Raw genomic sequence first — 57,671 nt, 5'->3', positions numbered from 1 at the left:
GCCGCGGCGCGCGCGGTCAATGCGGTGCGCAACGATCCCTTACGCTGCCAAGCGATCTTGAACAGGTCGTCATCGTCGAGCCCGAACAGCGGGCTCTTCAGCGCCACCGCCAGCGCCAGATCATCCTGCGGCAGCAGCAGTGCGTCCGCAAGGTTCATCAGGTCGATGATCGCGATGTGCTCGGTCAGCTTGAGGCGGTCGGCGCCGGCGACCGGGATACCGGCGTGCTTCAGCGCCTGGATCACGGCGTCAAACGCGTTGCCGCGCCGGCGCACCAAGACCAGCATGTCGCCATAGCGCAGCGGGCGGCGGTCGTTTTTGCTGCCGGTCATCGCACCGCTGCCGACCAGCGCCTTGATCTCGGCCTGGATGCGCCGGGCCAGCTTCACTTCGGGGCTGGTCGCGGAGACGCCGTCGAACGGCGCGCGCCAGCCCTCGATATCCTGCCGGTCGTCGGCTTCCGCCAGCTCCCAGAGATCGATCTGGCCCGGACCAGCATCGGCCAGCGCGTGATGGATCGGATTGCCGATATCGACCGCGTGAATGCTGCGGTAGATATCCTGCTCGCGAAACACCTGATCGACCGCGTGAAGGATCTCCGGTCCGGAGCGGAACGAATAGGTGAAGGATACTGGATCGAACTTCAGCCCGGCGCCCTCGAACTTCCGCTGCAAGGCGCGGCGGCGCAGGTCGAATTCGCGCGGGGCCGCGCCCTGGAACGAAAAGATCGACTGTTTCTCGTCGCCGACCGCGAACACCGTTCGCACCACGCCGTCGCGCGCGCCGGCACCCGAAGTGAATTCGGAGATGATGTGCGCGACGATGTCCCATTGTCGCGGACTGGTGTCCTGCGCCTCGTCGATCAGCACATGATCGACGCCGCGATCGAGCTTGTAATGCACCCAGCCCGAGGAAACGCGGTCGAGCATTTCCAGCGTCTTGTCGATCAGATCGTCGTAGTCGAGCAGGCCGCGCTCCTGCTTCTCACGGCGGTAGTTCGCCGCTGCAGCGGTTGCGATATATAGCAGCGCCTCGGTACGGTCGCGTGCCACCAATGCGCGACGACGTTCGATCAGGGGAAGGACGCGACGGGCTTCCGATTCCATCAGCCGGCCAACGGTCGGATTGCTGTCACATAATTTCTTCGTCACCACCGATTTGCGCGACGTGCGCTCGGTGTCGGTGAGGAACAGGGTGAGATACTGGTCGACCTGCGCAGCGTCGCTGAACACCAGCGCGGCGCGCAGCCGCGCTGCCTGATCCTGATCGGATTTGCCGCCGGTTTCAAGCACCAGCGCAATCTCCGGCCATCGCGCGCGCGGCAGATTCCGCCCGTCGATGATCTCACGCTCGACGTCTTCAATGCGATCATTGGGACCGACGCCAAGTGCGGCTGAAATCTGCGCTGCGGCCGCCTGCGCGCTGCCGGCGGCATCCGTCCAGGCCATGAAATGATCGCGGCTGAGACAGGCCTCGCGCACGACGTCCTTGAAGGTAACGTCGGCAGCGCTCGCCATCGCCGTCATCAGCGCGCGCCCGGTCGCGCTGTCAGGGTTGCGCGACGCCTCGAGGAAAACGGCAAGATTGGCACGCTCCATCATCTCGTTCTGGTCGCGCTCGTCGAGCACGGCGAACCGCGCCGGCACATTGGCCTCGAACGGAAACTGCTGCAGCAGCCGCGTGCACAGCGCGTGAATGGTCTGTACCTTGAGCCCGCCCGGCGTCTCCAGCGCGCAGGCGAACAGTTTGCGCGCCGATTTGCGCAGGCGTGCGCTGGGATGGGGAATGCCGGCCTCGCGGATCGCCGCATCCAGCGCGTCATCGTCGAGCGTCACCCAATGGCCCAGCGTGGTGAACACGCGCTCCGCCATGTTGGCGGCGGCGGCTTTCGTGAAGGTGATGCAAAGAATTTTCTCCGGCGGCACGCCATCGAGCAGCAGGCGAATCACTCGCTGAACCAGCACATGCGTCTTGCCCGAGCCGGCGTTTGCCGAAACGAAGGCGGACGCGGCCGGATCTGACGCGCGCGCCTGCGTCGCACGAACGGCGTCGGGAATGATGCGGGCAGCCTTCACCATTCCTCGATCCCCAGCCCGCCGGCCGCCGACCATTCCTTGATCCGGGCGAGATCGTCATAGGCGCCATAGCGGTTCGACCACATCGACAGGTTCAGCGACGTGTAGGCGGTTTCCACGTTCTCGAATTTACGGATCAGCGCCTCGAGCTGCTCACGGGCGTAGTCGGCCGCTTCGTCCGGCCGCTGCGGCGTATCGTTGTTCCTGATCTTCAGTTCCAGCGAGCGCTGTTCGCCGGGCGGATTGTTGCCGCTGAGCCTGACATAGACGAGTTCGCCGACAGATGAGCCGGCGTGGATATTCTCAAACCCGCCCTCGCGCAGGATCGCAGCTTCCAGTGTCAGTTGCGGCGACAGGCCCATCCGCACCTGCTTGCCGGTCGGCGGCTGGCCGGTCTTGTAGTCGAGGATCGCAAAGCTGCCGTCATGGCGCTGCTCGATCCGGTCGGCGCGCGCGGACAGCGTGAAGATGCGCTCGTTGTCGAGCGGAATTTTGATCTCGCCCCTGATCTCGGCGGCAATCTTCTCGATGTCGTCGCGCCGCGCCTTTTCCCATTCCGCAAACCAGGCAGCGATGCGCTGAAACCGCGGCCACCACAGGGCGCGCGCCTCCGGCCGCTCCATCAGCGGGGCGAAATATTTCTCGCCGATGCCGCGCAGCGCCAGCGCGGGCTCTGGCGGAAGCGCGTCAGCGAATTCTTGCGTGAATTCGCCGAGCGCGTCGTGGATCGCCGAGCCGCGGTCGGCCGCCGACAATGGCATGTCGACAGGATCGAGCGGATCGAGGCGCAAGATATATTTCGCGTAGATCGTATAGGGATCGCGCAGCCAGTCCTCGATCGCCGTGACCGACAGCTTGAGCGGCCGCGTCTCGACCGGCGGCTTCGGCGCGGGCTGCTCGATCGGCTTGACCTCGTCGGGTTGATCCAGTTCGGTGGCGAAGCGGACGTAATTTTCTCCGGCACGTTTGGCTTCCTCCCAGCGCGGTTCGCCGGCCACCGCCTCCAATCGGTGCAGAAAGCGCGAGGCAACAGCCGGCGCGCCGCCGACTTTGGCCGAATGGGTGAGAATCACATCTGGCGTGCCTAGCAATTGCGCGAAGTCGTGCGCGGAGAGGCCGATGCGCCGCTCCGGCAGATCGAGGCCGAGTTCATGGCGCATCGGCCGGCTGAGCCACGGATCGACCCGCGGAGCCGGCGGCCACACGCCTTCGACCAGCCCGCCGAGAATAACGCGGTCGGATTCGGTCAGCCGCGCTTCGAGCTGGCCGTAGATCTGGAGCTGCGCGTTGGCGGATTCCGGACGCCGCACCATGCGGTCGGCATAGGCAGTCTGGAACACATCGGGGTAATCGCCGAGCTGAACCATCAGGCCGCTCGGCTTTTGCTCGGCCAGCAGGTCGTCGAACGCCGCTGACAGGGCCGAGCCTTGGGCTTCCTCGAAGACGACCGCAATTCCGTTTTGATCCGAGGACAGCGCGATCAGCGTTTCACGATGGCGCAGCGCCAGTTCGGCGAAATCGTACGGCTTTGATGAGCCCATGATTTCCAGCGGCGACAGCGCCTTCTGCAACGCTGCGATTAGCGCCTGGGCCTGATCGAGTTCGTCATCCCTTATTTTCGCGCGTGGCTCCGAGGCATGAAGCGAGGAGGTTTCCTTGCGCCGGAGTTTTCCGAGCTCAACGCGGAAACGATCGAAGTCGCGCGCCAGGCCGGCCGTTCCTGCCTGTGGCCGGGTGCCGCGCAGCAGCGCCAGTTCGAGGGTCTCGACGGCGTGCTTGAAACCGCCGGAGGCGCCGCCAAGCCGAAACAGCGGATGTTTCAGCAGCGCCAGCAGCGTCGGGGGCTCCAGCCCCTGGGCGGCGGCTTCTGCGGCGAGGCGGGCAAAAATGCCGCTTGGCGTATCCATCAGCGCGTCGCCGCCGGAATCGTCGAATTCGAGATTCCAGCGCCTCAGCGCCGCCATCACCCGACGCGCCAGCGCGCGGTCCGGCGTCACCAGCGCGGCCGATTTACCGAGGTGTCGCGCCTCGCGCATCGCCACCGCAATCGCCAGCGCCTCCATCTCCGAGTTGGGCGCTTCGACGACGGCGAGATTTGCCATACCGGCCGCGATCCTCGCTGACACTTCCGGCTGCGCCAGCCGGTCGTGCCATTGCTCGGTCGCCGTAGACGGCCGCATCGTCTCCGATACCAGTACTTCCCGGCCCTGCTGTGCCGGCGTGCCGAGAATTTCGACGTCGCATCGCTTGATGCCAAAGCGATCCAGCAATCCATGCATCGCGAATTGCGGGTGGTTCGAGGAAGGCTGCATGGTGAATTTGCCCTGCGCGTCTCTGACGCCGCCAATCGTCTGCCAGGCTTCCTCGTCGAGATCAGTGTCGAGCCCCGGCAGCACCACCGCGCCCTGCTTCAGGTGGGCTATGGCAGTTAGGAATTTCGCGGTTGCCGGCATCGAGCCGGTCGAACCTGCCGCGACCACCGGCCCCTCATGATGTGCGGTGAGCCGCGCGGCTTCCGCCTCGATCAGACGGTCGCGCCGTTCGGCAGGTTCGATCCGGCCGATTTCCTTTAAGTGCTCCGGCCATGCCTTGCGCGCGATGCGCAGGAATTCCAGCGAGTGCTGCCAATATTTGTCGAATTGGTCGGGCACCAATTTGTCGAGCGCTTCCCAGGCGACGCCGCGCGTCACCATGTCGTCCATCAGCCGCGCCAGATCGCCGGCCAGCGCCAGCGTCGAGGCCGGGCCGCCGACCACGAGCGGCGCCGACACCGGGCTTTTTGCCCATGCCGCAACCAGATGCGCCAGCGTCAGGCGACGCTCCAGCTCACCAAGTTTAGGCGGAACGTCGAGCGGCGCGACGCCGCTGAATTGTTCGGAACCTTCCGCAAACGCCAGCTCGTCCTCGTCGATGTCGCCAAGCGCTACGATGCGCGGCAGGATCGCGGCATCGGTCTTCAGCTCATCAAGAAAAATCTCCCGCGCCAGCCGCCCGGCGCGCCGGGTCGGCAGATAGAGCGTTGCCGTTGCGAGATTCAGCGGATCTTTGCGCGCCTCGAATCCCTCGACGAGGCGGCCGCCGACCAGCGCCGCGATGACGGTGCGCAGGAACGGTGCGGAGACGGGAACGCTGAAAACGCGCATGGGCTTCCTGATTCGAGATCAGGGGCAATATAGGGAGGAATGAGGGGGAGGTCATGCGGGTGAGGGTGGCGTCCCCGCTACTCACTGCCAAAGCAGTCCGGGCCCCCTCTACTTTGCATGGGCTTGTTTTCGAGGTTTTTGTCTGAGCCCTGCGCCGGACCGTCGAAGAGTATCTGCACTGCCTTCCGGGCACGAATCGCTGATGCTTCGCGCTGACGGCGCATCGGTTCGACCCTGGTCCAGCGTAGGATCAGGCTACACTCTCCAAAAACGCCTCCTCCGCGGCCTGTACCGCGTCGGGGGTTCCGACATGCATCCACACGCCGTCGAGCCTGAGGCCAAACAGTCGCTCCTGCTCGTTGGCGCGGTCGAACATTTTGGTCAGCGAAAACTCGCCTGCCGGCGCGTCGGCAAACAGCGACGGCGACATGATTGCAGCCCCCGCATAGACGAACGGCACCACCTGGTGTTCGCGCCGCTTGCGCAGCGCGCCATCCGGCAGCATGGCGTAGTCGCCGCCGCCGGCATAGCCGATGCTATTCGTGGTCGGCGCCATCAAGAGCAGGATGTCCATGCGATCCGGATCGAAGGTTTCGGCAAGCCGCGTCAGATTGGGCCGCACGCCGTCGATCCACATCGTGTCGGCGTTGACGTGAAAGAACGGCTCCTCGCCGAGCAGCGGCAGCGCCTTGACCACTGCGCCACCGGTGCCGAGCACCTGGTCGCGTTCGTCGGAAATGATGATGCGGGGCTGGGTACGGTTCGCGGTGTGCTGGATGATCTGGTCAGGCAAGTAATGCACATTGACCACGGCCTCGCCGACGCCGGCGCCGGCTAGCTTGTCGAGTACGTGATCAAGCAACGGTTGGCCGGCCACACTCACCAGCGGCTTCGGCATATGGTCGGTCAGTGGGCGCATGCGTAAACCGAGACCGGCAGCAAGGACCATGGCTTTGGTGGGCGTAACGGACATTTTGGAGTTTTCTCGAACCATCAAATCGCGCCGCGGATCATACCACGGCGACTAGCTTGAACCCAGTAACCATGAGGCCTTAGTGGCCGCACATGACGGCCGTACGACGGCCGCCGGCGCTTGCCCAACTTCAGGCTTCGGCGTCCTCGGCCCCGCGCTTGGCCATTTTCTTCTTCTTGTCGCCCTGCTTCAGGAAATTGACGCCGATCTGATCGCCATTGACCCAGGCCAGCTCGCAGCGCCGATAGGCCAATCCCGTCGACGACAACAGCAGGAAGAATTCCTTCAGATGCAGGCCCTCGACCGAGCCTTCGACCGTCAGCTTGGCGCCGGTCTCGGAGACGTCTTCCATCACGCAATCACGCCGCCAGGTGCCGTCGATTCCCATCATGTGCGCCGCAAAGCCGCGCTCGAATACGACTCGATCTCCCTTGCGCCGTTCCGCCGCCGCCATGGCCGTCCTTCCGTTTCAGAAAATGCTGGTCCACGCCTGCGCAGCGTGCCGGTTCCAGATTAAATGCGGGGTGGCTAACAGGAGGTAAATCAGGACAGCGGCGGTGGCACGTTGGCGGCATACCATTCGCGAAACGCCGCCAGCGCGGGATGCGCCAGCGAGCGGTTCAGATAGGTCCAGATGCGGGGCTGGTGGCGCAGATATTGCGGTTTGCCGTCGCGCCCGTTGAGCCGGGCGAAGGTACCGAGCAGGCGCGTATTGCGCTGCGCCGACATGATGGCATAGAGCTCGGCAAAGCTGGCCGGATCGAACTGGCCATCTGCCGCGCGGCGCGCCTTGATGTAGCGCGTCAAGAGCGACAACTCGAGCGGTTCGGGGACGTCGATCCGCGCGTCCTGCAGCAGGGATACCAAGTCGTAGGCGGCAGGGCCCAATGCCGCGTCCTGGAAGTCGATGACGCCGACACGCAAAATCCCGGTGCGGTCGTCGAGCCAGATGATGTTGGGCGAATGAAAATCACGCAGCACCCAGGTTCGCGGTGCAGCCGCCGGCTTTTCCAACAGCGTTCGCCACATCGCGACGAATTCGTCGCGTTGTTGCGGACTGACTTCAGCGCCGCGAACCGGCAGATACCATTCGAGCATCAGCCCGATCTCGACCAGCCATGCATCGATATCGTAGAGCGGAATTTCGTAGGAGCCCTGCGGCCCGAGCGGCGCGGTTTCGGGCAGGGTTTCGCGGTGTAATGCCGCGAGCATGTCGGTTGCTGCCTCATAGCGCTCGGCGATCGGCCGCGGCGGGTCGCCCTCGACGATGCCGGCACTGCCGAAATCCTCGGTGATCAGAAAACCGGAATCGAGATCGGCGTGGCGGATCGCGGGCGCCGAGAAGCCGTGCGCGCGCAGGCCATTGTCGATGGCGACGAACGGCTTGACATCCTCGGCGAGATGAACGGCCGCGCTGTAAGATTTTCCGGCATAGATCGCCGGTCCATCCGGACGGCGCGGCGAATTCATCAGGATGGATGTGCCGTCGTCGCCGATCAGGCGCGCATAGGAGCGCGTCGAGGCGTCGCCGGGCATGCGCTCGCGCGCTGCATCCAGGAAGCCCGCCTCCGTGAGAAATTTGCGCAAGCTGCTTAGTCGCGCCACCTGCGCCGCCGCCTTGCCATAGCCGGTGATTTCGGCGGCACGCGCGCTCGATCCGAGCGCGGGACGATGGCTGAAGGCGATGTCGATGCGATCTTCGGGCAGTGCGTCGGATGCGCGCTCCGGCCACTCGATCAGCGCCAGCGTGCCCTCCGGCAGCGGCGACAAGCCGATTTCCTCCAGCTCGCTCGAATCGTTGATGCGGTAGAGATCGGCGTGGACAATCGGAAACGGCAGTTCGTAGCTCTGGGCCAGCGTGAATGTCGGGCTCGGCACTTCGAGCGCGGGATCGTCGGCGAGATAGCGGATCATGGCGCGCGCCGCCGCGGTCTTTCCCGCGCCGAGATCGCCCGAGAGCGTGATGACGTCGCCGGGGCCGACCAGCAGCGCAACGTCGGCCATCAGATGCGCCGTTGCCGCCTCGTTCGCCAACGCCACTGTAAATGTCGCAGGCGCAGTCATTCGGCAGCGTTTCGGTGGGCGTTCTGGTCGATCGGGAAATCGCAGGTGACGGTCGTGCCTCTGCCGACGACCGAGTCGACGCGCACCTTGCCGCCATGCAGTTCGACGAACGAGCGTACCAGTGACAGGCCGAGGCCGGCGCCACGGTGGCGCGAGCCGTGGGAGTGGCTCTCGAACCAGTCGAATACCTTGTCCTTCACCTCGGCGGGAATGCCGGGGCCGGAATCGGAGACGGTGAAGATCACGCGATGCTCGGTTCGCCGCGCGCTGATCGTGACCGCGGCATCGTGCGGCGAGAACCCCACCGCGTTGGCGAGCAGGTTATAGAGCACTTGCACCACGCGCCGCTCGTCGCCGGTGAAGTTGCCGATCTCGGGATCGATATCGACCTTGAGCTCGATGCGGTCGGTCGCCAGCCGGTCCTGGATGCCTTCGGCGGCGGCCTGAATGGCTTTTTCAATATTGACCGGGCCGAGCTCGAGCTTCATGGCGCCGGCATCGATGGTGGCGAGATCGAGGATGTTGTTGGTGAGCGCGAGCAGCGCGTTGGTCGACTTGGTGACGTAGTCGAGATACTCGGCCTGCTTTGGCGTCAGCGGGCCGGTCGAGGGATCGCTGAGGAAATGTGCGAAGCCGATGATGGTGGTCAGCGGTGCGCGCAGCTCGTAGGACACGTGGTGGACGAAATCCACCTTCATCTGGTCGGCGGCTTCCAGCGCCTCGTTGCGCTCGCGCAGCGCGCGCTCGACGTTCTCGGTGTCGCTGATGTCCTGGAATGTCAGAAGGGTCGCGCCGTCGGGCAGCGGCATGGTCATGCAATCCAGCACGCTGCCGTCCTTGCGTTCGAGTTTCTGCGCCACCTGCGCCCGGTTCTCGATCGCGGTGATGGCCTCGCGCAGCGCCCGCCAGGTCAACGCATCGTCGAACAGCGGCTTGCACCACGCTTCCACGGTCTCGATATGGGGCTGCTCTTTGAGCGATTCCGCCGAGAGCTTCCACATTTTCAGGAAAGCGGGATTGAACAGTTCCACGCGGCCGTTACTGCCGAACACCGCGACCGCTTCAGCCAGATTGTCGAGCGTTTCATGCTGGACCCGGGTCAGCCGGTCGTAGCGGCGTGCGAGATCCAGGCTTTCGGTGACATTGTCGAACAGATAGGTGACGCCGCCTTCGAGATTTGGCGTGGTGACGACGCTGACGGCGCGGCCGTCGGGCAGAAACCAGGTGTAGTTCTCCGGCTCGACGGCGCGGTAGGCTTCGTGGAGCTTGGCCTTCCAGGCGCGGAAATCCGGTTGCTCGGGCAGTTTGCGCGCCGCGCGCAGCCGGTCGAGCACGCTTGAATCGTCGGGGTTGGAATCGAGGAAGGCTTGATCGAGCCCCCACAGCCGCCGGTAGGATTCGTTGTAGAAGGCAAGCCGCCGCTGGCCATCGAATACGGCGACCCCCGACGACAACTGGTCGAGGGTGCGGCGATGGGCTTCCGCCATCCGCTCCATGGCGTCGCGCAACTGGGTCGCCTCGCTGGCGTCGATGGCGATGCCGGCGCTGCCGCCGCCGAGCTTGAGCGCCTGAACGTCATAGGTGCGTCGCTCGCCGCCGACCACGATCGGCAGCCGCGCGGCGTAGGTGGAATTGTAGTTCAGCACCCGACCCATCTCGGAACGCTGGTCGTTCTCCAGCAGCTCGAGGTTGCGGTAGATCGTGTCCGCGACGCTTGCGCCTTCGGTGGCCCGCACATAGGCGGTGTTCGCGTAACGCAGATTGCCCTCGGCGCTCTTGGCCCAGATCGGCCAGGGCGCCGCGGCTGCGAAGTCGCGCAACAATTCGGTCTCCTCCAAAAGCGTCCTGTAGCGGAGATTGGCTTCGGCGAGTTCACGGCGCAAGCCGCCAAGTTCGCGAATCCGCACAATGGCTTGCCCCCCAATGGCGCGGCCCATCGCTTCGATGGAGCGGCCGTTCGAGGTGGAGAGGTTGAGCAGAAAGCCTTCGCCGGCCTCGCGCAGCGCGTCGACCGCACGGTCCATCCGCAGCGCCGGTTCCGGCGGCAGCCAGGTTCCAAAGGCAAGAACGCGTTGCGGCGAATTCGACAGTGCGTCCTGCGAGATCAGAAGCGAAGTGTCGCCGCTGATCTGGGGCCGGTTGTCCCCCGCGGCCCAGGCGATCAGGATCTGGGGCTCGGCGAACAACAGCGCGCGCAGCCGGTCGGCTTGCACCTGCAGATCGGCGATGTCGGAGCGGAGGTCGAGTTCGATCCGGGTGGCCCGAATGCGCGTGCGCATCAGCAGGATTGCGGCCACCACGGTAAAGCCGAGCAGCGATAGCGCCGTCGTCAGCACCGCGAATTCCTGGTGATTGAGGTCGAACAAGGCGGAAATCGCCTGCGTGATGGTCAATTCGTTGGCCAACGCGGGCTCCGGCAGTGCGGAGAGAGCGGTGGCGAGCGCAATCACGCCGTGGCGCGCCAGTGAGGTGCACGACAGCAGGGTTCGACGCATCGCAGCGACTACGCCCGACATTATTTGCCCCAAGAACGCATGACTGCAGGCACCACCCCCAGCGCATAATCCGCCAAAATGTGAGCGGTTTGCGTTGAGATTATGCGCCGACTAAGGATTGAGCGCGCCCGGACACAAAACCGGACCCCACTTTTGCTGGTCGCGCTCTACACGAATCGGGTCGAGAGTAGCCCCTTCGGAAGTCGACCGGTAAGAGTCCAGACCGTGAACGCAAAACGGCCTGTGAAAAAATCAAGGCGGCAGCGTTCCGAACCGTTCAAAACGGAACGATTCAGCGGCCGGTCGAGCCAAAACCGCCACTGCCACGGCCGGTTGCCGTCAGCGAAGTGACGGGAACCAGTTCCGCTTGCACCACAGGCGCGATCACCATCTGCGCGATGCGCTCCCCGCGCTTGATTGGGAAGGGCATATCGCCGTGGTTGATCAGGAGCACGTTGATCTCGCCGCGGTAATCGGCATCCACCGTGCCGGGCGAGTTCAGCACCGTGACGCCGTGTTTGGCGGCAAGCCCGGAGCGCGGCCGCACCTGCGCCTCATATCCGGAAGGCAGCGCGATCGTGAGCGCGGTCGGCACCATCGCGAATTTTCCGGGCGAGAGAATCAGCGGCGTATCCGCCGGCACGGCCGCGAGCAGGTCGAGCCCGGCGGCATCGGCGCTCTGATAGGCCGGCAGGGCGAGGCCTTCGCCATGCGGCAATTGGCAGACGTCGACCTTCACCATCACGCTCACGAATTCTTCTCCATGGTCTGTGCAATCTTCGCCACCAGTTCGGCTGCGACCTGTTCCTTGGTCATCACCGGCCAAGACTCCACTTTAGTGCTGTCGACGTTGATCTTCTCGCCGTCGCGCGTCAGCAGGTGAACGGTGTTGCGGTCGCCGCCCATCACGCCGGTGGCAGGCGAAACGTCATTGGCGACGATCCAGTCGCAGCCCTTGCGCGCGATCTTGGCTTTTGCGTTGTCGATCAGATGTTCGGTTTCGGCGGCAAAGCCGATCACCAGCGGCGGACGATTCTCCTTCAATTTCGAGATCGTCGCCAGAATGTCGGGATTTTCCACCAACGCGAGCTGCGGCATGCCGGCGGACGTCTTTTTCAGTTTCTGCTCGCCTTCATTGGCAACGCGCCAGTCGGCAACGGCGGCGGCGAAGATCGCGATGTCCGCCGGCAAGGCGGCTTCCACCCGATGCAGCATGTCACGCGCCGATTCGACCCGGATCACCGTGACGCCGGGGGGATCGCGCAAGTCGACCGGGCCGGACACCAGCGTGACGTCCGCGCCCGCGGCCTGTGCCGCGGCGGCGATGGCAAAACCCTGCTTCCCGGAGGAGCGGTTGGCGATATAGCGCACGGGATCGATCGCCTCATGTGTCGGCCCTGCCGTGATCAGCACGCGCTTGCCCGCGAGCGGACGCGGTCGCGGCGGGCGCAGGATGTCGACGGCGGCAGCGGCAATCTCGACCGCCTCCGACATCCGCCCGATGCCGGCCTCATTGGACTCAGCCATTTCCCCGGCGTTGGGGCCGATCATGTGAATGCCGTCGCGGCGAAGCTGCAGCACGTTGCGGCGGGTGGCGGCGTTGTTCCACATCAGGGGGTTCATCGCAGGCGCCAGCAGGATCGGCCGGTTGGCCGCCAGCAGGATGGCGGTAGCGAGATCGTCGGCATGGCCGTGCGCCATCTTAGCCATCAGGTCGGCGGTCGCCGGCGCCACGATGATCAGATCGCATTCGCGCGCCAGCCGGATATGGCCGGCGTCGAATTCGCTCTCGGGATTGAACAGGTCCGTATAGACGCGCTCATGCGACAGCGCGCTGGCCGAAAGTGGCGTGACGAATTGCTGGGCGGCCTTGGTCAGCACGCAGCGGATGTGAATGTGTCGCTCCTTCAGCCGCCGGATCAGCTCCAGCGACTTGAAAGCGGCGATGCCGCCGCCGATGATCAGGGTGACACTCCGTTCGCTGGAAGCGCTGACCGACGGCGCTGCCTCCGCGTGGGCCACTGCGGAGAGTGGTGTGGCGCCTGATAGTTCGGAGCGCCCTTGGACGAGTTCTCCCAAGATGACCCGGACTTCCTCTTCAACGGAGCGACCGTTTCCGGCCGACCGGAGCCGCAGGTAGACTTTAACGGCTTCATCGAGTTTTCGGATGGTCAGGCTGGCCATAGGGAGCCTCCGGCAAAATTGTGCAGTCAATGCTAGCACGCCATGCTAGCATTGCAATCACAACTGCAGCACTGCAAACAGAACCCCTATAAAGGTCGCTGCAATGATCCAGAGCGCCACCGTGCGCCAGCGGCTCTTGCGGCCTTCGGCCCTGCCGAGGGCAGCAATGGTCTCCGGGGACAATGTCAGGCCCTCGCGGGACATCTTTTCCATGTTCTCGATCACGGCAACTGCCCGCGAAGCGATCGCCGGCAGGCCCGTCATGACGCGGCCGAGTTCGCCGGCGCCGGTCATGGCGCCCTGAACCCGCCCGAGCGGGCCGAGATTGCGCTCGATCCATTCGCGCACCACGGGATCGGCCACTTTCCAGATATCGAGCTTGGGGTCGAAGCCGCGCGCGACGCCTTCGACCACCACCATGGTCTTCTGCAGCAGGATCAGTTCGGGCCGGGTCTGCATGTCGAACAGGCCGGTGACCTCGAGCAGCAGGGTCAACAGCTTCGCCATCGAGATTTCTTCGGCGGTGCGGTTGTGGATCGGCTCGCCGATGGCGCGGATGGCTTGCGCGAAATTCTCCACCGAATGATGCCCCGGCACGTAGCCGGCCTCGAAATGGACTTCCGCGACGCGGCGGTAGTCGCGCGTGATGAAGCCCAAGAGAATTTCGGCGAGGAAGCGCCGCTCCTTCACGCCGAGCCGGCCCATGATGCCGAAATCGACCGCCACCAGCCGGCCGGCGTTGTCGAGAAACAGATTGCCGGGATGCATATCGGCATGAAAGAAGCCGTCGCGCAGCGCGTGGCGCAGGAAACTCTGGATCACCTTGCGCCCGAGGTCGGGCAAATCGACCTGCGATGCTGCGAGGCGCGCGTGGTCGCTCAGTGCGATGCCGTCGATCCACTCCATCGTCAGCACGTTGTGAGTGGTGCGGTCCCAGTCGACGGCCGGCACGCGGAAATCCGGATCGTCGCGGGTATTCTCCGCCATCTCGGACAAGGCGGCAGCCTCAAGCCGCAGGTCCATCTCCATCGCGACCGAGCGCGACATCGTGTTGATGACCTCGATCAGCCGCAGCCGCCGCGCTTCGGCCGAATGCGCTTCCGCGTTGTGCGCGACAAAGAAGAAGTCGGAGAGGTCGCGGCGAAAGCGCGAGGCGACGTTGGGCCGGAGCACCTTTACGGCAACCGGCTGGCGCACGCCGCCGCGCTCGATCTCAGCGCGGTGCACCTGCGCGATGGACGCGGCGGCAACCGGCGGGCCGAGGCTGACAAAGGCCTTCGCCAGAGGGCGTTCCAGCGACAGCGCGATCACCGCTTCCGCTTCACTTTGCGAAAACGGCGGCAGCCGGTCCTGCAGGCTTTCCAGGTCGCGCGCCATCGCAACCCCGACCACGTCGGGGCGGGTCGCCAGAAACTGCCCGAGCTTGAGGTAGGCCGGTCCCAGCCGCGTCAGTGCGCGGGATAGCCGCGGGCCGGATTTGGCACCGGGCCGTTCGATCAATCGCGCCAGTCGCAGCGCGAGCTGCCCGGGCGCCGGCACCAGGCTCGGATCGACGACGCCGAACACACCCTCGCGCGCGAACACGTAAGCGGCGCGGACAAGCCGCGCGATGTGGGTCGCCGCAGAAATCACAAGCGCCAGCCCGAATGCAGCGCCACGATCCCGCCGGAAAGGCTTTCCCACTTCACCCGCGCAAAGCCGGCGCCGCGAATCATGTCGGCAAATACATTGGGCCGGGGGAATTTCCGGATCGATTCAACGAGGTACTGATAGGATTCGGCATCGCCGGTCACGGCGCGGCCGAGCGGCGGGATCACCCTGAACGAGAACTGGTCGTACAGCCAGTCCAGTCCGGGAACGTCGACGGTGGAGAATTCCAGACAGAGGAATCGGCTGCCCGGCCGCAGCACGCGATAGGCCTCGCGCAGCGCCGCATCGATCCGCGGTACGTTGCGAATACCGAAGGCGATGGTGTAGGCGTCGAACGAACGATCCGGGAAAGCCAGCGTCTCCGCATTGCCTTCGACGAAAGACACCTGATGGTCGAGATGCTGCGCCAGCGCGCGGTTGTGGCCGACCTCGAGCATATCCGTATTGATGTCGCAGACGGTGGCGCGGAAGCCAAAGCCTGCGGCCTTGGCCGCGCGGAACGCGATGTCGCCGGTGCCGCCGGCGACATCAAGCAGCGCAAACGGCGCATCACTTTTCGGCGGGTTGAGCGCCGTGATCATGATGTCTTTCCAGACCCGGTGCAGGCCCGCCGACATCAGGTCGTTCATCAGGTCATAGCGCCTTGCCACGCTGTGAAACACGTCGTTCACCAGCGTCTGCTTGTCCCCTAAGGGCACGTCCCTGAAGCCAAAATGGGTGGTTTGATCCGGCCGATCCATTAGATGTACTCCACTACCGGACCATAGCGCGCCCGTCGCATTGGCGCTATCACGTCACCTCCATAAGGTGAATGCCTGGATGCCTGAATTGCCCGAAGTTGAGACCGTCCGCCGCGGCCTGCAACCCGCCATGGAGGGGTCGAAAATCCTCAAAGCGGAAGCCCGGCGCAAGGATTTGCGGTTTCCCTTTCAAAAAGACTTTATCGCTCGGCTGGAGGGCCAGACGGTGACCGGTCTCGGCCGCCGCGCCAAATACCTGATGGCGGACCTGACCTCCGGCGACGTGCTGTTGATGCATCTGGGCATGTCCGGCTCGTTCCGGGTGCTCGATGGCGGCACTGGCAGTACGCCCGGCCAATTCCACCATCCGCGCAGCGAGGACCGCGCGCATGATCACGTGGTGTTTCACATGTCGTCGGGCAGATCCGTCGTGTTCAACGATCCGCGCCGCTTCGGTTACATGAAGATTATTGCCCGCAACGTGCTGGAGGATGAACCGCTATTGAAGGGTCTCGGTCCGGAGCCGCTCGGCAACGAATTCGACGCCGCGATGTTGGCGCGGTCCTGCTTCAACAAGAAGACCAGCCTGAAGGCCGCGCTGCTCGACCAGCGCGTGGTTGCCGGCCTCGGCAATATTTACGTCTGCGAGGCGCTGTACCGCTCACACCTCTCGCCGCGCCGGTTAGCGGCGACGCTGGCAACCAAGAAGGGCGAGCCGACCGATCACGCCGGGCGGCTGGTGAATGCAATTCATTCGGTGCTGAATCAGGCGATCAAAGCCGGAGGCTCCTCGATCAACGATCATCGGCTGACCTCGGGCGAACTCGGCTATTTCCAGCACTCGTTCCAGGTCTATGATCGCGAGGGCGAGAAGTGCCAAACTAAAGGCTGCGGCGGTGTCGTGCGACGCTTTGTACAGAACGGCCGTTCAACCTTCTGGTGTCCGAAATGTCAGAAATGACCATCACGCCGACGCTCGAAACGAAGCGACTGATCTTGCGGCCGCTGGCGCTATCCGATGCGCCGGCGATCCAACGTCATTTCAACAACTGGAATATCATTCAGCATCTCGCATCGGTTGTCCCCTGGCCATATCCGGAGGACGGCGCGACGACTTTCATCACGAGGGAGTTGGAGAGGGTCGCCGCGGGGGAAGAGATCTATAATTGGATGCTGGTGCTGCGCGGCGGTGATGGCGAGGCGATCGGGAATATTCGCTTTCGCCCGAGGTCGGACAATACAAAGGGCAACCGAGGCTTCTGGCTCGCGGAGCGCTATTGGAATCAAGGGCTGATGAGCGAAGCCGTTGCGGAGGTGAACAATTTCGTCTTCGGCGTACTGGGCCTCGAGGCTTTCTACGTCTGTAACGCCGTAACCAATGAGGCATCGCGCCGGGTCAAGCAAAAGACCGGCGCCGAATTGGTCGGCTACATCGAGCTTGCCCATCACAACGGTCAGACGCTGGCGGAACGATGGCGTGTGACGCGGGAACAGTGGCTGCGCCGGAACAGGTAGGCGGAGCGAAGCAGTCCAGCGGGGCTGGTTGGCTGGATTGCGTTCGTCTTCGCCTCGCGCAATGACGCTGCGCGAAGCGGGAATGTCAGGCTCGAGCCGGCGCTCTCAGGATGCGAGCGCTGTCGTTCGCGATGACCGGCAGCGCAGCCATTGCCGGAAGTATCGCAGGCGTTTCCACCAACTCCTCGATGAGCGGTTCGTCGCCGGCCGTTGCCATATTGCCGAGCCGCACTTCGATCCACTGCCAGAGAGCGCGGATTTCCTCGGCAGATTTGCCGCACGGCGCGTATTCGCAGACCGCAAGTCCGGCGCTGAGCGCATCCTGATGATCGTTGCGCATCACGATGAAGGGTTTGGCAAGGATATCGCCGATGTCGAGCGCTGCCTCGTCGCTCAGCGCGTGCTCCGCGCTGGCAAGGCGCGTGCCCCGGATCGGCGTCTGGTTCAGGACATAGGCGAACGGCTTGTGCCAGGCCCTGACGACGCTGAGCGTCGGGGCGGTCGCCTCAATGTCCGCGATGCTGGGGCGCGTCGGGATCAGGCAGAAATCCGCATAACGAATCGCTGAATTGGTCGCGGCGCTGACGCCGCCGGCGGTATCCACGATCGCTACCGTCACGCCCTCGCGGTCGAGCGATTGCAGGCGTTGTTCGACCTCCCTGGCGGCGTAGACCGGCTCGACGACCGGCGCGGCATAAGGGCGGCGGCGCTTCCAGTTCGAAAGGGTGCCCTGTGAGTCCGTCTCGATCAGGCGGACATTGTGCCCGGCCCGGATGGCGGCAAGCGCAAGGCTGATGGCGAGCGTGCTTTTGCCGGAGCCACCCTTCTGGGTGGCCAATACGATCGTCTGCATTTCAGATCCTTTGGATGGCTTTCAGGCTTTTGGTTACGGCACACGAGCCGCGTCGCATTCTGCGACGCCGAGTTACGCGCTCGTTCAGACGTGCCCAGCCCGATCCAAAGGTCAGGGGATCGCGGTAGTCCGAATCAGTCAGCTAGCAATGATGCCCGATTATGGAAGTGTGGTCATCCGGGCAAATACTGCCGTGCGGCACATCGGCGCCCGATCATCGGCGGCGGCATGGCCTATATCCGGCTGGCCGATGTCAGCCACCACGCCGCTTGCCCACGTCATGCAGCCTGCTGGCGTGCGGACGGCACACCCGTCGGCATCGCCGGCGGGTTAGCACGCGCTGGCGTGAGGTTAGGACTCGCATGGTTGAAGCGCAGCGCTCGTCGGCCGCGTTCGCAGCTCCTTGTTCTACATTGCGGTCATAACTCCGTTCTTTTGCGGGGGAATCGCGCGCTTGCTGCAGCGCGATTGCGTACTAGTACGGCCGCGGCGTTGGTCCATTGTTCATGGTTAGCGCCCACGGTGACGAGCTGCCGATTATGTGCCAACTCGCATCGGGGGATCTCGCCATGGCATTCCTGAATCTGAATATCCGGGGCCGCTTGATTTTAGGCTTCAGCGTGCTCTGCGCGTTGCTGGCCGTCGTGGTCGGTACCACCATCGTCAAGGTTAGCGCGGTGAACGAATCCACCAGTCGCACCGTGAATCTTCGTGTGCCGACGGCGATGACCGCAAGCGATGTAGTGGCCGGCGTGTACGCTTCGCTCGCCTCGCTGCGCGGTTGGCTGATCACCGGCGAGGATACGTTCAAGGCCGAGCGCGCGACTCTCTGGAGGGAAATGCAGCGCTACGGCGCCAGGATGGACGATATCTCAACCCAATGGACGTCCGAGCAAAACAAGGCGGACTGGAAGCAGGCCAAGCCGCTGCTTGAAGAGCTACGCAGCGCGCAGGAAAAGGCAGAAGCAATCGCCCACACCATCGACGAGCAGCCGGCGGCCAAGATCCTCGCTACCGAAGCCGCGCCGCTGGCCAAGCTCATGCTGCAAAAGGCGACCTCGATCATCGACGAGGAGGGCGGCATTGGCTCGACCGACGCGCGCAAGAGCCTGCTGATCGACTTTGCCGACATGCGCGGTAGCATGGCATCCGCAATCGGCGCAATCCGCGCCTATCTTCTGACCGCGGACAAGGCCTTCAAGACCGAGTTCGAGGAGCTTTGGGCGCTCAACCAGAAAAAGTTCGAGGCGCTCGCAAAGCGCCGCGCAGAAATGACGGCCGCCCAGCAGAGCGCCTTCGACGCGCTGGTGGCAGCCCGCGCCAAATTCTCGCCGCTGCCACAGAAAATGTTCGAAATCCGCGCTTCCGACCGTTGGAACATGGCGCAGTGGTTCTTGACCAACGAAGCCGCGCCGCGCGCCAACAAGCTGCTCGACATCTTTGCCGGCCCCAAAGACGCGACCGGCTCGCGCGCGGGCGGAATGGTCTCGCGGCAGCAGAATAATCTGAAACGGGACGGCGATGCGATGCTGGCCGAAACCAACTTCCTGATGACGCTGCTCTGGGTTTTGCTGGGTGTCGGCATCGGCGTCGCGGCGACGGTCGTCTATCTCACCAATCGCTCGATCGTGCCGCCGATCCTCAAGATGGTTGGCGCCATGGGTCAGCTCGCCGGCGGCGACCACTCGGTCGTCATTCCCGCGACCGACAAGAAGGACGAGATTGGCCTGATGGCGCGGGCGGTCCTGATCTTCAAGGAGAACATGATCAAGGCCAAGGAGCTTGCCGACAAGGAGGCCGAGGCGATCAAGACGCGTATTGCGCGGGCGGCTCGGGTGAACGAACTCACCCAGGCGTTCGATTCCAGCATATCGACCGTGCTGCGGTCGGTAGCCTCGGCCTCGACCGAGCTGCAGGCGACGGCATCATCGATGACGGCGACGGCGGAGGAGACTTCGAACCAGGCGACAGCGGTCGCAGCCGCCACCGAAGAGGCTTCCACCAACGTGCAGACCGTCGCGGCCGCATCCGAAGAACTGGCGAGCTCGGTCACAGAGATCGGCCGGCAGGTGGCGCAATCCGCCGCGATCGCCCAGAAGGCGGTCGAGGAGGCCGATCGCACCAACACCACGGTACAGGGCCTGTATGACGGCGCCGCCAGCATCGGCGATGTCATCAAACTCATCAACGACATTGCTTCGCAGACCAACCTGCTCGCGCTCAATGCCACGATCGAGGCCGCGCGTGCCGGCGAGGCGGGCCGCGGGTTTGCCGTGGTGGCGTCCGAAGTCAAGAGCTTGGCCGAGCAGACCGCCAAGGCAACCGAACAGATCGGCGCGCAGATCACCGCGATCCAGAATTCATCGAGCGAGGCGGTGACCGCGATCCGAGGGATCACGTCCACGATCAACGAAATGAACGAGATCGCGTCCGCAATCGCCAGCGCCGTCGAGGAGCAGGGCTCGGCCACGCAGGAAATCGCTCGCAACGTGCAGCAGGCGGCACTCGGCACCGGTGAAATATCGGCAAACGTCGTCGGAGTTCAGCAGGCCGCCGGCGATACCGGCGCCGCCGCCCATCAGGTGCTGCAGGCGTCGAGCGAATTGTCGAAGCAGTCCGAGACGATGCGCGGCGAGGTTGAAGCCTTTCTCAGCAACATCAAGGCTGCTTGACGTTCCGGTGCCCCGGACGCAGCGCAGCGCGCTCCTCGCGACGCGCAGCATCGTCCGGACGATGCACCGCGTCCGGGACACGAGCGAGCACTATTTCCTGACGCAGATCACGCGGACCACCGACGGCTTGGCGTCCGTCGATCCGCCAGCTGCGTTGACGCCGTTGGCCTTGAGGAAGTCGCGCACCGTTTCGGCGGTCACCAGCATCGCTTGCGCTGCCGGCACGCCATTGCTGGGTCCCGCCACTTGAACCGGCTTCAACAGCGCGACGCCGGCGAATTTGCCGTCGCCGTCCTGCGCGGGCGCGCCGGAGAAGCCAAACGCCGGCGCCGGCGTCAGCGCGATATCGCTGCTGCCGCCTAGCTGGGCCACCGTGGCCTTGGTGGTGGTCACCGCCGCGCCGCCGCCCTGGTTCTGCGGATCGGCAATGCCGGTGAGGTCGAGCACCGGTTTGGTGGCGGCATTGGCGAGATTGAGCGCCTTCAGCCCGCGCGCGCCATAGATGCGCAAGAGCGCCAGATCGTGCTTCTTGTCCTCGGCGACACGATCGGCATTGCCGAACCCTGCGATAGCGACCGTGAGGCAGCCGTCGGTGATCTGGCGGTCGGCCAGAATCGCGCCATCGTCGCCGACGACGACACCGGTGCCGTATTCCACGCTCTTGCGCGGGGGAGGCCCCGCCGTCTGCGCGGCTGCCGGAAATGCGTTGAACGCGCTCGACATCGCGATCACCACGGGCTCGACGGTGTTCTCGGTGGCCTGGTCGTACATGATGGTGAGGATGCGGACCTCGTCGCCCTTGAAGGTGCCGCGCAGATAAAACTTCTTCAGGCCCTGCAGGCCGGACAGCACGAAGAAATCCGGCTTGACCACGGTGTAATCGATGTTGCGGCCCGGCTCTTTCTTCTCTCGCTCGGCGAGTTTTGCCGTGGTCGGATTGGCTTCTTTGCGCCGCGAAAGCTGGATCTGGATCGTGCCGGATGGTGACGTCCATTTGGCGCCGTTGGCGTCGCTGGCCTGCTGCGGCACCAGCTTGGTGGGAATGCCGAGTCGCGCGCCGGTGCCGGGATCGAAGACGATTTTCCAGCCGACGTTCTCCTGCTTTTTCCTGGCAGTATCGGCGAGGAGGCCGCGCTCCTGCGGATTGAGCACGCCAGTTGATTTAGCCCCGCGCGACTTCTGGAATTCCTTGATCGCATTAACCATGCGCTCGCTGACGTCACCGGTGATCGCGCCGTTATATTGCCCGACCCAGGCGAGGTCCGACTGCAACGCCAGCCGCTCGGCCTGGCCTAACGCCTTCGCCGTGTCTTCCGGCTTCTGCAGCGCGGGACGGACCGGCACCGTTGTGACTTGCTTCGGCTTGGCGCCCGCCGTGGAAGGCGGCGTCATTTGCGCCTGCGCGGCGGCCCCGGAGATCACAAAAGCCGAGGCTGCGATCATCAATGTTGCTGAAAGCACCAATCTCATGACAAATCCCGGCAGAATAACGAGAGTGCGATCATTGACGCCCGGCCAATTAAGCACATCTGCTTAGTCGGCAACAACCGCGCCACGGTTCAGGGGGATTATCCCCTCACCCTGAGGAGCCGCGAAGCGAGGTTTGCCAGCGAAGGAAGGACAGCACACCACCATGCTGAGCGCCGACGAACTCGAACGCTACGCCCGCCATATCGTGCTGCGCGAAGTCGGCGGTCCCGGGCAGGCCGCCCTGAAAGCGGCATCCGTGCTGGTGATCGGCGCTGGCGGCCTCGGCGCACCCGTCCTGATGTACCTGGCGGCGGCCGGTGTCGGCAGGCTCGGCGCTGTCGATGACGACGTGGTCTCGCTGTCCAATCTGCAGCGGCAGATCATCCACACCACGCCGGACATCGGGCGGCCCAAGGTCGACAGCGCCGCGGAGACCGTTCACGCGCTCAATCCCCATGTTCGTTTCGAGGCGCATGGGGTGCGTCTCGATGCTGGGAACGTGATGTCGCTGATCGACGACTATGATCTCGTGCTCGACGGCTCCGACAATTTCGAGACCCGCTATCTGGTGTCCGATGCCTGCTTCTTTGCCGGCAAGCCGCTGATTACGGCGGCGCTCGGGATGTTCGACGGATCGCTGACCACGATCCGGGCGCATGAACGGGACGGCGACGGCCACTTCAATCCGACCTATCGCTGCCTGTTTCCCGAACCGCCGCCGCCCGGCACCATACCGGCCTGCGCCGAGGCCGGCGTCATGGGCGCGCTGGCGGGCATGCTCGGCTCGATGATGGCGCTGGAAGCGATCCGCGAGATCGTCGGCTTCGGCGAGAGCCTAGTTGGCCGACTGGTGATGGTCGATGCACGCGCGATGCGGTTTGAAACATTGCGCTACGCACGCGATCCGCAAAACCCGCTCAACGGTGATGCGCCCACGATCACTGATTTGAGCGGGCACGCGGCGTAGCGGGCGGGGTGGGGTGGCGCCGCATACACCAGCCTTGGATATACCCCGACTCACGTTCCGACGCGCTTCTCGCTGTCCATATGCGCAAGCTGCGACTCCGGATAGCGCGCCCCGGCCGCCACGCCGGGCGGAAACGCCTCGACCAGCGCAGACAAGTGAGCCTCCGTCAGTTTCACATCGAGCGCGCCGAGGGCCTCAGCGAGACGGTCACGGCGGCGGGCGCCGACCAGCGGCACGATGTCGTTGCCCTGCGCCGCGACCCATGCAATCGCTACCTGTGCGGTCGAGGCGCCGAGCTCGCTTGCAATCGCACGCAATGAATCCACCAGCGCCAGATTGGCGTCGAGATTGCTTCCCTGGAAACGCGGGCTCATGGCACGAAAATCCTTGGTCCCGCGATCGGCCGTCCAGTGTCCGCTGATCAGCCCGCGCGACAGCACGCCATAGGCCGTGATGCCGATGCCGAGTTCGCGGCAGGTCGGCAGGATGTCGTTCTCGATGCCGCGCGAGATCAGCGAGTATTCGATCTGCAGGTCGCTGATCGGGTGCACCGCATGGGCGCGCCGGATGGTCTCCGCGTCTACTTCCGACAGGCCGATATGCCTGATCCAGCCGGCCTTCACCATGTCGGCCATCGCACCGACCGTCTCCTCGATCGGCACGTCCGGGTCGAGCCGCGCCGGCCGATAGATGTCGACGGTATCGACGCGCAGCCGCTGCAGCGAATAAGCGAGGAAATTCTTGATCGCCGCCGGGCGGCTGTCATAGCCGGACCAGTTCTTTGCGGGATCGCGCAGCGCGCCAAACTTGACGCTGATCTGGACGTTGTCTCGGCCGCGCGCAGCGAGCGCTTCGCCGATCAGCATTTCATTGTGACCCATGCCGTAGAAATCGCCGGTGTCGAGCAGGGTGATGCCGGCATCGAGCGCGGCGTGGATGGTGGCGATGCTCTCGCTGCGGTCGGCCGGGCCGTAGAAGTCTGACATGCCCATGCAGCCGAGGCCGATGGCAGAAACGGTTGGGCCGGTAGAGCCGAGTTTGCGTCTTTCCATGGTGGTTCTCCTCGTAGTGGCGCCGGATCGGCGCCGTGTTGACGAGGCTGATATGAACCTTCTCGACTGAACCGGTAAGGTGGACAATTTCAAACAGCTTGTTCACTATACCGAACAATGAAGAATATCGACCTCCGCGACCTCGACGTTTTTGTTGCCGTGGCGCGCACGCGGAATTTCCGCCGTGCCGCGATCGAGCAAGGCGTCTCCGTCTCAAGTCTCAGCCAGCGGCTGCGCGACATGGAGGAGCGGCTCGGCGTGCGCCTGATGAATCGCACCACGCGCAGCGTAGCCCTCACCGAAGCCGGCGAGTTGTTGCTGGGGCGTGTCGGCCCGGCGCTATCGGATGTCGGCGCGGCGCTCGATCAGGTGCGCGGCCTGCGGGCCGTGCCGTCGGGGCGTCTGCGCATCAATGCGCCGCCGCCGGCAATCGACCTGGTGATGGCGCCGATGGTCGCGCCGTTTCTCGAGAAGCATCCCAAGATCGAGCTGGAGATCGTCGGCGAGAGTTCGTTTGTCGATATCGTCGCCGGCGGGTTCGACGCCGGCGTGCGCTATGGCGAACATTTGGCGCAGGACATGATCGCGGTCTCGCTCGGGGCGCCGCAGCGTTACGCAGTGGTGGCGTCGAAGGAATATGTTGCTCAGCATGGTCGCCCGGAAGTGCCGAAGGATCTGCTCGACCATGCCTGTATCCGCACCCGTTTCGGCAGCGGCGCGATGCTGGATTGGGAGTTTGAGAAAGCGGGCCGTCTCGTAAAGGTTTCACCGCCGGCCAAGCTGGTCGCGACCCATCTGGGGCTGGCGTTGCGCGCCGTCCATGACGGGGTGGGCTTCTGGCTGACGTTCGAAGGTTATGTTCGGTACGGCATCAAGTCGGGCGCGCTGGTCAGCGTGCTCGACGACTGGTGCCCCCCGTTTTCCGGGACCGTTTCTGTATTATCCGAGCCGTCGCCAGCCGCCGCCGGCGCTTGCCGCGTTCGTGGCTTTCGTCGCGGAATGGCGGAAGCGGGAGCGGCGGAAAAGCAAGACGCCGTAGCTGTTACCTCCAGGGGGAGGGTAGCGCAGGGCCAATCCGACCGCCTCACAGCATACTGGGCAGCACGCGATCCGGCGGTTTGTGGTTGTCGAGGAAGGTCCGGATGTTGATGATCACCTTCTCGCCCATCTCGACGCGGCCTTCGATGGTGGCCGAGCCCATATGCGGCAGCAGCGTCACCTTGCCGGCTTTCGCCAGCCGAACCAGTTTCGGATTGACCGCGGGCTCATGCTCGTAGACGTCGAGGCCGGCGCCTCCGATGTCACCGGCTTCGAGCAGCTTGATCAGCGTGTCCTCGTCGATCACGCCGCCGCGCGCGGTGTTGACGATGTAGGCGTCTTTGCGGATCAGCTTGAGCCGCCTGGCCGACAACAGGTGATAGGTTGCCGGCGTATGCGGACAGTTCACCGAGATGATGTCCATCCGCGCCAGCATCTGGTCGAGGCTTTCCCAATAGGTCGCGCCGAGTTCCTCGGCGATAACAGGCGCCACCGGGCGGCGGTTGTGATAGTGGATCTGCAGGCCGAAGGCGCGCGCGCGGCGAGCCACCGCCTGGCCGATGCGGCCCATGCCGATGATACCAAGGCGCTTGCCGCCGATGCGATGGCCGAGCATCCAGGTCGGCGACCAGCCGGGCCAGTTCTTGCCGTCGGGGAGGATGGTTGCGCCTTCGATCAGTCGCCGCGGCACGGCGAGAATCAGCGCCATGGTCATGTCGGCAGTGTCTTCGGTCAGGACTTTCGGCGTGTTGGTCACCGTGATGCCGCGCGCATGTGCCGCCGTGACGTCGATATTGTCGACGCCGTTGCCGAAATTGGCGATCATGCGCAGCTTGCAGTCAGGGTGCTTGAGCATCTCCTCACTGATCATGTCGGTGACGGTCGGCACCAGCACGTCGGCGGAGCGGCTGGCTTCGGCAATCTGCTGCGGCGTCATCGGCGTGTCGTCGAGATTCAACCTCGCGTCGAACAGCTCGCGCATCCGGGTCTCGATCGAGTCCGGCAATTTGCGAGTGACGACGACGAGAGGTTTTTTCTTGATCGACATGTCCTGCTCTCATGAGGGAGGTGCGCAGAGGCGCGCCGTTCAGACCTCATTAACCCGGTTGTTCGACACTGCGATGGCCACGCGGTCTCGGTATCCGGCTGTTTGCTGAGGTTAAGTCCCTTGGGTTCCCCAATACTTGCCTCGGATTTTCGGCAGAAAATCCGGGCGTTCTGGTTCTAGGCGTTCCGTCCTCTCTATCAGAAGACCGGGCCAAGACAAGAACCCTCGGCCGTCGCAAGCCGGGCGCGGCCAAAGCGGGGCACGGGGTCTGGGGTTTCGGGCGCTAGCGGGCGGTTTCAACTCGGAGCATTCGAGTTGGGCGAGGCTCGGCAGGAGACGGGTTGATGGCGTTGGGGCGTTTCTGTTCGGTAGCGGTGCTGGCGGCGGGCTGGCTTGTCGCTTCCGTCAGCACAGGGTTTTCGGCCAAGGATTCGGCCACCACCACGAGCGGCCTGCCGGTGCCGCGATATGTCAGCCTCAAATCCGATCATGTGAATGTGCGGGCCGGTCCTACCAAGGACAACGACGTCGCCTGGGTCTATACCCGCTCGGGCTTGCCGGTCGAAATCACCGCCGAGTTCGAGAACTGGCGGCGCGTGCGCGATTCCGAAGGCGCCGAGGGCTGGGTCTATCATTCGCTGCTGTCCGGCCGCCGCACTGCGGTCGTCACCATGAAGAGCAAGGACGAGTTGGCGCCGCTGTACGATAGTCCCGATCCGACCAGCGCGGTCGCCGCCCGCCTGCAGGCCGGCGTGGTCGCGCAAGTAAAAAAATGCGCCAATGGCTGGTGCCGCGTTGTCGGCAACGGCTTCGACGGCTGGATCGAGCAGCAGCGCCTATGGGGCGTGTATGCAGATGAGAGGGTGGATTGAGGCCGCCAGCGCGTCGTGCGCAGAACTGTAGGATGGGCGAAGCGAAGCGTGCCCACCATTTCTTCAGCAGCGTTGGATAGATGGTGGGCACGGCGCAAACGCGCCTTTGCAGTCAGCGCTTCTTGCGCAGCCGCACGACCATGTCGACGCGGGCGATCTCGTAGCCCTCGGGCACGTCGGGCATCTTCGACAACACCAGATGCGGATCGGGAATGTCGACCAGCTCGTGGTTGTTCTCGAGATAGAAGTGGTGATGCGCGGTGACGTTGGTGTCGAAATAGGTCTTGGTGCCGTCGACCGAGACCTGGCGCAACAGGCCAGCGTCGGTGAGCTGATTAAGCGTGTTGTAGACGGTGGCCAGCGACACCGGAACCTTGGCGAGCGTCGCCTCCTCGTAGAGCATTTCCGCGGTCAGATGGCGGGCCCCCTTGCCGAACAGTAGCCAGCCCAGCGCCATGCGCTGGCGGGTGGGCCGCAGACCTGCGGCCTGCAGCATTTCGTTGACGTCGTGCCAAGGACAGCCGGTCAACGCCGGCTGGTGTCCGGCGGCGCGGGCGGCCGGATCAATACCGTCGTCGTTCAGGGGCGAGGCTTGGTCGTTCATGTCCACTTCGGGTACCACACGCTTAACTTGGGCAATATTCTTGCCCAATATAAAAGGAAATCAGGTAGATGCAAGTTTTTCGCAACTAGAACCGGCCCAAGGTTAAGAGGAACCGGCGTGACTATGGGGCGTTTTAGCCCGTTCCAGCGCTTTGCCGGGCCGTAATGCCTATGTTACAGAGCGCGCGGACCACATATGCGATTTCGGCAGAGACTGACGCCGATAGCACCCTAAGTAGCGCCAAATTGCGGGAAAACAAGCGTTCTCCCGCGGGGAAACGGGTCCGGTTCGCTCAAAAGCGCTCCATCGGGACATCTAAGGTGAGGCTGAACACGATGCTGGATCGGCGCAGCGGTTATGAATATGAGGATTTGCTCGCCTGCGGCCGCGGCGAGATGTTCGGTCCCGGAAATGCGCAGTTACCGCTGCCGCCGATGCTGATGTTCGACCGCATCACCGAGATCACCGACAAGGGCGGCGAGTTCGGCAAGGGTCTGATCCGTGCCGAACTCGATGTGAAGCCGGACCTGTGGTTTTTCGGCTGCCATTTCAAGAATGACCCGGTCATGCCGGGCTGCCTTGGCCTGGACGCGATGTGGCAGATGGTCGGATTTTACCTCGGCTGGATCGGCGGCGAGGGACGCGGCCGGGCGCTGGGGCTCGGGGAATTGAAGTTCTCCGGCCAGGTGCTGCCGAACGCCCGCAAGGTTGTGTACAACATCGACATGAAACGCGTGATGCGTTCAAAGCTGGTGCTCGGCGTTGGCGACGGCTGGCTTTCCATGGATGGCGAGATTATCTATCGCGCCAAGGATCTGAAGGTCGGGCTGTTCAAGCAGGGCTCCGCGCCGGGCGGCTGAGCAACGCGATCAAGCAGCAGCACACCTTCACAGAACAACGTAAACGGCGAGGCGAGGCGATCATGAGGCGGGTTGTCATCACGGGGATGGGTATCGTCTCATCCATCGGAAACAACACCCAGGAAGTGCTTGCGAGCCTTCGCGAGGCAAAGTCCGGCATCACGCGTGCGGAAAAGCACGCCGAGCTCGGTTTTCGCTCGCAGGTGCAGGGCGCGCCAACGCTCAATCCCGCTGACGTCATCGATCGCCGCGCCATGCGATTCCTCGCCGAAGGAGCGGCTTGGAATCACGTCGCGATGGAGCAGGCGATCCGCGATTCCGGCCTTGAAGCCAACGAAGTCTCCAATGAGCGCACCGGCATCATCATGGGGTCGGGCGGACCGTCGACGCGGACGCTGGTGGAAGCAGCCGACATCGCGCGCACCAAGGGTCCGAAGCGGATCGGCCCGTTCGCGGTGCCGAAGGGCATGTCATCAACGGCCTCGGCGACGTTGGCAACCTGGTTCAAGATCAAGGGCGTGAATTATTCGATCTCGTCGGCCTGCGCGACCTCCAACCATTGCATCGGCAACGCCTATGAGACGATCCAGATCGGCAAGCAGGATGTGATCTTCGCCGGCGGTTGCGAGGAGCTCGACTGGACCCTGTCGGTGCTGTTCGACGCCATGGGCGCAATGTCGTCCAAATACAATGACACGCCCGCTACGGCCTCGCGGCCCTACGACATCAGCCGTGATGGTTTTGTCATTGCCGGTGGCGCCGGCGTGCTGGTGCTGGAAGAGCTCGAACGTGCCAAGGCGCGCGGCGCGCGCATTTACGGCGAACTGGTCGGCTATGGCGCAACGTCGGACGGTTACGACATGGTGGCGCCGTCGGGCGAAGGCGCCGAGCGGTGCATGCGCATGGCGATTTCGACGGTGAAGACGCCGATCGACTATATCAATCCGCACGCCACCTCGACGCCGGCCGGCGATCCGCCGGAGATCGAGGCGATCCGAAAGGTGTTCGGCACCGGCGACAAGTGCCCTCCGATCTCGGCGACCAAGGCGTTGACCGGCCATTCGCTCGGCGCTACCGGCGTGCAGGAGGCGATCTATTCGCTCCTGATGCTGAACAACGGCTTCGTCTGCGAGAGTGCCCATATCACCGAACTCGATCCGGTGTTTGCCGACATGCCGATCGTGCGCAAGCGCATCGACAACGCCAAGCTCGGCACCGTGCTGTCGAACTCCTTCGGCTTCGGCGGCACCAACGCCACGCTGGTGTTCAAGCGGCTGGATGCGTGAGATACTGGCCGTCATGCTCCGCCACCCGGTCTCGCCTTCGGCGAGCCCGATGATAGGCCCCGTCGGGGCATCCAGTACGCTGCGGCCCCTCGAGCCAATCGTCAATGTCTCTGGAATACTGGATCACTCGCATTCGCGGGCGATGTCATCAACGAAATGAGTGGAGTGTAGGCGAATGCAAGACCTGATGAAGGGAAAGCGCGGGCTGATTATGGGCGTCGCCAATGATCATTCGATCGCCTGGGGCATCGCCAAGGCGCTTCAAGCGCAGGGCGCCGAGCTCGCCTTCACCTATCAGGGCGAGGCGCTCGGCAAGCGCGTCAAGCCGCTGGCGCAATCGCTCGGCGCCGATACGGTGCTGTCGTGCGACGTCGAAGACCTTGCCAGCGTCGATTCGGCTTTCGCGGCGCTGAAGGCCAAATGGGGCGGGCTCGACTTCCTCGTCCACGCGATTGCGTTCTCCGACAAGAACGAGTTGAAGGGGCGCTATGCCGATACCACGCGCGAGAACTTTTCGCGTACCATGCTGATCTCCTGCTTTTCGTTCACCGAAATTGCCAAGCGCGCCGCCGAGCTTATGCCCGAGACCGGTGGCTCCATGATTACGCTGACCTTCGGCGGGTCGGTGCGCGTGATGCCGAATTACAATGTAATGGGTGTGGCGAAAGCGGCGCTGGAAGCGTCGGTACGCTATCTCGCTGCCGACTTCGGCCCGCGCAAGATCCGCATCAATTCGATCTCGGCCGGCCCGGTGCGCACGCTGGCGGGCTCCGGCATCGGCGATGCGCGCGCGATGTTCGCCTTCCAGCAGAAACACTCGCCGCTCGGCCGCGGCGTGACGCTGGAAGAACTCGGCGGCTCCGCGCTCTATCTGTTGTCTGACCTGTCGGGCGGCGTCACTGGCGAAATCCACTACGTCGATTCCGGTTACAACGTGATCTCGATGCCGCGGCCGGAAGAGCTGAAGGGCGAGTAGGGCTGCCAATGCACGGCAGATTCTTAGGGTGGGCAAAGGCGCATTAGCGCCGTGCCCACCACCTATCCCCAGATTGCATTTTGAGCGGTGGGCACGCTGCGCTTTGCCCTCCTCGATCATCCCGCCGTGATCTTCTCCGCGCGCTGGAATGCCGGACGCGCCGCACAGCGGTCGATATAAGCGTCGAATGACGGCCGTGGCGGCACCATCTTGAACATCCGCACCGCAAAATTCAGCCCCGAGCCGAGCATGATGTCGGCGGCCGAGAACTTCTCGCCGAGAATCCAGGGGCCCTTCTCCAGGGCGGCATCCAGCACGTCGAACGTCTGGGCCGCACTGCCCCATGACGCTGTGCTCGACGGCACCTCCAACTTCGTGAAGAGCTGGATCAGCGCGGGTTCGATGCAGCTCGGCGAGAAGAACAGCCACTGCAGGTATCTTGCGCGCAGCGGATCGGTGGCGGCCGGCGCAAGGTTGGTTTCGGGATAGCGGTCGGCGACGTAGGCGCAGATCGCTGCCGCCTCCCCGAGCGCGGCGTCGCCGTCCTTCAATCCCGGCACCTTGCCCATCGGATTGATCGCTAGATATTCCGGCGCCTTCTGCGCGCCCGTGGTGATGTCGGTGAGCACGCGCTCATAAGGCAGCCCGGCTTCTTCCAGCAGCCAGATCGCGGAGAAGGAGCGGGAGCGCGGCGACCAGTAGAGTTGGATCATGGGATGAACCGTTCTTCGGCGTGGACGAATAGCGCTTGTTCATTGCGCGTCTGACGTGAATTGGCAACACACTACGCCTGGAACCAACGAGCCGTGCTCCAACGATATATTGGTCAACTTCATTTCGCGCAGCAGATCGGTTGGCGATTTCCAGAGTCTCGAACCACTGTGGCCTTGCTATGCGGGAGTGCTCAATCGTTCTTGAGATAGTCAGGCAGCGTCTGATCGAGCCTTGCCGCAACTAGCGCACGGGTTCTCTCACGAAGCATCGCATTACCCGGAACGGCTGTCGCCGGTTCGGGAAACAGCGAGTTGTCGAGTTTGGTGAGCGGATCTTCGGTCAGTCGCAAGCCTTCGGTCAGTCGCGTACCTAAACCAGCGAACGGACGGCCAATAGTCTCGTAGCTGCCGCCGTCGAGCAGGGTCATCCCAATATTGGCGAACAGGTGTGAGTGCCTGACGACTGATCCTAGCCCGCGACTATATGCGCCGACGCCGTCAAGCATCAGATTGGTGCCCGGCACCTGCCCCTTGAATCGGGTTACAACAAGGTAGCGCTCGCAGTTCGCAGCCGGCGTGATACTCCTGACGATCGCCGGCAGGCCCTCGCGGGGATCGGGCAAGAATCGTGACGTCGGATTATAGAAGGGCTCAAACGCGCCCCTCGGATAGGTGATCCTCCGCACGGCTGGATCAGTGCCGGTCGCCGCGCGTATCCGCGCGACTACGAGATCATCGAGTCCCCATCCCTCGACCGTGACCGCGCTCTCCTCGGTCTCAAATATCGTGAGGCCAAATTTTTGCACAGCAAAGCGGTCCTCGAGCGCCGAAATGACGCCAAGTCGGCAAGGACCCGTTTCCGCAGCAACCGGTTGTTTCGCGGCCGCCTTGGCCTTTGGCGCCGCTTTCTTTGTGACGGCTTTTGCGGGTGTCGATGCCGCCGGGGCGTTCGCTGTTGAAGGGGATTGGGCCCATCCTGCTGCCGCGAAGCATGACACGAGGATGGCGGCAGCGAAGCTACGGAACATGGCCTGAAGAACCAGAGTTGATGACAATGAGGAAATAAACTAGAGGGTGCAGCCCCCTTCCGCAAGCCGAGCGATGGCCTTCACGCCGATTTTCGCCAGCGATAATATTTCATGAAGCGGCTGATCGCCGGTTCGACCTCTTCCTTCTCGAACACAAAGCCCTCGCGCTCGTACCAGCGCCAGGCCTTTTCGTTCTCTCGCACGCAACGCAGCCAGATTTCGTCCGGCAGATGTTTGCGCGTAAAGGCGAGTAGTTGGCGTCCGACGCCATTACCCTGATATTCCGGCGCGACGAACAACTGGTCGAGATAACGAGCTGAAAGATGCAACGCGAGCATCGCCGCCAATTTCCCGTTATCGTCGGCGACGTAAAGCCTCCAGCCCTTCTCCACCTCCATCGGGACGCGTGCGCGCAATTTTGCCAGCAGGGCGTCGCTGGCATCTTCCAATCCGGTCGAGACCCAACTGTCCATCCAGACCCGGGCGACCTCGTCGTACTCGTCTGCGCGGGCGAGGCGGATGATCGGTTGTGACAAGGTCGCTATCTCCCAAGATGCCCGGCTTGTCAGGCGCGCGATTTTCGTGATGACGATCCCGTCTTGCGCTGTTCGCGCAATGCGTCGGCTGCGAGGCAAACCACTTCGGAGATCTGCTGGAGCTGCCCGGCGAGCGGGCTCGTCTTGCGCCAGACCATGCCGATGGTTCGCGACGGCTGCGGATTCCTGAAGCGGGCGACGGAGACCGGCGCCGAGCGGGTTTCCACCGCGACCGCCATTTCCGGGATCAGGGTGACGCCGATACCGGCGCCGACCATTTGCACGAGCGTCGACAGTGAGCTTGCGTCCAGGACTTCCCGCGGCGGCGAGGACTGCATGTTGCAGAACGACAGCGCCTGATCGCGGAAGCAGTGGCCCTCCTCAAGCAGCAAGAGCCGCATTTCGCGCAGCGTCTCGTGACTTGGTACCGGCGTTCCTTCATCCTCGCCCGGCCGCACGAGCAGAAAATTCTCAGAAAAACACGCGACCTCGGTCAGGGAAGGCTCCGACACCGGCAGCGCAACGATCGCGGTATCGAGCCGGCCCTCGACGACTTCCTTGATCAGCTTCGGCGTTAGCGTCTCACGCACGTGAATGTCGAGCTCCGGATGCAGGCGCGCGAGATGCTCGATCACCTTCGGCAAAAGATAAGGCGCAATCGTAGGAATCATGCCGATGCGTAAGCGCCCTGCGAGCCGGTCCCGCGAGGCACGGGCAAAATCTCCGAGTTCATCCACCGAGCGCAGGATGTCGCGGACACGCTGGACGATCTCTTCGCCGAATTTCGTCAGCGTCACTTGTCGTGCGCTTCGTTCCAGCAGCACGCCGCCTAGGACCTCTTCCATTTCCTTGATTTGCATCGACAGCGCCGGCTGCGAGATCGAACATGCCTCTGCTGCGCGTCCGAAATGGCCGTGACGTGCCAGCGCATCGAAATAGCGAAGCTGTCTGAGCGTCATCTGGATCATCAGAATATCTTATCAGTCCGATCATTAAAATCAACTTCACCTGATGGAAGGCACTGCTTAGAGTGCTTCCAATCCGAACAGGAAGCGACCTCAGGAGACAATCATGGATGACAAAACCAAATGCCCGTTCTCGGGCGGCAATCGCGCACGCACGAACCGCGACTGGTGGCCGGACGCGCTCGACGTGTCGGTTCTTCACCGCAATTCCAACCTCTCCGACCCGATGGGCGAGGCGTTCGACTACGCCAAGGAATTCAAGACGCTCGACCTCAATGCCGTGATCAAGGACCTGCACGCGTTGATGACGGACTCGCAGGAATGGTGGCCGGCCGACTTCGGTCACTATGGCGGCCTGATGATCCGCATGGCGTGGCACAGCGCGGGCACCTACCGCATCACGGATGGCCGCGGCGGCGCCGGCGCGGGTCAGCAGCGCTTCGCGCCGCTGAATAGCTGGCCTGACAACGCCAACCTCGACAAGGCGCGCCGGCTGTTGTGGCCGATCAAGCAGAAATACGGCCAGAAAATCTCATGGGCCGACCTGATGATTCTGGCCGGCAACGTCGCGCTGGAATCGATGGGCTTCAAAACGTTCGGCTTCGCCGGCGGCCGCGCCGACGTCTGGGAGCCCGAAGAGCTGTTCTGGGGTCCCGAAGGCACCTGGCTCGGCGACGAACGCTACAGCGGCGAGCGTCAGCTCGCCGAGCCGCTCGGCGCCGTGCAGATGGGCCTCATCTACGTCAACCCGGAAGGGCCGAACGGCAATCCGGACCCGATCGCGGCGGCCAAGGATATCCGCGAGACCTTCTTCCGCATGGCGATGAACGACGAGGAAACTGTCGCCCTGATTGCCGGCGGCCACTCCTTCGGCAAGACCCATGGTGCCGGCGATCCGTCGCTGGTCGGAGCTGACCCGGAAAGCGGTGCGCTGGAGGATCAGGGCCTTGGCTGGAAGAGCAAGCATGGCACGGGCGTCGGCGCCGACGCCATCACCGGCGGCCCTGAAGTCACGTGGACGCAGACGCCGACCAAGTGGAGCAATCTGTTCTTCAAGAACCTGTTCGAAAACGAATGGGAACTGACGCAGAGCCCGGCTGGCGCGAAGCAGTGGAAGGCGAAAGGCGCGGAAGCCACGATCCCGGACGCCTACGACAAGTCCAAGAAGCATGTGCCGACCATGCTGACCACCGACCTGTCGCTGCGCCTCGACCCGGCCTACGAGAAGATCTCGCGGCGCTTCTACGAGCATCCGGATCAGTTCGCGGATGCGTTCGCGCGTGCCTGGTTCAAGCTCACGCACCGCGACATGGGCCCGATCGCGCGTTACCTCGGCCCGCTGGTGCCGAAGGAAACGCTGATCTGGCAGGACCCGATTCCGGCGGTCGATCATCCGCTGATCGGCGAGGCGGACATCGCCGCGCTGAAGGCGAAGATTCTCGCCTCCGGCCTGTCGGTGTCCCAGCTCGTTTCGACCGCATGGGCGTCGGCCTCGACGTTCCGCGGCTCCGACAAGCGCGGTGGCGCGAACGGTGCGCGGATTCGCCTCAGCCCGCAGAAAAACTGGGAGGTCAACCAGCCGGCCGAGCTCAACACCGTGCTGCAGAAGCTCGAAGCGATCCAGAAGGAGTTCGGCAAGAAGGTTTCGCTTGCCGACCTGATCGTTCTCGGCGGCTGCGCGGCGGTCGAAAAAGCCGCCAAGGACGCCGGACTAGACGTCAAGGTGCCGTTCACGCCGGGTCGCATGGACGCCTCGCAGGAGCAGACCGACGTCGAATCCTTCGCCCCGCTCGAACCGCGTGCCGACGGCTTCCGCAACTTCGTCAGTGCTAAGAAGCACCAGTTCATGCAGCCTGAGGAAGCATTGGTGGACCGGGCGCAGTTGCTGCGGCTGACGGGACCCGAGATGACGGTGCTCGTCGGCGGCCTGCGCGTCCTCGGCGCCAATTGCGGCGGGTCGAAGCACGGCGTGTTCACCCAAAAGCCCGGCACGCTGACGAACGATTTCTTCGTCAACCTGCTCGACATGGGCACGCAATGGCAGCCCGCCGGCTCCGATGGCGTATACGAGAGCCGAGACCGCAAGACGAATGCCGTCAAGTGGACCGGCACCCGCGTCGACCTGATCTTCGGTTCGCACTCGCAGCTCCGCGCCTTCGCGGAAGTCTATGCGTGCGCGGACTCGAAGGCGAAGTTTGCGAAGGATTTCGTGGCGGCGTGGACCAAGGTGATGAACCTCGATCGATTCGACGTCGCCTGATCCTGACAAGAACTATCCGGAAAGCAAAAAAGGGCGGCCGAGAGGCCGCCCTTTCATATGGGATGCGCTCAAACGCCGAGCGTACCGGCCTTCGCCGCGGCATAACGCTCCGCGATCTTGGCCCAGTTCACCGTATTCCACCACGCTTTCAGATAATCCGCGCGGCGGTTCTGGTAGTTCAGGTAATATGCGTGCTCCCAGACGTCGTTGCCCATCAGGGCGCGCTTGCCGTCCATCATAGGATTGTCCTGGTTCGGGCGGGTCTCGATCGCAAGCTTGCCGTCCTTGCCCACCGTCACGAACACCCAGCCCGAGCCGAACTGGCGTCCGCCGGCAGCATTAAAATCGTTCTGGAATTTTTCCATGCCGCCGAGATCGCGATCGATCGCCGCCAGCACCTCGCCCTCCGGCTTGCCGCCGTTCGGGCCCATGATCTCCCAGAACATGGTGTGGTTGGCATGGCCGCCGAGATTGTTGCGGACGGTGAATTTGATGCTGTCGTCGAGCGCATTCAGGTTGCCGAGCACGTCCTCGATCTTCGCCGTGCCCAATTGCGCATTGGTCTTGGCGACGTTGTTGAGGTTGGCGACATAGGCTGCATGGTGCTTGCCGTGGTGAATTTCCATCGTCTTGGCGTCGATGTGGGGTTCGAACGCGTTGGTCGGATAGGTCAGCGGCGGCAGCGTGAACGGCCCGGTTGGGGCGGCGGCCGGGGCGGGAGCAGCCGCCTGCGCAAAGACGAGACGTGGGGCTGTAGCCATGGCCGCTATACCGGTTGCAGCAAACATCAAGTGGCGTCGGGACATGGATGACATCGACTTCTCCTGTAAGTGAACTGAGTGAATATCCGTTGGACGGAACGCCGTAGGCCGCTGCGCGCGGCAAGGTACGGATGATGGGCAGGATCGGGTTTCGTTTTCTGTCCTCGTAAGCCTGCGACGTAATCGCACAGGTGCTGCCGTCCCGACAATGTAACTCAGGCCGCCAACAAAAAAGGGCGGCCGCTCGGCCGCCCTTTTGTTCACATTTTAGCGATGCCTTACTCGCCGGCGGCTTCACGCGGCGCCTGGCCTTCCGCCTTCTGTTTGGCCTCGAGGTCCTCGCCGGTTACCTGATCGACCACCTTCATCGACAGCCGGGTCTTGCCGCGGTCGTCGAAGCCGAGCAGCTTGACCTTGACCTTGTCGCCTTCCTTGACGACGTCGGAGGTCTTCTGCACGCGGTTGGCGGCGAGCTGGCTGATGTGGACCAGGCCGTCCTTGGCGCCGAAGAAGTTCACGAACGCGCCGAACTCCATCACCTTAACCACGGTGCCCTCATAGATCTGGCCAATCTCCGGATCGGAGGCGATCGACTTGATCCACTTGATCGCGGCCTTCATCGCCTCGCCGTCGTTGGAGGCGACCTTGACGGTGCCGTCGTCCTCGATGTTGACCTTGGCGCCGGTCTTTTCGACGATCTCGCGGATCACCTTGCCGCCGGTGCCGATCACTTCACGGATCTTATCGGTCGCGATCTTGAAGGTCTCGATGCGCGGCGCGTATTCGCCGAGCTCGGCGCGGGCGTTGGTCAGCGCCTTGGCCATTTCGCCGAGGATGTGGACACGTCCTTCCCTCGCCTGGCCGAGCGCCACCTTCATGATCTCCTCGGTGATGCCCTCGATCTTGATGTCCATCTGCAGCGAGGTGATGCCCTGGTCGGTGCCCGCCACCTTGAAGTCCATGTCGCCGAGATGATCCTCGTCGCCGAGAATGTCGGACAGGACCGCAAAGCGGGAGCCTTCCAGGATCAGGCCCATCGCGATGCCTGCGGTCGGCCGCTTCAAGGGAACGCCCGCATCCATCAGCGCGAGCGAGGCGCCGCACACCGAGGCCATCGACGACGAGCCGTTGGATTCGGTGATCTCGGAGACCACGCGCACCGTGTAAGGGAATTCGTGGTGCGGCGGCAGCACCGGATGGATCGCGCGCCAGGCGAGCTTGCCGTGGCCTATCTCGCGGCGCTTGGTGCCGCCGAGGCGTCCGGTTTCACCGACCGAGTAGGGCGGGAAGTTGTAATGCAGCAGGAACGTCTCCTTATACGTTCCTGCCAGCGCGTCGATGTACTGCTCGTCCTCGCCGGTGCCGAGCGTGGTCACGACCATCGCCTGGGTCTCGCCGCGGGTGAACAGCGCCGAACCATGGGCGCGCGGCAGCACGCCGACTTCGGCGATGATGTTGCGCACGGTCTTGACGTCGCGGCCGTCGATGCGCTTGCCGGTATCGAGGATGTTCCAGCGAACGATCTTGGCTTCGAGCTCCTTGAACACGCCGGCGATGCGCAGCTTGTCGTATTTCGGCTCCTGGCCTTCCGGGAAATAGTGCGCGATCACCTTTTCCTTGGCCTTGCCGACTGCCGCATAGCGCTCCTGCTTGATCGGAATCGCGTAGGCCGAGCGCAGGTCCTGCTCGACCAGGCCGAGCATTTCCTTCTCGATCTCGCTGTTGTCGATGGTGGTGACTTCGCGCGGGTCCTTGGCGGCTTTCTCGGCCAGCTCGATGATCGCCTTGATCACCGGCTGGAAATGGCGGTGACCGAACATGACCGCGCCGAGCATGATCTCTTCCGAGAGCTCCTTGGCTTCGGATTCGACCATCAGCACCGCGTCCGACGTGCCGGCGACGACGAGGTCGAGCTGCGTGTCGGTCATTTCATCGAGCGTCGGGTTGAGGATGTATTCGTCGTTGCTGAAGGCAACGCGCGCGGCGCCGATCGGCCCCTTGAACGGCACGCCCGACAGCGTCAGCGCGGCCGAGGCGGCGACCATCGCAACCACATCGGGATCGTTCTCCATGTCGTGCGAGAGCACGGTCACGATGACTTGCGTCTCGTTGCGCCAGCCGTCGGCAAACAGCGGACGGATCGGGCGGTCGATCAGGCGGGAGACCAGCGTCTCCTTTTCGGTCGGACGTCCCTCGCGCTTGAAATAGCCGCCGGGAATGCGGCCCGCGGCGTAGGTCTTTTCCTGGTAGTCCACGGTCAGCGGCAGGAAGTCGACGCCTTCGCGCGGCGCTTTGGCGGCAACGACGGTGGCAAGCACGATGGTCTCGCCGTAGGTCGCCATCACGGCGCCGTCGGCCTGACGGGCGATCTTGCCGGTTTCCAGCTTGAGGGGACGTCCACCCCAGTCGATCTCGACGGAATGCTTATTGAACATAGTGGTCTTCTTTCATGGGTTCACGAGAGAGCGGAGCCCAAAAACACAAAGACCATGCGCAAGATGGCGGGACGCTGATCGCAACATGAGATCAGCATCCGGCGATCCTGCCATGGTCTTCATCTTTCGGATGGCGTCCATCCTCCCGGCAGTCATGGGCACCTTGCCCTGTCCAGCGGCCGGATTGCTGCTGGACGTTTGTCGAGCACGATCCTTGTCGGATGATGCTCCTTGCGCATGATCGTCTCCAAAAGCTGGAGGCCGCTTCTGCGGAAAATCATGCGAAACCGCGCGCAAACTGCGCGCGCGTACACTCAAATCAACGGCGAATGTTATGCTTTTCGAGCAACGCCTTGTAACGCGCCTCGTCCTTCTTCTTGATGTAGTCGAGAAGCGAGCGGCGCGTCGACACGAGCTTCAGGAGGCCGCGGCGTGAATGATTGTCCTTCACGTGGGTCTTGAAGTGGCCCGTGAGATTGTTGATGCGTTCCGACAGGATCGCAACCTGGACCTCGGGCGAGCCGGTGTCGCCGGCTTTGGTGGCATTCGTCTTGATGACTTCCGCTTTGCGTTCGGCGGTAATCGACATCGTCAAACTCTCTCGTTGCTGCGACCGGGACTGGCAGTCAGCCCGGTCAGGTTGAACACGCGCTTGGGGATGAGTTCGCCATTGCCAATTTCAGCAAGCGCCAAAAGACGGCCTGCCACCGTGACATAGACTGTGCCGCTACTATTGGGCGCATCCCGTCCGCGCAACAAAACGGCCTGGCCCCTGTGGAGCCTTGCCGCATCAGCCCGTGTGACGGCCAGTGCCGGGATGTCGTCCAGCGCGGTCTCAACGGGCAAAAGCGCATCGGCGAGGCTTCCCTCGCCAGACGCGGCTCTATTGCATAAAGCCTCCAACTCTTCCAGCGGAATCATGTCTGTCTCGCGGAACGGGCCGACCAACGTCCGCCGCAACGCGCAGATATGGCCGAAACAGCCCAGAATCCGGCCGATATCGCGGGCCAGTGCCCGGACATAGGTGCCCTTGCCACACTCCGCCTCGAACACGGATTGGCGGTTATCTCCATGTTCTATAATGGTTAATTCGTGAATCTCGACAGGCCGTGGCTTCAATTCGACGGTTTCGCCGTCCCGCGCCAGGTCATAGGCGCGTTCGCCCTGGACCTTGATCGCCGAATATTGCGGCGGGATCTGCTCGATCAGCCCGGTAAACTGGGGCAGCAGGGCCCGGATCGCGTCCGCTGACGGGCGGAGTTCGCTGCTCCGGGTCACCCGCCCCTCGGTATCGTCGGTGTCGCGCTCCTCGCCCCAGGCGACCGTGAAGCGGTAGCGCTTGCGGCCATCCATCACGAACGGAACCGTCTTGGTTGCCTCGCCGAGCGCGATCGGAAGTCCGCCGGACGCCAACGGATCGAGCGTGCCGGCATGGCCGGCGCGCTTGGCCTGGAACAGGCGCTTGAGAATGGCGACCGCATGCGTCGAGGTCATGCCGATCGGCTTGTCCAGGATCACCCAGCCATGAACGTCGCGCTTGTCGCGTCGCGGCTGGTTGTTCTGGCGCGGCTGTTTGGTGTGGCGCGGATCGTTGTTGGTGCGGCGTTCACCGTTGTCGATGCGGCGTTCACCATCGTTGCGTGAATCGGAACAATCATTTTTTTCAGCGTCGTGCGAATCGGCAGTTTGCTGCTCGATCGCGCGGTTGGCAGCGGTCGTAACCATCACTCGTCGTCCGAATCGGGTGCAAGGTCTCTTTGCACCGCAGGTGTTCGCAGTAATTTCTCGATCCGTTCCGCTTCGTCGAATCGTTCGTCGACGCGAAAGCGAAGGTCGGGAGCAAATTTTAAGTTAACGCGATGCGCGATCTCGCCGCGCAGGAACTTCTTGTTGCGTTCGAGCGCCGCAATCACGACGTCGGTGTCGCGTCCACCGAGCGGCATCACGTAAATCGTCGCGAGTTTCAGGTCCGGCGACATTCGCACCTCGGGAACGGTGATGATGTGGCCTTCGAGGTCGGGGTCGTGCACGTTACCGTGCGATAGAATGTCGGCGACCGCATGGCGCACCGTTTCGCCGACGCGCAATTGTCGTTGCGAGCCGCCGGGAGCGGAACCCTTATTGTGGTGGCGGGGCATTTGTCGAAATCCCAATTGTCGTCATCACCCGCGACAGCGGGTGATCCAGTATTCCGTGCTGCTAATTGCGATGGCTACTGGATGCCCCACCCCAGTGCGCAATTGCGCACAAGGCGGGGCATGACGGTTTAGTTCAAAATTCCAAGCTCTCCGTAAGACTTGGACTTACAGAGAGCGCTGGATCGTCTCCACGCGATAGCATTCGATGACGTCGCCGACACGCATGTCGCCGTAATTCTCGAACGCCATGCCGCATTCCTGGCCGGACTGCACTTCCTTCACTTCGTCCTTGAAGCGTTTCAGCGTAGAAAGCTTGCCTTCGTGCACGACGACGTTGTCGCGGATCAGGCGAACATTGGCGCCGCGCTCCACGGTGCCGTCGGTGACGCGGCAGCCGGCGACCTTGCCGACCTTGGAAATGTTGAACACTTCCAGGATCTGCGCATTGCCCAGCATGGTTTCGCGCAGCGTCGGCGCGAGCAGGCCGGACATCGCCTTTTTGATGTCGTCGACGAGATCGTAGATGATGTTGTAGTAGCGGATCTCGATGCCGTTGCGCTTGGCGGCAGCCGCGGCCTCCTTGTTGGCACGCACCGAGAAGCCGATGATCGCGGCATTGAAGCCTTCCGCCAGCGTGACGTCGGATTCGGAGATGCCGCCGACGCCCGCGTGCAGGATGCGCGCGGCGACTTCGTCGGTGCCGAGTTTTTCCAGCGAACCCAAAATGGCTTCGAGCGAGCCCTGCACGTCGGCTTTGACGATCAGCGGGAATTCCTTGCGGCCCGCGGTCTTGAGCTGCGACATCATTTGCTCGAGCGAGCCGCGCATGCCGGAAATCGAGGCAGCGGCGTTCTCGCGCTTCTGGTGGGCGCGATAGCTCGTCACCTGGCGGGCGCGGGCTTCGTTCTCGACCACCGCAAGGCGGTCGCCGGCTTCCGGCGGGCCGTTGAAGCCGAGCACCTCGACCGGCACCGAGGGGCCGGCTTCGTCGATGTTCTCGCCCTGGTCGGAAATCAGCGCGCGGACACGGCCCATTTCGGCGCCGGCCACGATGATGTCGCCAACCTTGAGCGTGCCGCGCTGGACCAGCACGGTCGCAACCGGGCCGCGGCCACGATCGAGCTTGGCTTCGATCACGGTGCCTTCGGCAGGCCGCTCCGAATTGGTCTTGAGGTCGAGAAGCTCGGCCTGCAGCGCGATCATTTCGAGCAGCTTGTCGAGATTGGTCTTGTTCTTGGCGGAGACCTCGACGTCGACGACTTCACCGCCGAACGATTCGACCTGAACCTCGTGCTGCAAGAGTTCGGTGCGCACGCGTTCCGGCTTGGCGTCCGGCTTGTCGATCTTGTTGATCGCCACGATCATCGGCACCTTCGCCGCCTTGGCGTGGTTGATCGCCTCCACCGTCTGCGGCATGACGCCGTCATCGGCCGCCACCACCAGGATCACGATATCGGTGACCTTGGCGCCGCGCGCACGCATCGCGGTGAACGCGGCGTGGCCGGGCGTATCGATGAAGGTGATCTTCTTGCCGCTTTCCGGCGAGGTCACCTGGTAGGCGCCGATATGCTGGGTGATGCCGCCGGCTTCGCCCGACACCACATTGGCGTGACGAAGCGCGTCGAGCAGCGAGGTCTTGCCGTGGTCGACATGGCCCATCACGGTGACGACCGGCGAGCGCGGTTCGGTATCGGTGGAATCATCGACGACGTCGAACAGGCCCTCTTCCACGTCAGAGGCGGCGACGCGCTTGACGGAGTGGCCCATTTCCTCGGTGATCAGCTGCGCGGTGTCGGCATCGATCACGTCGGTGATCTTGTGCATCGCGCCCTGCTTCATCAGCAGGCGGATGACGTCGACGGCGCGCTCCGACATGCGGTTGGCGAGTTCCTGGATGGTGATCGCTTCCGGGATCGTGACCTCGCGGATCAGCTTTTCCTTTGGCTCATTGGAGGCGTGGCCCTTCAGACGCTGGGTGCGGCGGCGGAACGAGGCGATCGAACGCTCGCGCACGTCGTCATTGAGCGCGGTGACCACCGTCAGGCGGCCGCGTTCCTTCTGTGGGCCGGGCTTGTGGGTGGTCTTGGGAGGGGTTGCGGGGCGCATGGCGCCGCCGGGCCCACGCCGAACGAGACGCGGACCTTCGTCTTCATCGGAACCGTCGGCGGCAACGCCCGGGGCGCGCGCGGGCGGCACTGCCGCCGGACGGGCGCCGGCCGGGCGGGCTGCGGCGGGTCGCGCTGCGGCGGGTGCCGGTGTCGCCGCGGGCTTGGCCTCGGTCTCGCCAAATCGCTTCTTGGCCTCGACTTCGGCCTTGCGCTTGGCTTCCTCTTCCAGGCGGTGCCGTTCTTCCTCAGCCTTGCGGCGGGCTTCGGCGGCCTCGCGTTCGGCCTGTTCGATGCCTTCACGGCTAGCGCGGCGCTTGGCCTCTTCCTCGGCCAGGCGGCGCTCTTCGATTTCGCGCATCTTGGCGTCGGCCAGCGCGCTGGCGCGCGCGGAACGCTCGTCTTCCGTCAGCGTTCGCAGCACCACGCCCGAACCGCCGCGCGCGGCACCCGGCGTTGCTGCAGGGCGGGAGAGGGGGGCTTTCGCAGCGGGCGCCGCCTTGGCGGCGGCCGGCTCGGGCGCTTGCGTCTCAGTGGGGGGCGCGTCGCCGCCGACGCGGCGCTTGCCACGCTTTTCGACCACGACCTGCTTGGTCCGGCCATGGCTGAAGCTCTGGCGCACGGTGCCCGTCTCGACCCGCGGCTTCAGCGTCAAGGTCTTGGTCGGAACACTCAAAGTCTTGTCGCCAGGCGTTTTGGTATCAACCATTCAGCAGTCCTAATCTCGTTAGCGTTGTGCGGTTTCCGCACCGTCATTAAAGCAGGTCTTCGGAACCAATCTTCGTCAGTCAGAATTTCTGGCCGCCATCCCGGTCTTGTCGTCGTCGTCCGTCCGGTATCGAACCAGGATCTGGCAGCGCGACAGGAACGTCTTGCTCGCCGGGCCCGCGAGCAGCGCAGCATGTATCACATTTGACCGGCCCAGTGCCAAATCCAATTGTGCCGAGGTTAAAGCAGTAACAATCGGCAAATCTCGCGATTCACCGATATTTCGGCCCCTTTGCCCGGCGATCGCGTCCAATTTGCGGATTCCGTCGGCCGCGCCGTCGGAAGCGTGGATCAGGACTGCGGCCTTGCCCTGTTCGAGCAGGCCCTCGACCTTGGCAAAGCCGGAAACCACCTGACCGGCCTTGGCCGCCATGGCCAGTGCCTCGGTGCAGCTTCGTTCCAGCAGTGCCTCGGTATCGGCGGGAAGGGTCGCCGCGACCCGGACGTCGCGCTTGAACCCTCTGTTAAATTGGTGACGCCGTACCGCTTCCGCAACCGTCCGGCGCGAGGCCGAAACCCAGAGGCCGCGGCCGGGCAGCTTGCGTTTCAAATCGGGGATCACCTCGCCCGAGGGGGCGACAACGAACCGGATCAGCTCGTCGACCGGACGGACCTCGCGACTGACCGCGCACATCCGCATGGTCGCGGACTTGTCGGTCCGCGGCCCATGGTCGAGATCGGGGTCAGCCAAAGCGAGCATGCCTGTTTGATGGCTCCAGTCATCTGCGCACGGTCTGCGCGCAGAAAAGAGTTTCGGTTTTGCGGAACACCCGCATTACGCCGTCTGGTCTTCGGTGGCTTCAGCCGTCTCGGATTGCTTGGCGAGTTCGGCCTCGGTGATCCAGCCGGCAATGACGCGAGCCTGCATGATCATGGCTTCCGCATCTTCGCGCGAGATCTCGTTGGCGTCGAGAATGCCGGGATGCTTGGTCGGCTCGCCGCCTTCCTTGCGCTCGGTCCAGCCGACCAGATCGTCGGTGGCGCAGCCCGCCAGATCCTCGACCGTCTTGATGTCGTTTTCGCCGAACTTCACCAGCATCTTCGAGGTCACGCCAGGGACCTTCTTCATTGCATCTTCCACGCCGAGTTCCTTGCGCTTGTTTTCCAGCTCGGTTTCGAGCTGCTCCAGATATTCTCTCGCCCGGCTCTGCAGCTCGTTGGCGGTTTCCTCATCGAAACCCTCGATGCCGGCCAATTCCTTGGCATCGACCAGCGCCAGTTCCTCGACCGAGGTGAAGCCTTCGGATGCCAGCAACTGACCCACCACTTCGTCGACGTTCAGCGCTTCCATGAAAACGCGGGTCGAGTTCTCGAAATCGGCCTGACGGCGCTCGGATTCTTCCTGCTCGGTGAGGATGTCGATATCCCAGCCGGTGAGCTGCGAAGCGAGGCGCACGTTCTGTCCGCGCCGGCCGATCGCCAGCGAGAGCTGGTTGTTGGTGTCGGGAACCACGACCTCGATCCGCTCGCGGTCCTCGTCGATCACGACCTTGGCGACTTCGGCGGGCGCCAGCGCGTTGACGACGAAGGTCGCGATGTCGGGCGACCACGGAATGATGTCGATCTTTTCGCCCTGCAGTTCGTTCACCACCGCCTGCACGCGCGAGCCGCGCATGCCGACGCAGGCGCCGACCGGATCCACCGAGGAATCCCGGGAAATCACGCCGATTTTCGCGCGCGAGCCGGGATCGCGGGCCACCGCCTTGATCTCGACGATGCCGTCGTAGATTTCCGGCACTTCCTGCGCGAACAGCTTGGCCATGAACTGCGGATGGGTGCGGGAGAGGAAGATCTGCGGTCCGCGGGTTTCGCGGCGGACATCGAAGATATAGGCGCGGACGCGGTCGCCGTTGCGGAACACCTCGCGGGGCAGCATTTCGTCGCGGCGGATGATGGCTTCACCGCGGCCGAGATCGACGATGACGCTGCCATATTCGACGCGCTTGACGACGCCGTTGACGATGTCGCCGATGCGGTCCTTGAATTCCTGGTATTGCCGGTCGCGTTCGGCCTCGCGCACCTTCTGCACGATCACCTGCTTGGCGGATTGCGCGGCGATGCGGCCATATTCCAGCGGCGGCAGGGTGTCGGCGATGGTGTCGCCGACCTGGGCGCCCGGATTGGCGCGCTGCGCGTCCGCCAACGAAATCTGGTTCGCCGAGTTCTCGACGTGATCGACCACCAGCATGTGGCGGGACAGCCGCAGTTCGCCCTTCTTGGCGTCGATCTCGGCGTGAACGTCGGTCTCGCTGCCGTAACGGGCGCGGGCCGCCTTGGCGATGGCGTCTTCCATCGCGGCGATCACGATGCCGCGGTCGATCGACTTTTCGCGGGCGACCGCGTCTGCGATCTGCAGCAACTCGAGTTTGTTGGCACTGACTGCCATGACCTAGTCTCCTTCGGTAGGATCGATCTCGCCTCTGCGCAGTCTTTCTGCGGCGAGGCGGTGTTTCTTGGTATTCGTCGGCTCCAGCTTTTTGCCGGGCTTCGGCTTCGGTTTGTTGCTTTTGGCCGGATCACTCTTCTTTGCGTGCGGCGGAGGCGGCGGCGTCAGCCCGAGATTCTGCTTCAACTCGCGCTCGGCTTGCTTGCCGCGCCGCATCGATTCAGCAATCAACTCGTCGGTCAGAACCAGCCGGGCGTCGGAGATGTCTTCCATCACCAGGAGCACGTCGCCATTTTCGTCCGCGCGTGTGTCATCCCGATGTAGCCGCACGGCATTGCCTTCGACACCGGCGAGCGTACCACGGAAGCGCTTGCGGCCCTGATGGGCGACCGCCATTTCGATCTTCACGAGATGACCGGCGTAGCGTTCGAAATCGGAGCGGCGCACCAGCGGGCGGTCGATGCCGGGCGATGAAATCTCCAGACGGTAGGCGCGCTCGATCGGATCGGCGACGTCGAGCACCGGCGACAGCGCCCGCGAGATCGCCTCGCAATCCTCGATCTGCATCGAGCCGTCGGGCCGCTCCGCCATGATCTGGACGGTGCATCCGGCCTCGCCGGAAATCTTGATCCGGACCAGCCGGTAGCCCATTCCCTGCAAAACCGGGCCGGCAACGGCCGACACCCGCGCCGCCACGCCCGGCTCGACGACGAGACGGGGCTCGGCCAAGAGGTCGGCATCCTCGGGAACAGCAGTTGGATCGGTCATGTCCAGGGTCAAAAGCGTCTTACTTGCATGGGTTTAGGCCAGGCCTAACCGGAGGTCCGGCCGGTTCCCCGAACCGCCCTTGAGGCCCCGTTCTGGGCAAGGGGGTTCAGGTAATAAAAAAGAGCGGGTCCCGGGGGGCCCACTCTCAATACGCGATCGTATGAGAACCATAAGTTGCCGCAGATATAGCGGTTTTTCCGCAATCCGACAAGGCCCGCAATCCCGTTAAGGCCGATTTTGCCAAGCTTTGAGAGCGGGGTAAAGTCTAACCCTTCATTCATGAACGCTGCCTAGATTTCCCGAAAACCCGCCAATTTTGGCCGGTTTAGGTGGGTTTATGATTGTTTCAACATCGCTGATCCCGGAACTCGACGACATTGTCAGTCGTGGCGACCCCAAGCGCCGCGCCGACGCCGCGCGTCGTATCAGCGAGCTTTTCCTGCAGGGGGCGGCAAGCTTCCGCCCCGATCACGTCGATTTTTTCGACGGCGTTCTGACCAGCCTCGTTCCACATGCCGAGATCGAGGCGCGCGCCGAGTTGGCCGAGCGCTTGTCGACGCTGGCGAATGCGCCCCGTGGCTTGGTCGGCCAACTCGCTCATGAGGATGAAATCGCCATTGCAGGCCCGTTGCTGCGCCGCTCGCCGGTCATCGACGAAAAGATGCTGCTCGAAATTGCGTCCATGAAGGGCCAGGGTCATCTGCTGGCGATGGCGGAGCGGCCGACGCTTTCGGCCGATCTCACCGACGTCATGGTCGCCCGCGGCGACCGAGCGGTGGTCAGGCTCGCCGCCGGCAATGCGGGCGCGGCCTTTTCATCGGAGGGCTATTCGACGCTGATCAAGCGCGCCGGCCAGGACGGCGTGCTGACGATCAGGCTCGGCCAGCGCGACGATCTGTCACCTACGCAATTGAAGGAGTTGCTCTCCGGCTCCATTGACGTCATCCGTCGCCGCCTGTTCCAAGTCGTCAAGCCCGAGCGGCAGGCCGATATCAAGCAGGCAATGACTGCCATCACCGGCCCGTCCGAACGTGAGGAGCGACGCGACTTTGTGCCGGCGCAGCGCACGGTGCTGAAACTTCATCGCGAAGGCGCACTCGGCGAAGGCGCATTGCTCAACTTTGCCAGGGCCTTCAAATACGAGGAATCGATCGCCGCGCTGTCGGCATTGACCGGCGTCAAGATCGAAACCCTCGACCGCCTGATCAGCGGCGATCGCTACGATCCGATCCTGATCGCCGGCAAGGCCATCGATCTCGAATGGGCGACGGTGCGCGCGCTGATCATCCTTCGGCTCGGTCCGAACCGGACGGCATCACCTGCCGACATCGAAAGCGCGCGTGTGAACTACGTGCGCCTGATGCCCATGACCGCCCAGCGCGTCGTCGAGTTCTGGAAAACGCGGTAACGGCCTCGCCGGCCGCCGGCGTCATTGCGTGTAGCGGCGGACTTCGTTCTAGCGGGGCTGAGCGTAGGGTGTAGCATTCATCAGCAGCACGCCAAACAGAAGAACCAGATAGAGTATAGAGAACGCAAACAGCCGACGAGCAGGCCGCCGTTGCTTATCGTCGCTTCGATGTACCTGCGATGAAAGAAAAACCATGATCGCCCCAAGGATCGCCGCAGCCGCGCCATAAATCGCTCCGGCGAACCCCAGCGCCCAAGGCAGCAGTGAGATCAGAGCGAGAAAAACGCTGTAGAGAAGAATCTGGCGTCCTGTCTCCGCCCTGCCGGCTACGACCGGCAGCATCGGCACGCCGGCCCGGGTATATTCTCCGGCAAGATTGAGCGACAGTGCCCAGAAGTGAGGTGGCGTCCAAAGGAAGATGATCAGGAACAGGATGAGCGGTTCGATCCCGCCATTTCCGGTGGCAGCAACCCAGCCGATCACCGGAGGGAGTGCGCCAGCAGCACCGCCAATGACAATGTTCTGCGGTGTTCGGCGCTTGAGCCACATCGTGTAGACGACGACATAAAAGAAAATTGTGAAAGCAAGCAGCGCAGCCGCGGCCAAGTTCAGCAAAGTGCCGAGAGCCAGAACGGCACACACGCCGAGCGTCAGTCCAAAAACCAATGCTTCCGAGCGAGATACGCGGCCGCCAGGAATGGGACGCATGGCGGTACGCGCCATCACCGCATCGATGTCGGCGTCGTACCACATATTGAGAGCACCTGCGGCGCCAGCTCCGGCAGCTATGCAAAGAATGGCAGCCATACCGGCGAATGGATCGATGTCGCCGGGCGCGACCATGAGACCGACGAGTGCCGTAAAGACGACGAGCGACATGACGCGCGGCTTTGTCAGCGCGACATAATCCCCGACCGTGGCATACCTCCCGCGAAGGAGAATTGAACGATTGGTTTGCATGAGACTGATGCCCCCTTGTTGCAAGCGAACTGGCGACGTGTTGAAGCACCTCCGATACGAAGCAAAGCTGATTACGTCGGGGAGGCGAAGAACAGGACCCGGATGAGGTGCGTGTAGTCGGATTCGAACACCATGATGGCCACGAACACCAGCACCAACACCGGCGGCAGCATGATGGCGTAGACCAGGGCCAGCCGCTCCCAGGCCATATGCATGAAGACGGCGACGATCAGGCCCGCCTTCAACATCATGAACAACAGGATCAGTGACCACCTGAGATAGCCGTGTAAGCCGAAGTAGTCGACGAGATACGAGCAGGCGCTGAGGACGAACAACCAGCCCCAGACCACGAGATAGAGCTTGATCGGATGCTGCTGGCCCTTTTCGTGCGCGGCTGGAGCTGCGATTGCATCATGCGCATGGGTTTGCAGCGAAGGTTGTTCTGCTTCCAGATGTACTGCCACGTTTGTCATGCGCCGACCTCACCAAAGATAAAAGAAGGCAAAGATGAACACCCACACGAGATCGACAAAGTGCCAGTAGAGGCCCATGATTTCGACGATCTCGTAGTGTCCCTTTCTGCTCGTGAAGAAGCCGCGCCTTGCGACGTCGAAGTCTCCCCGCCAGACCTTTCGCGCGATGGCGATCAGGAAAATCACGCCGAACGTCACGTGAGTGCCGTGGAATCCGGTGATCATGAAAAAGCTTGCGCCAAACTGCGGTGCGCCCCAGGGATTTTCCCAGGGCCGCACGCCTTCCGTGATCAGCTTGGTCCATTCGAAGGCCTGCATTCCGACGAACGTTGCGCCAAGTGCCGCTGTGACCAGCATCAAGACTGCGGTTTTGACGCGATCGCGTCGGTAGCCGAAATTGACGGCCATCGCCATCGTCCCGCTGCTGCTGATCAGGACGAAGGTCATGATGGCGATCAGGATAAGGGGGATATGGTGTCCGCCAATCGTGAGGGCGAACACCTCACTCGGATTCGGCCACGGCACGGTCGTGGACATTCGCGCCGTCATGTACGACAGCAGGAAGCAGCTAAAGATGAAGGTGTCGCTCAGGAGGAAGATCCACATCATGGCCTTCCCCCAAGAGACATTCTTGAAGGCGCGCTGATCCGACGACCAGTCGGCGGCGATACCCTTCCAGCCGGCAGTCTGCGCCGGCGTTTTTCCGGGGTTTGTCAGCACCGTCTCTGCCATCTGGTCTCTCCCTAGCTGAGCAGCCGGCGACAGATGTCGACGAATTCATCGGTCCAGCCCGTCAACAGACCAAGCAAGACCAGCCAGACCAACAGCAGGAAATGCCAGTAGATCGTGCAGAGCTCCACACTCAGGCGCACCTGGGGCATCTCAGCGCCGCGCCAAACCTTGGCAGTGGTTCTGCCGAGCGCCACCAGACCGCCCATCAGGTGCAGCCCGTGCGCCGCGGTGATCATGTAAAAGAAGGAATTGGCTGGATTGGACGCGATGAAATAGCCCGCGGCCCTTAGCTGTTGCCACGCCAGCAGTTGCCCAACCAGGAATGTTACGGCAGATGCTCCCCCTGCGCAAAGGCCGACGATTACACCGTCCATATTGTTTCTGCGCGCGGCCACGTATGCCCATTGCAGCGCGACGCTGCTCACGACCAGCACGCCGGTGTTGAACCACAGCAGCCCCGGCACGGGTAGCGCCCGCCAGTCGACCATGTTCATGCGCATGGAATAAGCGCTCATGAAAAGGGCGAACAACGAACTGGCGACCGCGAGAAACACTCCCAGTCCGATCTTCGCCGCCGGCAGGGTCATTGCTCCCGTGCCCGGGAAGTGATCGATCGAACCTTCTTCCAGCCAGGGTTTGGCTGTCAGCCGTTGCTGCGACAGCCACCATCCGATGATGACCGCTATCACCGCCATGAACAGGATGATGGCGCTCACGTCGCGGCTCCCTGGACGGCCCGTGTCGCCGGCGGCTGGTTCTGCGGAATGAAATCTTCCTTGGCACCTGGCACGCTGTAATCATACGCCCAGCGATAGACCACCGGGAGCTCCTTGCCCCAGTTGCCGTGCCCGGGCGGGGTCTCCGGCGTCTGCCACTCCAGTGTTGTCGCCCGCCATGGATTGCCTCCGGACGGACGGCCCTTGAAATAGCTCCAGACAAGATTGAACAGGAACACCATCTGGGCGAAGCCCACGATCAAAGCCACAACGGTGATAAAGGCGTTGAGCGTATGGACCGACGGCGTGATGAACGCCGCTTCGCCAAGGTCGTGATAACGGCGCGGGACTCCCTGCAGCCCGAGATAATGCATGGGGAAGAAGATCAGATAGGCACCGAGGAACGTGACCCAGAAATGAAACTTGCCCATCCAATCATCCAGCATCCGTCCCGTTACCTTGGGGTACCAATGATAGATCGCGCCCAGCACAACCATGATAGGCGCCACGCCCATCACCATGTGGAAATGCGCGACGACGAACATGGTATCTGAAAGCGGGACGTCGACGACGACGTTGCCGAGGAAGAGACCGGTGAGCCCGCCGTTCACGAACGTGATGATGAAGCCGAGGGCGAACAGCATCGGGACCGTGAGATGAATGTCACCGCGCCACAGGGTCAGCACCCAGTTGTAGACCTTGATGGCGGTCGGGATGGCGATGATGAGCGTCGTCGTGGCGAAGAAGAACCCGAAAGTCGGGTGCATGCCGCTCACATACATGTGGTGCGCCCATACGATGAAGCTGAGCGCGCCGATCGCCACGATCGCCCAAACCATCATGCGATAGCCGAAGATGTTCTTTCGCGCATGCGTGCTGATCAGATCGGAAACGATGCCGAAGGCGGGCAGGGCGACGATATAGACTTCAGGATGACCGAAGAACCAGAACAGGTGCTGGAACAGGATCGGGCTGCCGCCGCCATACTTCAACTGCTGACCCATCTCGACGAGCGCCGGCATGAAGAAACTGGTTCCGAGGAGACGGTCGAACAGCATCATGACGGAGGCGACGAACAGCGCCGGGAAGGCCAGCAGCGCCATGACGGTTGCCGTGAAGATGCCCCACACCGTCAGGGGCATGCGCATCAACGTCATGCCGCGCGTGCGCGCCTGCAGCACGGTCACCACGTAGTTCAGCCCACCCATGGTGAAGCCGATGATGAACAGGATCAGGGAGGTCAACATGAGAATGATGCCCCAATCCTGTCCTGGAGTGCCGGAGAGAATCGCCTGCGGTGGGTACAGCGTCCAGCCGGCGCCGGTCGGCCCGCCGGGCACGAAAAACGTCGAGGCCAGCACTAGGACTGCAAGCAGATAGACCCAGTAGCTCAGCATGTTCACATAGGGGAAGACCATGTCCCGGGCGCCGACCATCAGCGGGATCAGGTAGTTGCCGAAGCCTCCAAGGAACAACGCCGTGAGCAGGTAGATCACCATGATCATGCCGTGCATGGTGATGAACTGGAGGTATTGGTTCGCATCAATGAAGGAGAATGTGCCAGGAAATCCCAATTGCAGCCGCATCAGCCACGACAGCACCAAAGCCACTAGCCCGATTGCCGTCGCCGTCAGCGAGTACTGGATGGCGATGACTTTGGCGTCCTGCGAAAAGACGTACTGCGTCCACCAGCTTTTGGGGTGATAGAGCTCAACCTCCGGCACTTCGGCAGGCGGAACGTCTGCGATTCTGTCATACGGGACATCGACCATCGACTTACCTCCCGGTCGCTTCTTCCATCAGGGCGCGATCAGAGAGTCTTGCGCGCCCAATCTATCTTCTTCGAAGCAGCCTTTCTTATTTGCCGCCGGATTCGTACGTTGCCCTTTTAACGGCGCTTCGGCCCGACAATTCCGCAAACGTCTTCTGCTTCTCGAGCCAGGCCCGATAGTCGCTCTCTTCGTCGACGATGACTTTGGCGCGCATCTGCGCGTGGGCAGTGCCGCATAATTCGGCGCAGAGAACATCAAACGTTCCGGTTCGGATCGGGGTCATCCAGAAATAGGTGACCATGCCCGGGACCATGTCCATCTTGGCGCGGAACTCGGGCACATAGAAATCGTGCAGCACATCAAGGGAGCGAAGCAAAACCTTGACCGGCTTCCCGACGGGCAGGTGCAAGTCGTCACTTGCGATGACAACGTCGTCCTGCCCATGCTTATCGTCGGGGTTCAAGCCCATCGGGTTGTCGGAGCTGACGTAGCGAACATCGGTTGTACCCATCCGGCCGTCCTTGCCGGGGAGGCGGAAGCTCCAGTTCCATTGCTGGCCCATGACTTCGATTTCGGTGGCGTCTGCAGGAACCGTGACGAACTGGTGCCAGACCACCAGGCCGGGCGCCAACATGGCGCCAACGCCGATGGCGGTCCCTACTGTGAGCCACCATTCGAGCCTTTTGTTTTCGGGATTGTAGGCTGCCTGCCTTCCCTCCTTGTGATGGAAGCGGAAGACGCAATAGGCCATGAACGCGATGACCGCGAAGAAGACCGCCCCGGTAATCCAGAAGGTTATATTGATCGTGTCGTCAATGTAGCGCCAGTTGGTGGCGATCGGCGTCCACCACCACGGGCTGTAGATGTGAAACAGCACCGAGCCGACGGCGACCAGAAGCAGTACGATAGCGACAGCCATCCCTCATTCCTCCTTGCCATCAAAGGCAACGGAGACGAATCAAAGGGCGGAGCCCGCATCCCTCTCGATGGCTGACTTCACATGCGCCATCGCCGTGCGTCTTGCCTCGCCCACTTTGACCGGTCGCGATATCCAAACGTGGCACCGAGCACACGTTACGACCGGTTCCATTCAGATCCTTGGGCGTCAGAGAGGAGGATGGTACGCGTCGGCGCTTGCGTCAATAGATCACTTGAGCGTCAAGCGCGCTGCGCGGATGCCGCGAGCTGCCGAGCGTCGGCCAGCACAATCGGTTGATGACGCAGTGCGAAATGCCCGTGAACGTGCACAGTTCACCGAACCGTGAGCGCTGTCTGGGTCCCATAGCGCTAAGCTTGTTGGGCAGGTCGCGACAAGTTTCGTCCGGCTAAGCTCCTTCGTTGGACCAGGGTTTGCCGTACTCGGCTCGGTCGCGCTTCTCGCAGAGGGCGGACACGCGTGCCTGGAAAGCGCGTCGTTTCGCTGCCGCGACTTTCAGCACGGGAGGGTGCGTCCATGGCCACTGTGTATTCCGACAATATCTCAAAAGTTGCACGGCACGTATTCGGCGATGCCGCCACATATCCCGTTCGCAAAATCAATCTGTCCGACCTGCGCGAGGCGCTGCGCCTGGGCTGGGAAGACTTCAGTGCAATGCCAAGTCACGCGGTTGTCCTGTGTGTGATTTATCCCGTTCTCGGTATCTTTCTGTTCAGGCTGGTCCTTGGCTATTCAGTATTGCCGCTACTGTTTCCGCTGGCAGCCGGGTTTGCATTGATCGGACCCTTTGCCGCGATTGGTCTCTACGAGCTCAGCCGCCGCCGCGAGCGCGGCGAGGAAGTCGGCGCGTGGGATGCGTTTTCCGTGCTGCGCGCTCCGGCTTTCGGCGCCATGATCGAACTCGGCGTGCTCCTGCTAGTTCTGTTCGGGGCCTGGATCGGCGCAGCGAACGCAATCTACGTTGAGATCTTCGGCCACGCTCCGGCCGCGAGCATCCCTGACTTTGCAACGCGCGTGCTAACGACATCGGACGGATGGTCGCTCATCATCATTGGTTGCGGCGTCGGCTTCCTGTTCGCGGTCGTGGCGCTGTGCGTCAGTGTTGTGTCGTTTCCGTTGATGCTCGACCGCCATGCGACTGCAATCGACGCCATCCGCACGTCGCTGCGGGCGGTCATGATGAATCCGGTTGCCATGGCCGGGTGGGGGCTGATCGTCGCGGCGCTGCTGGTTGCCGGTTCGTTGCCGGTCTTCGTCGGTCTCGCCGTCGTTCTGCCGGTGCTCGGTCATGCCACCTGGCATCTGTACCGGAAAGTGGTGGAGCCGGATACCAACCCTCCGCAGCAAGAACCCCGCCTGCGGAAAGGACACCGCTACGCCGCGGACTTCCCGGCCAATCTCTTCCCGTGGAGCCGCGAGCGCTAGCGCGTAACGGTGAAATAGAACGGGGGATCGGGCCGCCGAGTGGCCGTCGCCCGTCGGGGGCCGCGCTGCGCGCGGCCACCCCAGGGTGAACGCGATCGCGTTCATACCGGGGTGACGGAGCACATTGATTCAAGCTTGCTCATCAGGGCTAGAAACTGGCCCCCGACACCAACAGAACTCCACCGAGGGCCATAAGGAGGATGCCCGGCCAATTCTCGCCAAGCCCCAAGAATCGCACGCTGCGCTGTGGCGGCTCCAACGTCTGGCGAACCGGTCCGGCGGAATCCCGGCCGCTAAGCGGTCCCCGCCAAATAGTGGTGCGCGCCATATACAGGAGTCCGCCGATAACGAGGAGCGCGCCAAGTCCCATCAGGACCATTACCGCCTCTCAAATTCGTCGCCCCGCAAGCGGTGGACTCAAGCATCCAGGCTCAAAAAGGTTCCCGCTAGCCGACCCGCCGAAACCGCAGATACGCCGCCACTCTTCCCTCGCGTTCGGCTTTGCGGCCGTAGCGCGTCATGGTGTAGCCGTCCCAGGGCTTTTGCCAGTCGGCGGCGCGCTCGGCGGTCCAGACAAAATCCGGCGAACGCATCAGATGCGCCAGCGTCCAGGCGCAGTAATCGTCGATGTCGCTGACGAAACGGAATTCACCGCCGTACTTGAGAATGCGCGCCATCGCCCTCACCGTTGCGTCCTGCACGAAGCGCCGCTTCCAGTGCCGCCGCTTCGGCCAGGGATCGGGATGGATCAGGTCGACCCGCGTCAGCGACCGCGGCGGCAGCCAGGCCAGCAATTCCGCAGCGTCGCCGGCATAGAGCCTGATATTGCCGATGTTGTGTGCCTCGATCTGCGTCAGGATCTTGGCCATGCCGTTCACATAAGGCTCGCAGCCGATGAACCCGATGTTTGGATAGGCCCGCGCTTCCGCGATCAGATGTTCGCCGCCGCCGAATCCGATCTCGAGCCTGACATCCGTAGGTTGGCCATCGAACAGATCGGCAAGCCGCTCCGGCGCAGGCGTTGCAATGTCGAGCGCGAGATGCGGCAGCAGTTTGTCGATCAGGTCGGCCTGGTGGATGCGGAGCTTGTGGCCCTTGCGGCGGCCGAAGAATGAGCCGCGCGCATGCGTAGCCGCGCCGTCATCGGGCGGGGTGCCGCGATCTTCCGTATCGTTCGGGGCGGATATCATCGCAGCGTCTGGTACAGCCGGAACAGCAGCCGCGCCCTCGGCTCGATCGAGGAGACGTACATCTGCTCGTAGTGGGTATGCGCGCCCCGGCCGTCGACGCCAAGGCCATCGAGGGTCGCGGTATGCCGCGCGGTGAAATTGCCGTCGGAGCCGCCGCCGGTCGAGGTGTCGACCAGATCAAAGCCGATCTCCGCCGCAATCGTCCTGGCATGCTCGTAAAGTGCAGCGCCGGCATTGCTCTTTTCGTAAGGCGGCCGATTCAGCTCGCCGATCACCTTGATCGTGACGCCATCGCTGCGCGATTTCAGATTGAGGATTCTGGCAACGAGCTCGTCGGAATCGGCCATCGTCGGCACACGCAAATCGACCTCGGCATATGCCTCTTCCGCGATCACGTTCGGCCTAGTGCCGCCGCGGACCACGCCGACATTGACGGTGATACCGCGTGCAAGGTCGTTCATCGCCTCCAGCGTTTGAATGACATGGCCGAGTTCGCGGATGGCGCTCCGGCCGTCCTCCGGCCGGGTGCCGGCATGCGAGGGCACGCCGTTGATGAAGACCTCGAAGCGACCAACGCCCTTGCGTCCGGTGACGACCTTTCCATCGTCACGCGCCGGTTCGGTAACCAGCACATATTTCGCCTTCCGTCCCTCGGCCT

General features: G+C 63.2%; 46 protein-coding genes and 2 pseudogenes (2 of these 48 cut by a window edge). 12 read left to right on the top strand and 36 right to left on the bottom strand.

Going from position 1 to position 57,671, the window contains the following annotated elements:
* From addA to ubiE, 10 genes and pseudogenes are all read right to left on the bottom strand, one after another.
* Nucleotides 1–2,078: pseudogene (addA, locus tag CQ13_RS21180) on the bottom strand (double-strand break repair helicase AddA); it reaches 1,452 nt to the left of the window's first position.
* Nucleotides 2,072–5,218 carry a double-strand break repair protein AddB gene (gene addB, locus CQ13_RS21175; RefSeq protein ID WP_057844764.1) on the bottom strand — a complete coding sequence of 1,049 codons (3,147 nt, stop codon included), beginning with the start codon at nt 5,216–5,218 and terminating at the stop codon, nt 2,072–2,074. The pseudogene addA and the gene addB overlap by 7 nt, the downstream one beginning before the upstream one ends.
* 250 nt (nt 5,219–5,468) lie before the next feature.
* Nucleotides 5,469–6,191: a nucleotidyltransferase family protein gene (locus tag CQ13_RS21170; RefSeq protein WP_057844763.1), complete on the bottom strand. Its 723-nt coding sequence runs from the start codon at nt 6,189–6,191 to the stop codon at nt 5,469–5,471.
* A gap of 130 nt (nt 6,192–6,321) precedes the next feature.
* A complete protein-coding gene (locus CQ13_RS21165; RefSeq protein ID WP_057844762.1) occupies nt 6,322–6,645 on the bottom strand; it encodes a PilZ domain-containing protein in 324 nt (107 codons plus the stop codon).
* Between the two features lie 89 nt (nt 6,646–6,734).
* Entirely contained in the window at nt 6,735–8,255 is a 1,521-nt protein-coding gene (gene tsaE / locus CQ13_RS21160) for a tRNA (adenosine(37)-N6)-threonylcarbamoyltransferase complex ATPase subunit type 1 TsaE (protein ID WP_057844761.1), read from the bottom strand.
* Complete coding sequence (locus tag CQ13_RS21155; RefSeq protein WP_057844760.1) at nt 8,252–10,771, bottom strand: PAS domain-containing sensor histidine kinase; 2,520 nt, start codon at nt 10,769–10,771, stop codon at nt 8,252–8,254. The genes tsaE and CQ13_RS21155 overlap by 4 nt, the downstream gene beginning before the upstream one ends.
* A gap of 271 nt (nt 10,772–11,042) precedes the next feature.
* The gene (dut, locus tag CQ13_RS21150) at nt 11,043–11,492 is read right to left on the bottom strand and encodes a dUTP diphosphatase (protein ID WP_430649705.1); all 450 of its coding nucleotides are present in this window, start codon (nt 11,490–11,492) and stop codon (nt 11,043–11,045) included.
* A 5-nt stretch (nt 11,493–11,497) separates the two neighbouring features.
* Nucleotides 11,498–12,934: a bifunctional phosphopantothenoylcysteine decarboxylase/phosphopantothenate--cysteine ligase CoaBC gene (gene coaBC / locus CQ13_RS21145; RefSeq protein ID WP_057844758.1), complete on the bottom strand. Its 1,437-nt coding sequence runs from the start codon at nt 12,932–12,934 to the stop codon at nt 11,498–11,500.
* Between the two features lie 57 nt (nt 12,935–12,991).
* Nucleotides 12,992–14,566 carry a 2-polyprenylphenol 6-hydroxylase gene (gene ubiB / locus CQ13_RS21140; RefSeq protein WP_057844757.1) on the bottom strand — a complete coding sequence of 525 codons (1,575 nt, stop codon included), beginning with the start codon at nt 14,564–14,566 and terminating at the stop codon, nt 12,992–12,994.
* A complete protein-coding gene (gene ubiE, locus CQ13_RS21135) occupies nt 14,563–15,324 on the bottom strand; it encodes a bifunctional demethylmenaquinone methyltransferase/2-methoxy-6-polyprenyl-1,4-benzoquinol methylase UbiE (RefSeq protein ID WP_057844756.1) in 762 nt (253 codons plus the stop codon). Before ubiE ends, ubiB begins: the two co-directional genes overlap by 4 nt.
* 79 nt (nt 15,325–15,403) lie before the next feature.
* Between ubiE and mutM the strand changes: the two genes are divergently transcribed.
* Nucleotides 15,404–16,285 (top strand): bifunctional DNA-formamidopyrimidine glycosylase/DNA-(apurinic or apyrimidinic site) lyase, encoded by an 882-nt coding sequence (gene mutM / locus CQ13_RS21130; RefSeq protein ID WP_057844872.1) that lies wholly within the window; start codon nt 15,404–15,406, stop codon nt 16,283–16,285.
* Nucleotides 16,282–16,839: a GNAT family N-acetyltransferase gene (locus CQ13_RS21125; protein WP_057844755.1), complete on the top strand. Its 558-nt coding sequence runs from the start codon at nt 16,282–16,284 to the stop codon at nt 16,837–16,839. The genes mutM and CQ13_RS21125 overlap by 4 nt, the downstream gene beginning before the upstream one ends.
* A gap of 85 nt (nt 16,840–16,924) precedes the next feature.
* On the opposite strand, the gene CQ13_RS21120 is transcribed toward CQ13_RS21125, so the two are convergent.
* Nucleotides 16,925–17,692, bottom strand: coding sequence for a ParA family protein (locus tag CQ13_RS21120; protein ID WP_057844754.1), 768 nt, complete (start codon nt 17,690–17,692; stop codon nt 16,925–16,927).
* Between the two features lie 569 nt (nt 17,693–18,261).
* Here CQ13_RS21120 and CQ13_RS21115 point away from each other — a divergent pair.
* Entirely contained in the window at nt 18,262–20,364 is a 2,103-nt protein-coding gene (locus CQ13_RS21115; protein WP_057844753.1) for a HAMP domain-containing methyl-accepting chemotaxis protein, read from the top strand.
* Nucleotides 20,365–20,454: 90 nt separating this feature from the next.
* Here the strand turns inward: CQ13_RS21115 and CQ13_RS21110 are convergent, their stop codons facing one another.
* Nucleotides 20,455–21,834, bottom strand: coding sequence for a serine protease (locus CQ13_RS21110; RefSeq protein ID WP_057844752.1), 1,380 nt, complete (start codon nt 21,832–21,834; stop codon nt 20,455–20,457).
* A gap of 163 nt (nt 21,835–21,997) precedes the next feature.
* On the opposite strand from CQ13_RS21110, the gene CQ13_RS21105 reads away from it, so the two are divergent.
* Nucleotides 21,998–22,801 carry a HesA/MoeB/ThiF family protein gene (locus tag CQ13_RS21105; RefSeq protein WP_057844751.1) on the top strand — a complete coding sequence of 268 codons (804 nt, stop codon included), beginning with the start codon at nt 21,998–22,000 and terminating at the stop codon, nt 22,799–22,801.
* Nucleotides 22,802–22,851: 50 nt separating this feature from the next.
* On the opposite strand, the gene CQ13_RS21100 is transcribed toward CQ13_RS21105, so the two are convergent.
* Nucleotides 22,852–23,853 carry an aldo/keto reductase gene (locus tag CQ13_RS21100; RefSeq protein ID WP_057844750.1) on the bottom strand — a complete coding sequence of 334 codons (1,002 nt, stop codon included), beginning with the start codon at nt 23,851–23,853 and terminating at the stop codon, nt 22,852–22,854.
* Between the two features lie 117 nt (nt 23,854–23,970).
* Between CQ13_RS21100 and CQ13_RS21095 the strand changes: the two are divergent.
* Nucleotides 23,971–24,892 (top strand): annotated as a pseudogene (locus CQ13_RS21095) (LysR family transcriptional regulator).
* Nucleotides 24,893–24,937: 45 nt separating this feature from the next.
* Here CQ13_RS21095 and CQ13_RS21090 read toward each other — a convergent pair.
* Nucleotides 24,938–25,939 (bottom strand): 2-hydroxyacid dehydrogenase, encoded by a 1,002-nt coding sequence (locus CQ13_RS21090; RefSeq protein ID WP_057844749.1) that lies wholly within the window; start codon nt 25,937–25,939, stop codon nt 24,938–24,940.
* 344 nt (nt 25,940–26,283) lie between these two features.
* Between CQ13_RS21090 and CQ13_RS21085 the strand changes: the two genes are divergently transcribed.
* The gene (locus CQ13_RS21085; protein ID WP_057844748.1) at nt 26,284–26,811 is read left to right on the top strand and encodes an SH3 domain-containing protein; all 528 of its coding nucleotides are present in this window, start codon (nt 26,284–26,286) and stop codon (nt 26,809–26,811) included.
* A gap of 112 nt (nt 26,812–26,923) precedes the next feature.
* Here CQ13_RS21085 and irrA read toward each other — a convergent pair whose 3' ends face one another.
* A complete protein-coding gene (gene irrA, locus CQ13_RS21080) occupies nt 26,924–27,415 on the bottom strand; it encodes an iron response transcriptional regulator IrrA (RefSeq protein WP_057844747.1) in 492 nt (163 codons plus the stop codon).
* Between the two features lie 335 nt (nt 27,416–27,750).
* On the opposite strand from irrA, the gene fabA reads away from it, so the two are divergent.
* The 3 genes from fabA to fabI all read left to right on the top strand — a co-directional run bounded on the left by fabA (nt 27,751) and on the right by fabI (nt 30,537).
* Nucleotides 27,751–28,275: a 3-hydroxyacyl-[acyl-carrier-protein] dehydratase FabA gene (fabA, locus tag CQ13_RS21075; RefSeq protein ID WP_057844746.1), complete on the top strand. Its 525-nt coding sequence runs from the start codon at nt 27,751–27,753 to the stop codon at nt 28,273–28,275.
* Nucleotides 28,276–28,337: 62 nt separating this feature from the next.
* Nucleotides 28,338–29,561: a beta-ketoacyl-ACP synthase I gene (fabB, locus tag CQ13_RS21070; protein WP_057844745.1), complete on the top strand. Its 1,224-nt coding sequence runs from the start codon at nt 28,338–28,340 to the stop codon at nt 29,559–29,561.
* 175 nt (nt 29,562–29,736) lie between these two features.
* Nucleotides 29,737–30,537, top strand: coding sequence for an enoyl-ACP reductase FabI (gene fabI / locus CQ13_RS21065; protein ID WP_057844744.1), 801 nt, complete (start codon nt 29,737–29,739; stop codon nt 30,535–30,537).
* A 116-nt stretch (nt 30,538–30,653) separates the two neighbouring features.
* Here the strand turns inward: fabI and CQ13_RS21060 are convergent, their stop codons facing one another.
* The 4 genes from CQ13_RS21060 to CQ13_RS21045 all read right to left on the bottom strand — a co-directional run bounded on the left by CQ13_RS21060 (nt 30,654) and on the right by CQ13_RS21045 (nt 33,782).
* Nucleotides 30,654–31,250: a glutathione S-transferase family protein gene (locus CQ13_RS21060; protein ID WP_057844743.1), complete on the bottom strand. Its 597-nt coding sequence runs from the start codon at nt 31,248–31,250 to the stop codon at nt 30,654–30,656.
* A gap of 191 nt (nt 31,251–31,441) precedes the next feature.
* Nucleotides 31,442–32,056, bottom strand: coding sequence for a hypothetical protein (locus CQ13_RS21055; RefSeq protein WP_245309250.1), 615 nt, complete (start codon nt 32,054–32,056; stop codon nt 31,442–31,444).
* Nucleotides 32,057–32,358: 302 nt separating this feature from the next.
* Nucleotides 32,359–32,814 carry a GNAT family N-acetyltransferase gene (locus tag CQ13_RS21050; protein WP_057844741.1) on the bottom strand — a complete coding sequence of 152 codons (456 nt, stop codon included), beginning with the start codon at nt 32,812–32,814 and terminating at the stop codon, nt 32,359–32,361.
* A gap of 29 nt (nt 32,815–32,843) precedes the next feature.
* Nucleotides 32,844–33,782, bottom strand: coding sequence for a LysR substrate-binding domain-containing protein (locus CQ13_RS21045; protein ID WP_057844740.1), 939 nt, complete (start codon nt 33,780–33,782; stop codon nt 32,844–32,846).
* 103 nt (nt 33,783–33,885) lie between these two features.
* On the opposite strand from CQ13_RS21045, the gene katG reads away from it, so the two are divergent.
* The gene (gene katG / locus CQ13_RS21040) at nt 33,886–36,039 is read left to right on the top strand and encodes a catalase/peroxidase HPI (protein WP_057844739.1); all 2,154 of its coding nucleotides are present in this window, start codon (nt 33,886–33,888) and stop codon (nt 36,037–36,039) included.
* Nucleotides 36,040–36,107: 68 nt separating this feature from the next.
* Here the strand turns inward: katG and CQ13_RS21035 are convergent, their stop codons facing one another.
* The 9 genes from CQ13_RS21035 to rimP form a co-directional block, all read right to left on the bottom strand.
* Complete coding sequence (locus tag CQ13_RS21035) at nt 36,108–36,854, bottom strand: superoxide dismutase (protein ID WP_057844738.1); 747 nt, start codon at nt 36,852–36,854, stop codon at nt 36,108–36,110.
* Between the two features lie 224 nt (nt 36,855–37,078).
* Nucleotides 37,079–39,235, bottom strand: a complete 2,157-nt coding sequence (gene pnp / locus CQ13_RS21030) for a polyribonucleotide nucleotidyltransferase (protein WP_057844737.1) — start codon at nt 39,233–39,235, stop codon at nt 37,079–37,081.
* A gap of 319 nt (nt 39,236–39,554) precedes the next feature.
* On the bottom strand, nt 39,555–39,824 hold the full coding sequence (gene rpsO, locus CQ13_RS21025; protein WP_028347859.1) for a 30S ribosomal protein S15: 270 nt from the start codon (nt 39,822–39,824) through the stop codon (nt 39,555–39,557).
* A 2-nt stretch (nt 39,825–39,826) separates the two neighbouring features.
* Entirely contained in the window at nt 39,827–40,960 is a 1,134-nt protein-coding gene (gene truB / locus CQ13_RS21020) for a tRNA pseudouridine(55) synthase TruB (protein WP_057844736.1), read from the bottom strand.
* Nucleotides 40,960–41,373 carry a 30S ribosome-binding factor RbfA gene (rbfA, locus tag CQ13_RS21015; RefSeq protein WP_057844735.1) on the bottom strand — a complete coding sequence of 138 codons (414 nt, stop codon included), beginning with the start codon at nt 41,371–41,373 and terminating at the stop codon, nt 40,960–40,962. Before rbfA ends, truB begins: the two co-directional genes overlap by 1 nt.
* A 165-nt stretch (nt 41,374–41,538) precedes the next feature.
* The gene (gene infB, locus CQ13_RS21010; protein ID WP_057844734.1) at nt 41,539–44,187 is read right to left on the bottom strand and encodes a translation initiation factor IF-2; all 2,649 of its coding nucleotides are present in this window, start codon (nt 44,185–44,187) and stop codon (nt 41,539–41,541) included.
* A gap of 75 nt (nt 44,188–44,262) precedes the next feature.
* Nucleotides 44,263–44,946: an RNA-binding protein gene (locus CQ13_RS21005; protein ID WP_057844733.1), complete on the bottom strand. Its 684-nt coding sequence runs from the start codon at nt 44,944–44,946 to the stop codon at nt 44,263–44,265.
* A gap of 75 nt (nt 44,947–45,021) precedes the next feature.
* Nucleotides 45,022–46,632: a transcription termination factor NusA gene (gene nusA / locus CQ13_RS21000; protein WP_057844732.1), complete on the bottom strand. Its 1,611-nt coding sequence runs from the start codon at nt 46,630–46,632 to the stop codon at nt 45,022–45,024.
* A gap of 3 nt (nt 46,633–46,635) precedes the next feature.
* Complete coding sequence (gene rimP / locus CQ13_RS20995) at nt 46,636–47,400, bottom strand: ribosome maturation factor RimP (RefSeq protein WP_057844731.1); 765 nt, start codon at nt 47,398–47,400, stop codon at nt 46,636–46,638.
* Between the two features lie 337 nt (nt 47,401–47,737).
* Between rimP and CQ13_RS20990 the strand changes: the two genes are divergently transcribed.
* Entirely contained in the window at nt 47,738–48,808 is a 1,071-nt protein-coding gene (locus tag CQ13_RS20990) for a DUF2336 domain-containing protein (RefSeq protein ID WP_057844730.1), read from the top strand.
* A 48-nt stretch (nt 48,809–48,856) separates the two neighbouring features.
* Here CQ13_RS20990 and CQ13_RS20985 read toward each other — a convergent pair whose 3' ends face one another.
* The 6 genes from CQ13_RS20985 to CQ13_RS20960 all read right to left on the bottom strand — a co-directional run bounded on the left by CQ13_RS20985 (nt 48,857) and on the right by CQ13_RS20960 (nt 54,380).
* Entirely contained in the window at nt 48,857–49,768 is a 912-nt protein-coding gene (locus CQ13_RS20985; RefSeq protein ID WP_057844729.1) for a heme o synthase, read from the bottom strand.
* Between the two features lie 71 nt (nt 49,769–49,839).
* A complete protein-coding gene (locus CQ13_RS20980; RefSeq protein WP_057844728.1) occupies nt 49,840–50,241 on the bottom strand; it encodes a cytochrome C oxidase subunit IV family protein in 402 nt (133 codons plus the stop codon).
* A 9-nt stretch (nt 50,242–50,250) separates the two neighbouring features.
* Nucleotides 50,251–50,973, bottom strand: coding sequence for a heme-copper oxidase subunit III family protein (locus tag CQ13_RS20975; RefSeq protein ID WP_057844727.1), 723 nt, complete (start codon nt 50,971–50,973; stop codon nt 50,251–50,253).
* 11 nt (nt 50,974–50,984) lie between these two features.
* The gene (locus CQ13_RS20970) at nt 50,985–51,689 is read right to left on the bottom strand and encodes a cytochrome c oxidase subunit 3 (RefSeq protein WP_057844726.1); all 705 of its coding nucleotides are present in this window, start codon (nt 51,687–51,689) and stop codon (nt 50,985–50,987) included.
* Nucleotides 51,686–53,461 (bottom strand): cbb3-type cytochrome c oxidase subunit I, encoded by a 1,776-nt coding sequence (locus CQ13_RS20965; protein WP_057844725.1) that lies wholly within the window; start codon nt 53,459–53,461, stop codon nt 51,686–51,688. Before CQ13_RS20965 ends, CQ13_RS20970 begins: the two co-directional genes overlap by 4 nt.
* An 85-nt stretch (nt 53,462–53,546) precedes the next feature.
* A complete protein-coding gene (locus tag CQ13_RS20960; protein WP_057844724.1) occupies nt 53,547–54,380 on the bottom strand; it encodes a cytochrome c oxidase subunit II in 834 nt (277 codons plus the stop codon).
* Nucleotides 54,381–54,914: 534 nt separating this feature from the next.
* On the opposite strand from CQ13_RS20960, the gene CQ13_RS20955 reads away from it, so the two are divergent.
* The gene (locus CQ13_RS20955) at nt 54,915–55,823 is read left to right on the top strand and encodes a DUF2189 domain-containing protein (protein ID WP_057844723.1); all 909 of its coding nucleotides are present in this window, start codon (nt 54,915–54,917) and stop codon (nt 55,821–55,823) included.
* 446 nt (nt 55,824–56,269) lie between these two features.
* On the opposite strand, the gene trmB is transcribed toward CQ13_RS20955, so the two are convergent.
* Both trmB and CQ13_RS20940 read right to left on the bottom strand, forming a co-directional pair.
* Nucleotides 56,270–57,013: a tRNA (guanosine(46)-N7)-methyltransferase TrmB gene (gene trmB / locus CQ13_RS20945; protein WP_057844721.1), complete on the bottom strand. Its 744-nt coding sequence runs from the start codon at nt 57,011–57,013 to the stop codon at nt 56,270–56,272.
* A protein-coding gene (locus CQ13_RS20940; protein ID WP_057844720.1) for a M20 family metallopeptidase crosses the window boundary here: on the bottom strand, nt 57,010–57,671 show its 3' portion. Its footprint extends 466 nt past the window's final position; 662 of the gene's 1,128 nt are visible here — the last part of the coding sequence; the start codon falls outside the window, past its right edge; the stop codon is at nt 57,010–57,012. Before CQ13_RS20940 ends, trmB begins: the two co-directional genes overlap by 4 nt.

This window comes from Bradyrhizobium retamae, assembly GCF_001440415.1.
Classification (GTDB): Bacteria; Pseudomonadota; Alphaproteobacteria; order Rhizobiales; family Xanthobacteraceae; genus Bradyrhizobium; species Bradyrhizobium retamae.
The sequence above is the reverse complement of the archived record's forward strand: the minus strand, read 5'-3'. Positions and strand labels throughout refer to the sequence as shown.

Excerpts from the sequence above, each read along its gene's own strand:
- CQ13_RS20975 (WP_057844727.1), bottom strand. The coding sequence starts at position 50,973 with ATGGCAGAGACGGTGCTGACAAACCCCGGAAAAACGCCGGCGCAGACT.
- CQ13_RS20965 (WP_057844725.1), bottom strand. The coding sequence starts at position 53,461 with ATGGTCGATGTCCCGTATGACAGAATCGCAGACGTTCCGCCTGCCGAA.
- CQ13_RS21120 (WP_057844754.1), bottom strand. The coding sequence starts at position 17,692 with ATGCAGACGATCGTATTGGCCACCCAGAAGGGTGGCTCCGGCAAAAGC.
- irrA (WP_057844747.1), bottom strand. The coding sequence starts at position 27,415 with ATGAACGACCAAGCCTCGCCCCTGAACGACGACGGTATTGATCCGGCC.
- CQ13_RS21170 (WP_057844763.1), bottom strand. The coding sequence starts at position 6,191 with ATGTCCGTTACGCCCACCAAAGCCATGGTCCTTGCTGCCGGTCTCGGT.
- CQ13_RS21165 (WP_057844762.1), bottom strand. The coding sequence starts at position 6,645 with ATGGCGGCGGCGGAACGGCGCAAGGGAGATCGAGTCGTATTCGAGCGC.
- rpsO (WP_028347859.1), bottom strand. The coding sequence starts at position 39,824 with ATGTCGATTACCGCCGAACGCAAAGCGGAAGTCATCAAGACGAATGCC.
- CQ13_RS20960 (WP_057844724.1), bottom strand. The coding sequence starts at position 54,380 with ATGGCTGTCGCTATCGTACTGCTTCTGGTCGCCGTCGGCTCGGTGCTG.
- dut (WP_430649705.1), bottom strand. The coding sequence starts at position 11,492 with ATGGTGAAGGTCGACGTCTGCCAATTGCCGCATGGCGAAGGCCTCGCC.
- CQ13_RS21060 (WP_057844743.1), bottom strand. The coding sequence starts at position 31,250 with ATGATCCAACTCTACTGGTCGCCGCGCTCCCGCTCCTTCTCCGCGATC.
- CQ13_RS20980 (WP_057844728.1), bottom strand. The coding sequence starts at position 50,241 with ATGACAAACGTGGCAGTACATCTGGAAGCAGAACAACCTTCGCTGCAA.
- CQ13_RS21085 (WP_057844748.1), top strand. The coding sequence starts at position 26,284 with ATGGCGTTGGGGCGTTTCTGTTCGGTAGCGGTGCTGGCGGCGGGCTGG.
- CQ13_RS21105 (WP_057844751.1), top strand. The coding sequence starts at position 21,998 with ATGCTGAGCGCCGACGAACTCGAACGCTACGCCCGCCATATCGTGCTG.
- CQ13_RS21005 (WP_057844733.1), bottom strand. The coding sequence starts at position 44,946 with ATGCTCGCTTTGGCTGACCCCGATCTCGACCATGGGCCGCGGACCGAC.
- mutM (WP_057844872.1), top strand. The coding sequence starts at position 15,404 with ATGCCTGAATTGCCCGAAGTTGAGACCGTCCGCCGCGGCCTGCAACCC.
- nusA (WP_057844732.1), bottom strand. The coding sequence starts at position 46,632 with ATGGCAGTCAGTGCCAACAAACTCGAGTTGCTGCAGATCGCAGACGCG.
- CQ13_RS20955 (WP_057844723.1), top strand. The coding sequence starts at position 54,915 with ATGGCCACTGTGTATTCCGACAATATCTCAAAAGTTGCACGGCACGTA.
- fabA (WP_057844746.1), top strand. The coding sequence starts at position 27,751 with ATGCTGGATCGGCGCAGCGGTTATGAATATGAGGATTTGCTCGCCTGC.
- tsaE (WP_057844761.1), bottom strand. The coding sequence starts at position 8,255 with ATGACTGCGCCTGCGACATTTACAGTGGCGTTGGCGAACGAGGCGGCA.
- rimP (WP_057844731.1), bottom strand. The coding sequence starts at position 47,400 with ATGACCGATCCAACTGCTGTTCCCGAGGATGCCGACCTCTTGGCCGAG.
- CQ13_RS21155 (WP_057844760.1), bottom strand. The coding sequence starts at position 10,771 with ATGTCGGGCGTAGTCGCTGCGATGCGTCGAACCCTGCTGTCGTGCACC.
- CQ13_RS21100 (WP_057844750.1), bottom strand. The coding sequence starts at position 23,853 with ATGGAAAGACGCAAACTCGGCTCTACCGGCCCAACCGTTTCTGCCATC.
- CQ13_RS21035 (WP_057844738.1), bottom strand. The coding sequence starts at position 36,854 with ATGTCATCCATGTCCCGACGCCACTTGATGTTTGCTGCAACCGGTATA.
- coaBC (WP_057844758.1), bottom strand. The coding sequence starts at position 12,934 with ATGGCCAGCCTGACCATCCGAAAACTCGATGAAGCCGTTAAAGTCTAC.
- CQ13_RS21090 (WP_057844749.1), bottom strand. The coding sequence starts at position 25,939 with ATGTCGATCAAGAAAAAACCTCTCGTCGTCGTCACTCGCAAATTGCCG.
- addB (WP_057844764.1), bottom strand. The coding sequence starts at position 5,218 with ATGCGCGTTTTCAGCGTTCCCGTCTCCGCACCGTTCCTGCGCACCGTC.
- trmB (WP_057844721.1), bottom strand. The coding sequence starts at position 57,013 with ATGATATCCGCCCCGAACGATACGGAAGATCGCGGCACCCCGCCCGAT.
- katG (WP_057844739.1), top strand. The coding sequence starts at position 33,886 with ATGGATGACAAAACCAAATGCCCGTTCTCGGGCGGCAATCGCGCACGC.
- CQ13_RS21125 (WP_057844755.1), top strand. The coding sequence starts at position 16,282 with ATGACCATCACGCCGACGCTCGAAACGAAGCGACTGATCTTGCGGCCG.
- CQ13_RS21110 (WP_057844752.1), bottom strand. The coding sequence starts at position 21,834 with ATGAGATTGGTGCTTTCAGCAACATTGATGATCGCAGCCTCGGCTTTT.
- infB (WP_057844734.1), bottom strand. The coding sequence starts at position 44,187 with ATGGTTGATACCAAAACGCCTGGCGACAAGACTTTGAGTGTTCCGACC.
- CQ13_RS20990 (WP_057844730.1), top strand. The coding sequence starts at position 47,738 with ATGATTGTTTCAACATCGCTGATCCCGGAACTCGACGACATTGTCAGT.
- CQ13_RS21115 (WP_057844753.1), top strand. The coding sequence starts at position 18,262 with ATGGCATTCCTGAATCTGAATATCCGGGGCCGCTTGATTTTAGGCTTC.
- truB (WP_057844736.1), bottom strand. The coding sequence starts at position 40,960 with ATGGTTACGACCGCTGCCAACCGCGCGATCGAGCAGCAAACTGCCGAT.
- CQ13_RS20985 (WP_057844729.1), bottom strand. The coding sequence starts at position 49,768 with ATGCAAACCAATCGTTCAATTCTCCTTCGCGGGAGGTATGCCACGGTC.
- fabI (WP_057844744.1), top strand. The coding sequence starts at position 29,737 with ATGCAAGACCTGATGAAGGGAAAGCGCGGGCTGATTATGGGCGTCGCC.
- rbfA (WP_057844735.1), bottom strand. The coding sequence starts at position 41,373 with ATGCCCCGCCACCACAATAAGGGTTCCGCTCCCGGCGGCTCGCAACGA.
- fabB (WP_057844745.1), top strand. The coding sequence starts at position 28,338 with ATGAGGCGGGTTGTCATCACGGGGATGGGTATCGTCTCATCCATCGGA.
- ubiE (WP_057844756.1), bottom strand. The coding sequence starts at position 15,324 with ATGGATCGGCCGGATCAAACCACCCATTTTGGCTTCAGGGACGTGCCC.
- CQ13_RS21045 (WP_057844740.1), bottom strand. The coding sequence starts at position 33,782 with ATGATCCAGATGACGCTCAGACAGCTTCGCTATTTCGATGCGCTGGCA.
- pnp (WP_057844737.1), bottom strand. The coding sequence starts at position 39,235 with ATGTTCAATAAGCATTCCGTCGAGATCGACTGGGGTGGACGTCCCCTC.